Origin of the sequence: Gordonia sp. N1V, from assembly GCF_029269935.1 — a bacterium.
GTDB classification, from domain to species: domain Bacteria; phylum Actinomycetota; class Actinomycetes; order Mycobacteriales; family Mycobacteriaceae; genus Gordonia; species Gordonia polyisoprenivorans.
Genome location: NZ_JARJDD010000010.1, coordinates 115,343 through 173,013, shown reverse-complemented (window position 1 = coordinate 173,013; position 57,671 = coordinate 115,343). Strand labels below are relative to the sequence as shown.

Annotated in this window: 52 protein-coding genes and 1 pseudogene (2 of these 53 running past the window's edge); 34 read left to right on the top strand and 19 right to left on the bottom strand. The window is 66.1% G+C overall.

The window, feature by feature from the left end:
• The 4 genes from P3L18_RS15005 to P3L18_RS14990 form a co-directional block, all read left to right on the top strand.
• On the top strand, positions 1-266 hold the 3' portion of the coding sequence (locus P3L18_RS15005) for a bifunctional 3-phenylpropionate/cinnamic acid dioxygenase ferredoxin subunit (RefSeq protein ID WP_276114487.1). It extends 112 nt beyond the left edge of the window; 266 of the gene's 378 nt are visible here — the last part of the coding sequence; its start codon lies off the left edge, out of view; it ends in the stop codon at positions 264-266.
• A complete protein-coding gene (locus tag P3L18_RS15000; protein WP_079931457.1) occupies positions 266-1,402 on the top strand; it encodes a VOC family protein in 1,137 nt (378 codons plus the stop codon). The genes P3L18_RS15005 and P3L18_RS15000 overlap by 1 nt, the downstream gene beginning before the upstream one ends.
• Before the next feature lie 108 nt (positions 1,403-1,510).
• Positions 1,511-2,890 carry an aromatic ring-hydroxylating dioxygenase subunit alpha gene (locus P3L18_RS14995; RefSeq protein WP_079931456.1) on the top strand — a complete coding sequence of 460 codons (1,380 nt, stop codon included), beginning with the start codon at positions 1,511-1,513 and terminating at the stop codon, positions 2,888-2,890.
• Positions 2,887-3,438, top strand: a complete 552-nt coding sequence (locus P3L18_RS14990) for a 3-phenylpropionate/cinnamic acid dioxygenase subunit beta (RefSeq protein ID WP_079931455.1) — start codon at positions 2,887-2,889, stop codon at positions 3,436-3,438. Before P3L18_RS14995 ends, P3L18_RS14990 begins: the two co-directional genes overlap by 4 nt.
• Positions 3,439-3,529: 91 nt before the next feature.
• Here P3L18_RS14990 and P3L18_RS14985 read toward each other — a convergent pair whose 3' ends face one another.
• The 5 genes from P3L18_RS14985 to P3L18_RS14965 all read right to left on the bottom strand — a co-directional run bounded on the left by P3L18_RS14985 (position 3,530) and on the right by P3L18_RS14965 (position 7,912).
• Positions 3,530-4,153, bottom strand: coding sequence for a TetR/AcrR family transcriptional regulator (locus tag P3L18_RS14985; RefSeq protein ID WP_079931454.1), 624 nt, complete (start codon positions 4,151-4,153; stop codon positions 3,530-3,532).
• A gap of 10 nt (positions 4,154-4,163) precedes the next feature.
• Complete coding sequence (locus tag P3L18_RS14980) at positions 4,164-4,940, bottom strand: IclR family transcriptional regulator (RefSeq protein WP_276114486.1); 777 nt, start codon at positions 4,938-4,940, stop codon at positions 4,164-4,166.
• A 271-nt stretch (positions 4,941-5,211) separates the two neighbouring features.
• Positions 5,212-6,090 carry an NAD(P)-binding domain-containing protein gene (locus P3L18_RS14975; protein WP_276114485.1) on the bottom strand — a complete coding sequence of 293 codons (879 nt, stop codon included), beginning with the start codon at positions 6,088-6,090 and terminating at the stop codon, positions 5,212-5,214.
• Positions 6,090-6,833, bottom strand: a complete 744-nt coding sequence (locus tag P3L18_RS14970) for a dienelactone hydrolase family protein (RefSeq protein WP_079931460.1) — start codon at positions 6,831-6,833, stop codon at positions 6,090-6,092. Before P3L18_RS14970 ends, P3L18_RS14975 begins: the two co-directional genes overlap by 1 nt.
• A 71-nt stretch (positions 6,834-6,904) precedes the next feature.
• The gene (locus tag P3L18_RS14965) at positions 6,905-7,912 is read right to left on the bottom strand and encodes an ABC transporter substrate-binding protein (protein ID WP_139765841.1); all 1,008 of its coding nucleotides are present in this window, start codon (positions 7,910-7,912) and stop codon (positions 6,905-6,907) included.
• Positions 7,913-8,183: 271 nt separating this feature from the next.
• Here P3L18_RS14965 and P3L18_RS14960 point away from each other — a divergent pair, with 271 nt between their 5' ends.
• The 12 genes from P3L18_RS14960 to P3L18_RS14905 all read left to right on the top strand — a co-directional run bounded on the left by P3L18_RS14960 (position 8,184) and on the right by P3L18_RS14905 (position 19,161).
• Positions 8,184-8,918 carry an IclR family transcriptional regulator C-terminal domain-containing protein gene (locus P3L18_RS14960; RefSeq protein WP_079931450.1) on the top strand — a complete coding sequence of 245 codons (735 nt, stop codon included), beginning with the start codon at positions 8,184-8,186 and terminating at the stop codon, positions 8,916-8,918.
• Positions 8,919-9,135: 217 nt separating this feature from the next.
• Positions 9,136-10,365 (top strand): FAD-dependent monooxygenase, encoded by a 1,230-nt coding sequence (locus tag P3L18_RS14955; protein WP_276114484.1) that lies wholly within the window; start codon positions 9,136-9,138, stop codon positions 10,363-10,365.
• A gap of 6 nt (positions 10,366-10,371) precedes the next feature.
• The gene (locus P3L18_RS14950; RefSeq protein WP_079931448.1) at positions 10,372-11,370 is read left to right on the top strand and encodes a dihydrodipicolinate synthase family protein; all 999 of its coding nucleotides are present in this window, start codon (positions 10,372-10,374) and stop codon (positions 11,368-11,370) included.
• Positions 11,367-12,839: an aldehyde dehydrogenase family protein gene (locus P3L18_RS14945; RefSeq protein ID WP_172398940.1), complete on the top strand. Its 1,473-nt coding sequence runs from the start codon at positions 11,367-11,369 to the stop codon at positions 12,837-12,839. Before P3L18_RS14950 ends, P3L18_RS14945 begins: the two co-directional genes overlap by 4 nt.
• Complete coding sequence (locus P3L18_RS14940; RefSeq protein ID WP_079931446.1) at positions 12,836-13,411, top strand: cupin domain-containing protein; 576 nt, start codon at positions 12,836-12,838, stop codon at positions 13,409-13,411. Before P3L18_RS14945 ends, P3L18_RS14940 begins: the two co-directional genes overlap by 4 nt.
• Complete coding sequence (locus tag P3L18_RS14935) at positions 13,411-14,358, top strand: hypothetical protein (RefSeq protein WP_079931445.1); 948 nt, start codon at positions 13,411-13,413, stop codon at positions 14,356-14,358. Before P3L18_RS14940 ends, P3L18_RS14935 begins: the two co-directional genes overlap by 1 nt.
• Positions 14,339-14,872 carry a 3-phenylpropionate/cinnamic acid dioxygenase subunit beta gene (locus P3L18_RS14930; protein ID WP_079931444.1) on the top strand — a complete coding sequence of 178 codons (534 nt, stop codon included), beginning with the start codon at positions 14,339-14,341 and terminating at the stop codon, positions 14,870-14,872. The genes P3L18_RS14935 and P3L18_RS14930 overlap by 20 nt, the downstream gene beginning before the upstream one ends.
• A gap of 52 nt (positions 14,873-14,924) precedes the next feature.
• Positions 14,925-16,391, top strand: a complete 1,467-nt coding sequence (locus P3L18_RS14925; RefSeq protein WP_276114483.1) for an SRPBCC family protein — start codon at positions 14,925-14,927, stop codon at positions 16,389-16,391.
• Positions 16,388-17,098, top strand: a complete 711-nt coding sequence (locus P3L18_RS14920) for an SDR family oxidoreductase (RefSeq protein ID WP_172398939.1) — start codon at positions 16,388-16,390, stop codon at positions 17,096-17,098. The genes P3L18_RS14925 and P3L18_RS14920 overlap by 4 nt, the downstream gene beginning before the upstream one ends.
• A gap of 70 nt (positions 17,099-17,168) precedes the next feature.
• Entirely contained in the window at positions 17,169-18,410 is a 1,242-nt protein-coding gene (locus P3L18_RS14915; protein WP_079931441.1) for an FAD-dependent oxidoreductase, read from the top strand.
• A complete protein-coding gene (locus P3L18_RS14910) occupies positions 18,407-18,628 on the top strand; it encodes a ferredoxin (RefSeq protein WP_079931440.1) in 222 nt (73 codons plus the stop codon). The genes P3L18_RS14915 and P3L18_RS14910 overlap by 4 nt, the downstream gene beginning before the upstream one ends.
• The gene (locus tag P3L18_RS14905) at positions 18,625-19,161 is read left to right on the top strand and encodes a VOC family protein (RefSeq protein ID WP_079931439.1); all 537 of its coding nucleotides are present in this window, start codon (positions 18,625-18,627) and stop codon (positions 19,159-19,161) included. Before P3L18_RS14910 ends, P3L18_RS14905 begins: the two co-directional genes overlap by 4 nt.
• Positions 19,162-19,623: 462 nt before the next feature.
• Here the strand turns inward: P3L18_RS14905 and P3L18_RS14900 are convergent, their stop codons facing one another.
• The 5 genes from P3L18_RS14900 to P3L18_RS14880 all read right to left on the bottom strand — a co-directional run bounded on the left by P3L18_RS14900 (position 19,624) and on the right by P3L18_RS14880 (position 25,456).
• Positions 19,624-20,601 (bottom strand): ISL3 family transposase, encoded by a 978-nt coding sequence (locus tag P3L18_RS14900; RefSeq protein WP_276114482.1) that lies wholly within the window; start codon positions 20,599-20,601, stop codon positions 19,624-19,626.
• Between the two features lie 692 nt (positions 20,602-21,293).
• Entirely contained in the window at positions 21,294-22,094 is an 801-nt protein-coding gene (locus tag P3L18_RS14895; protein WP_276114481.1) for a family 1 encapsulin nanocompartment shell protein, read from the bottom strand.
• Positions 22,095-22,142: 48 nt separating this feature from the next.
• A complete protein-coding gene (locus P3L18_RS14890) occupies positions 22,143-23,204 on the bottom strand; it encodes a Dyp-type peroxidase (RefSeq protein ID WP_276114480.1) in 1,062 nt (353 codons plus the stop codon).
• A gap of 93 nt (positions 23,205-23,297) precedes the next feature.
• The gene (locus tag P3L18_RS14885) at positions 23,298-23,798 is read right to left on the bottom strand and encodes a hypothetical protein (RefSeq protein ID WP_014358557.1); all 501 of its coding nucleotides are present in this window, start codon (positions 23,796-23,798) and stop codon (positions 23,298-23,300) included.
• Complete coding sequence (locus P3L18_RS14880) at positions 23,795-25,456, bottom strand: FAD-binding dehydrogenase (protein WP_276114479.1); 1,662 nt, start codon at positions 25,454-25,456, stop codon at positions 23,795-23,797. Before P3L18_RS14880 ends, P3L18_RS14885 begins: the two co-directional genes overlap by 4 nt.
• A gap of 367 nt (positions 25,457-25,823) precedes the next feature.
• On the opposite strand from P3L18_RS14880, the gene P3L18_RS14875 reads away from it, so the two are divergent.
• The gene (locus tag P3L18_RS14875; protein WP_006369317.1) at positions 25,824-26,783 is read left to right on the top strand and encodes an alpha/beta hydrolase family protein; all 960 of its coding nucleotides are present in this window, start codon (positions 25,824-25,826) and stop codon (positions 26,781-26,783) included.
• A 503-nt stretch (positions 26,784-27,286) separates the two neighbouring features.
• Here P3L18_RS14875 and P3L18_RS14870 read toward each other — a convergent pair.
• The 4 genes from P3L18_RS14870 to P3L18_RS14855 form a co-directional block, all read right to left on the bottom strand.
• Complete coding sequence (locus tag P3L18_RS14870; RefSeq protein ID WP_043456162.1) at positions 27,287-28,879, bottom strand: DUF3068 domain-containing protein; 1,593 nt, start codon at positions 28,877-28,879, stop codon at positions 27,287-27,289.
• Positions 28,880-28,988: 109 nt separating this feature from the next.
• Positions 28,989-30,428, bottom strand: a complete 1,440-nt coding sequence (locus P3L18_RS14865; protein WP_276114478.1) for an AarF/UbiB family protein — start codon at positions 30,426-30,428, stop codon at positions 28,989-28,991.
• A gap of 56 nt (positions 30,429-30,484) precedes the next feature.
• Positions 30,485-30,844, bottom strand: coding sequence for a metalloregulator ArsR/SmtB family transcription factor (locus P3L18_RS14860; RefSeq protein WP_020172626.1), 360 nt, complete (start codon positions 30,842-30,844; stop codon positions 30,485-30,487).
• Positions 30,845-30,900: 56 nt separating this feature from the next.
• Entirely contained in the window at positions 30,901-32,151 is a 1,251-nt protein-coding gene (locus P3L18_RS14855; RefSeq protein ID WP_276114477.1) for an MFS transporter, read from the bottom strand.
• Positions 32,152-32,333: 182 nt separating this feature from the next.
• Between P3L18_RS14855 and nadB the strand changes: the two genes are divergently transcribed.
• The 7 genes from nadB (at position 32,334) to P3L18_RS14820 (ending at position 39,633) form a co-directional block, all read left to right on the top strand.
• Positions 32,334-33,977, top strand: a complete 1,644-nt coding sequence (nadB, locus tag P3L18_RS14850) for an L-aspartate oxidase (protein ID WP_079931431.1) — start codon at positions 32,334-32,336, stop codon at positions 33,975-33,977.
• Positions 33,978-34,136: 159 nt separating this feature from the next.
• Positions 34,137-35,027, top strand: a complete 891-nt coding sequence (locus P3L18_RS14845; RefSeq protein WP_276114476.1) for a hypothetical protein — start codon at positions 34,137-34,139, stop codon at positions 35,025-35,027.
• Positions 35,028-35,194: 167 nt separating this feature from the next.
• The gene (locus P3L18_RS14840; RefSeq protein ID WP_026920394.1) at positions 35,195-35,488 is read left to right on the top strand and encodes a metal-sensitive transcriptional regulator; all 294 of its coding nucleotides are present in this window, start codon (positions 35,195-35,197) and stop codon (positions 35,486-35,488) included.
• 44 nt (positions 35,489-35,532) lie between these two features.
• Positions 35,533-35,736: a heavy-metal-associated domain-containing protein gene (locus P3L18_RS14835; RefSeq protein ID WP_006369325.1), complete on the top strand. Its 204-nt coding sequence runs from the start codon at positions 35,533-35,535 to the stop codon at positions 35,734-35,736.
• Positions 35,737-35,743: 7 nt separating this feature from the next.
• A complete protein-coding gene (locus P3L18_RS14830; protein ID WP_006369326.1) occupies positions 35,744-35,920 on the top strand; it encodes a hypothetical protein in 177 nt (58 codons plus the stop codon).
• Entirely contained in the window at positions 35,917-38,166 is a 2,250-nt protein-coding gene (locus tag P3L18_RS14825) for a heavy metal translocating P-type ATPase (RefSeq protein WP_276114475.1), read from the top strand. Before P3L18_RS14830 ends, P3L18_RS14825 begins: the two co-directional genes overlap by 4 nt.
• A gap of 90 nt (positions 38,167-38,256) precedes the next feature.
• Positions 38,257-39,633: an MFS transporter gene (locus tag P3L18_RS14820; RefSeq protein ID WP_079931428.1), complete on the top strand. Its 1,377-nt coding sequence runs from the start codon at positions 38,257-38,259 to the stop codon at positions 39,631-39,633.
• A gap of 36 nt (positions 39,634-39,669) precedes the next feature.
• On the opposite strand, the gene P3L18_RS14815 is transcribed toward P3L18_RS14820, so the two are convergent.
• Both P3L18_RS14815 and P3L18_RS14810 read right to left on the bottom strand, forming a co-directional pair.
• The gene (locus tag P3L18_RS14815; RefSeq protein ID WP_276114474.1) at positions 39,670-40,641 is read right to left on the bottom strand and encodes an alpha/beta hydrolase family protein; all 972 of its coding nucleotides are present in this window, start codon (positions 40,639-40,641) and stop codon (positions 39,670-39,672) included.
• Between the two features lie 96 nt (positions 40,642-40,737).
• Positions 40,738-42,207: an FAD-binding protein gene (locus P3L18_RS14810; protein WP_079931426.1), complete on the bottom strand. Its 1,470-nt coding sequence runs from the start codon at positions 42,205-42,207 to the stop codon at positions 40,738-40,740.
• 129 nt (positions 42,208-42,336) lie between these two features.
• Here P3L18_RS14810 and P3L18_RS14805 point away from each other — a divergent pair, with 129 nt between their 5' ends.
• From P3L18_RS14805 to P3L18_RS14765, 9 genes are all read left to right on the top strand, one after another.
• On the top strand, positions 42,337-43,959 hold the full coding sequence (locus P3L18_RS14805; RefSeq protein ID WP_276114473.1) for a molybdopterin-dependent oxidoreductase: 1,623 nt from the start codon (positions 42,337-42,339) through the stop codon (positions 43,957-43,959).
• Between the two features lie 147 nt (positions 43,960-44,106).
• A complete protein-coding gene (locus P3L18_RS14800) occupies positions 44,107-45,684 on the top strand; it encodes a PE-PPE domain-containing protein (RefSeq protein WP_253194142.1) in 1,578 nt (525 codons plus the stop codon).
• Positions 45,685-45,741: 57 nt separating this feature from the next.
• Positions 45,742-46,992, top strand: a complete 1,251-nt coding sequence (locus P3L18_RS14795) for a PE-PPE domain-containing protein (protein ID WP_276114472.1) — start codon at positions 45,742-45,744, stop codon at positions 46,990-46,992.
• Positions 46,993-47,270: 278 nt separating this feature from the next.
• A complete protein-coding gene (locus P3L18_RS14790; protein WP_276114471.1) occupies positions 47,271-48,356 on the top strand; it encodes an NAD(P) transhydrogenase subunit alpha in 1,086 nt (361 codons plus the stop codon).
• A complete protein-coding gene (locus P3L18_RS14785; protein ID WP_006369335.1) occupies positions 48,356-48,661 on the top strand; it encodes an NAD(P) transhydrogenase subunit alpha in 306 nt (101 codons plus the stop codon). The genes P3L18_RS14790 and P3L18_RS14785 overlap by 1 nt, the downstream gene beginning before the upstream one ends.
• A 35-nt stretch (positions 48,662-48,696) precedes the next feature.
• Complete coding sequence (locus tag P3L18_RS14780) at positions 48,697-50,202, top strand: NAD(P)(+) transhydrogenase (Re/Si-specific) subunit beta (protein ID WP_276114524.1); 1,506 nt, start codon at positions 48,697-48,699, stop codon at positions 50,200-50,202.
• A gap of 208 nt (positions 50,203-50,410) precedes the next feature.
• Positions 50,411-51,430 carry a YdcF family protein gene (locus tag P3L18_RS14775; protein WP_276114470.1) on the top strand — a complete coding sequence of 340 codons (1,020 nt, stop codon included), beginning with the start codon at positions 50,411-50,413 and terminating at the stop codon, positions 51,428-51,430.
• A 93-nt stretch (positions 51,431-51,523) separates the two neighbouring features.
• Entirely contained in the window at positions 51,524-51,973 is a 450-nt protein-coding gene (locus P3L18_RS14770) for a DoxX family protein (RefSeq protein ID WP_079931418.1), read from the top strand.
• Between the two features lie 165 nt (positions 51,974-52,138).
• A complete protein-coding gene (locus tag P3L18_RS14765; protein ID WP_276114469.1) occupies positions 52,139-54,406 on the top strand; it encodes a bifunctional SulP family inorganic anion transporter/carbonic anhydrase in 2,268 nt (755 codons plus the stop codon).
• A gap of 303 nt (positions 54,407-54,709) precedes the next feature.
• Here the strand turns inward: P3L18_RS14765 and P3L18_RS14760 are convergent, their stop codons facing one another.
• Positions 54,710-55,447, bottom strand: coding sequence for a metallophosphoesterase (locus P3L18_RS14760; protein ID WP_079931416.1), 738 nt, complete (start codon positions 55,445-55,447; stop codon positions 54,710-54,712).
• A gap of 140 nt (positions 55,448-55,587) precedes the next feature.
• On the opposite strand from P3L18_RS14760, the gene P3L18_RS14755 reads away from it, so the two are divergent.
• A complete protein-coding gene (locus P3L18_RS14755) occupies positions 55,588-56,436 on the top strand; it encodes an SDR family oxidoreductase (RefSeq protein WP_079931415.1) in 849 nt (282 codons plus the stop codon).
• A gap of 14 nt (positions 56,437-56,450) precedes the next feature.
• Here the strand turns inward: P3L18_RS14755 and P3L18_RS14750 are convergent.
• Both P3L18_RS14750 and P3L18_RS14745 read right to left on the bottom strand, forming a co-directional pair.
• A pseudogene (locus P3L18_RS14750) lies at positions 56,451-57,222 on the bottom strand (dienelactone hydrolase family protein).
• A 36-nt stretch (positions 57,223-57,258) separates the two neighbouring features.
• Positions 57,259-57,671, bottom strand: partial view of an ATP-dependent DNA ligase gene (locus P3L18_RS14745; protein ID WP_276114468.1) — the 3' portion only. The gene runs 2,026 nt beyond the window's last position; the window shows 413 of its 2,439 coding nt (coding positions 2,027-2,439); the start codon falls outside the window, past its right edge; its stop codon occupies positions 57,259-57,261.

Sequence of the window (57,671 nt, the reverse complement as noted above, 5' to 3'; positions counted from 1 at the left end):
TCGATGACACCTGTTCGCACGGTCAGTCATCGCTCGCCGACGGCTACATCGACGGATGCGAGGTGGAATGTGCTTGGCATTTCGGAAAATTCGACATCCGAACCGGCCGTGCAGTGTGCTTTCCGGCCTCGGTGGATCTCCGTACCCACGCGGTGCGCGTGGAGGGTTCTGACATTCTCGTCGACACCCCCGATGCCCTGCTCGCCGGGAATCTCAGCAACTCCTCGCATTCCTGCGGGGCAATCTCAGAATCAAAGGAGAAGTGATGTCAGGTCTGATTCCGGTGGATCGACTGTACTCGATCGGTGTGGTCGTCAACGATCTCTCTACTGCCGCAGCCCATTACGCCGAGATCTTCGGCATCGAGCAGTGGGACGTCCGCCGATTCGACGCCGGTCGAGTGAGCGCCTCCACGGTGAACGGCCGCCCCACGCAACCGTCCTTCGTCACCGCGACCGGTAGCACCACCGCATCCGGCGAGGGGCTGACGATGCTCGGCAATCCGATCGGACCGGTGACCTTCGAGCTGATCCAACCCCTCGACGGCGAAAGCGCCTTTCAGGAGCTACGATTCCGGCGTCGCCAGGGCGTGAGCCACCTGACGGTGAGTGTCGCCGACGCCGACGAGTACACCGCCATCGCCGACGCACTTGCGCAGCGCGGCTACGGCATCGCTGCCTCGCTGACCGTCGATGGGGTCGTGGATCGACACTTCGTCGACACCCGGGCCGCACTCGGCGGATATCTGATCGAGATCCAGGTACCGCGCAGTGCTGATGGCGCCGTCGCCGGAGCCCTTCCCGCGGTGGCCGTTGATGAACACTGGGATCTCTCGGCAACCACGACGCGCACAGCCGGACCGCTGGAGGTCTCCGGCGTCAACCACTTCGGGGTGGTCGTTCGCGACCTGATGGAAACGCTCAAGGGCTACGCCGAGCTGCTCGGCATCGACGAATGGAATGTTCGGGACTGGCGTACCGAACCCGGCGGCCGTGGTCTGGAGGGGTCGTTCTACCGCGGTGAGTCGGTGGAGCACGAGTACTTCACCGCGATGTCGACCGTCGCCGACTTCGGATTCGAGATCGTGCAGCCGACCTTCGGTCCGAGCCACTACAACCGCGAGTTCGGTGACCTCTACGGCGAGGGACTGCATCACATGTTGCTCACCATCACCGCCGACGGTCAGGAATGGGATGGCAACCAGCAGTGGCTCGAATCCGCTGATGTGCCACTGGCGATGGGCGCAGACCTGTTCGGTGGCGCCGGCGCGTTCTGCTACTACGACACCTTCGACAAACTCGGCGGATACCTCGTCGAAGCAGTCCTGATGAAGGGCATGCCCGAACCGCAGAATCTCGCACCCGACTACGTGATCGATTTCAGCACGGTGGCGGCCGGTTGAGCCGATGCGCATCCAAGCCGCGCCACCGGTGACTCCGTGTCGCCGACTCCGTGGCGCACAGTCACAGCCGCCGACCCCGGTGTCGCGGCCGAACAGAGGAGCAGCCCAATGAAGTTCGATGTATCCGATTACGTCGACGCCGAACGTGGTCTCATCCACGGCGAGATCTTCCACAGCCAGGAGATCTATGAAGCCGAGCTTGAGAACGTCTTTCGGCGGTCGTGGTCATTTCTGGCCCACGACAAGATGATTCCCAAGCCCGGGGACTTCATCCAGAACTACATCGGTGAGGATCCGGTCGTCATCGTCCGACAGAAGGATGGCTCGGTGAAGGCCTTCCTCAACCAGTGCCGCCACCGTGGGATGCGTATCTGTCGCGCCGACGAAGGCAACGCGAAGGCCTTCATGTGTTCGTTCCACGGATGGACATATGACCTCGCCGGCAACCTGATTCAGGTTCCGCATGAGGAGACCTCCTATCCCGGTGGTCTACGCAAAGAGGACTGGGGCCCGATCCAGGTTCCGTTGCTGCACAACTATCGTGGCTTCATTTTCGGTTGCTGGGACCCGACCGCGCCGTCGTTCGAGGAGTACCTCGGTGACATGGCGTGGTACGTCGACTCCTACTTCGATCGTTACGACGGTGGGCTGGAACCGGTTGCGCTGCACAAGTGGGTAATCGGCTGCAACTGGAAGTTCAACGCCGAGCAGGCCGCCAGTGACATGTCGCACGGCGAGACCACTCATGCCTCGGTCATCCAGGTGATGGCACTGCAGGATCGTGATGATTCCCGCGACGACGAGGCTGCGCCCAGCGTGGTCGACATGGGGCTCGCGGCGGTCGGTGGGGCGCAATACTCCGATCCGTACGGTCACGGGGCAGGATGGTTCAATCACGTGCGCTTCCAAGCGAATCCGAAGGTGTTGGACTGGGAGTTGACGCGCAAGGACGAGATCGTTTCGCGTATTGGTGAAGACCGGTTCATCAAGGTCCGTGGCCACGCGAACATCTTCCCCAATCTGATGATCCTGTCCAACGGCACCATCCGGCTCGCGCACCCGCGTGGCCCGAACGAATTCGAGATGTGGGCGTGGACCTTCGTTCCCGTCGACGCGCCGGAGGAGCTCAAGGAGACGATGCGCGTCGACGTGCTGCGGACGTTCAGTCCGGGCGGCATGTTCGAGCAGGACGATGCGGAGAACTGGTTGGAGGAGCAGCGCATCCTGCGTGGTCGAGTGGCCCGACAGAGCCCGCTGGCCTATACCGCGCACCTCGGTACCGAACGCAGTGACGTCGACGGCTACCCGGGTCGGACGGTGCCGCATTGCTACGCCGACCACGGCGCCCGCGGAATGTATCAGCATTGGTCGGATCTGATGTCGGGAGCATCGTGGTCGGAAATCGCCGAGATGAAAGCCCGCCGCGCCCAGCAGGGGTCTTCGTCGCAGACAAGTCCGGAGTCGGCAGGCAAGGGGGCGATGGCATGACCGCCTTGACCGACAATGCGACCTCCACCACAGCGGTGGACGTGGCGACTCAGCGAGACATCGAACAGTTCCTGTTCACCGAGGCCGATCTGCTCGATGACTGGAAGTTCCGGGAGTGGTTGACTCTTCTCGATTCGGAGGTTCACTATTGGGCCCCGGTGCGCGACAACCGGTTCTGGCGTGACCGTAAGAAGGAGATCGCCGCTCCGAGCGGTTCGGCGTACTTCGACGAGACCTTCGTCGACCTCCGTCAACGTGTTGATCGGATCTTCACCCAGATGGCGTGGGCGGAGAATCCGCCGTCACGCACCCGACATCTGCTCTCCAACATTCGCGTTCGCGAAACCGACGATCCGACCGCATGGGATGTGGAGTCGTCGTTCTACCTGCATCGAACTCGAACGGAGCGTGATCACGACTGGATCGTCGGAAAGCGCTACGACACGATCGTCCGCGCCGACAACGAGTGGGGCTTCGCGTTGCGCAAGCGGACAGTGCTCTTCGATGTCTCCACGCTGCTGATCAAGAATCTCAGCCAGTTCTATTGATCCGTGACACTCTGCCGGAGTGGCAATGAACCAGACCGGGGATGTCCGTGACGGACATCCCCGGTCTTGTTGTGCCGGCAACGGATCCGGATCAGTGTGATGACATCAGCGCCTGTGCCTGCGCGTGAGCGAGGATCGACGACAGGATGAAGTTCTGCAGATACACCCGGATACCGGTGTGGATGTCGATGTCGACGCTACCGGCGGTGATGACCATACCGTTGAGGAACACCAAATTCAGCGGCGCGATCTTGCGAGCGTAGTGGGCGGCGTCGTCGATACCGAGTTCGATGGCCACCGATTCGATGAACTGGGCCATGATCTCCGAGCCGCCGTCGGAGATCTGTCGAAGTAGTTGCTGCAGTTCGGTATCGGCCGGGGTCGAGTGCAACTGCACCGAGGCGATCAGCCGGAACAAGGACAGATTGGCGACGATGAGATCGGCTGAGGTTGTGTAGTGGGCGTTCATCCGCTCGCGTGCAGAACCGGTCAAATCGTCGGGCCTGGGCAAGGCGTCGAAGAAGTCTCCGACGCCTCGCTCGAGAACCGCCCGCAGGATTCCGGCCTTGTTCTTGAAGTGGTGATAGATGGAGCCGACCGGAACACCAGATGCCTCGCAGATCGCGACGATGGACACCTCGCTGTAGCCGCGGTCGCCGAACAACTGCTCTGCGGCGTCGAGTACCTGGTGGTAGGTGGTGCCCCGCGCATTCATGACGACTATTTTAGCCGGTGGTGGTCATGGTTCCGGGACCGAGCAGGCTCGGTGAGCGGGAGATGGCCGCTGCGGCCTGTTGCAGGGGCCGCACGAGGACGTCTCCGTTGCCCGCCGCGGCCGGGAATGCCACCGAGATGGCTGCCACCGGGCTGCCGTTGACCAGAACCGGAACCCCGACGCAGGCCAGACCGGCCGACGATTCTTCACGGTCGAGGGCGTGTCCGGAGTCGCGGATGATCGCGAGTTGGTCGATCACCTGCGCCGCGTTGAATAGCGAGCGGCGGGTCAGCCGGGGGATGGGCTGTTCGAGGACGGCGCCGAGTGCGGCATCGTCGGTGTGGGCGAGCATCGCCTTGCCAACGGCGGTGCAGACCGCGGGTAGCCGATTGCCGACCTTGGCCGGCGTCGGCACGCCCTTGCGGGTCGAGAGTTTTTCCAGGTAGACCACGTCGGACCCGCGCAATACAGCCAGGTGCAGGGTGTGGCCGGTGAATCGATGCAGTTCCTCGAGGTGTACCAGGGCGGCTTCGCGCAGCGCCGCCTCCGGTGGGAGTGCGCCGAGGCTGAACATGCGCAGACCGATGCGGTAACCGTCGTCCTGCTGCTCGAGGGCGCCGAGTTCGACAAGCATCGCCAGGACGCGGTGCACCGTTGATTTGGGCAATCCGCTGTGGCGGACGATCTGGGCGAGGGTCAGGATGCGTCGGCGTCGGTCGAAAGCGTTGAGGACGTCGAAGGCCTTCCAGAGCACAGAAGGCGCGGCGCCTGCATGGGGGGCGGCCACCGGCGACGGCGAGGTTAGGTCGGCAGTTCTGGGACTGGGCAGCGATAAGTCGACGCAACCCGTCGGTCTGGTTGTTTGCGTAGTCGTCACGAGGTACCTCCCGGGCTGATTAGAATGACTATTCTAATGTGACGCAGCTAATACTAGACCGCTTTTGTTGTGCGCGCAACGAACAGAATTCGCTTAACGCACGTTCCAGCGAACGACTGTGGAGAGGTGTCAGGAGTGCGCAACAACGACCCCGGTGGCTCTGTGAAGCCCAGGCCCCGAGTCAGCGGCGGGTGGCCTCGTCGACGAGGGCGGCACACGAGGCTGCAAGCGCGCGCAGCATCGGTGTGGCCACCCCGACGTCGGCCGCGAACTCGGTTGCCAGAGGTACGTCCTTTTGGAAGAGGTTGCTGCCCATCGCCGGCCACGTGGACCCGGTGTCGGGATTGAAGACTGATTCCCAGTACTGGGCTACGGGGCGGCTCGATCCGTAGCCCGTATCGCGGAGCATGTCGAGGAAATCGGTGGGGTCGACCCCCGCGGCGAGGCAGATATCGAGCAACTCGTGCACGAGGATGCGGTCGGCGGCTATCTGCAAGTTCTTGGCCATCTTGGTGACCGACCCGGCGCCGAGCGCCCCGAGATGGCGCACGTCGTCGGCGAGACCACGCAGATACGGGGTCAGCGCCGCCACGTTATCGTCGGCGCCGCCGACCAACATGGCGTAGGCGCCGGTGCGCACGGCCGACGGGATCTCGGTGGGACACGCATCGATCACGATGACATCGAGAGTGCTCAGGACTTCTGCCGCATAACGGACGGTGTCGGGGGTGACGGTGCTGTGAACGATCAGCGCTCGGAGTCCCGTCACATCGTTGGTCGGTGCGCCGGTGGCAGACGTCCCGGTGATGAGGGTGTTGACGACATCGAGGACGTCGGCATCGGTGCGCACTATCAGCGAGATGATCTCGCAGCGCTCGGCGAGGGTGACGATGCTCTCGACCACCGGCAGGCCGGCTTCGGCCGCGGCGGTGCGCGCTGCAGGGTCGATGTCGAAGACGACCGGGCTGACGTCGTGGTCGGCCCATCGGGCGGCAAAGGCCCGCCCGATGGCGCCGAAACCCGCGATGCCGACGCGGCCATCAGCGATCGATTGCTTCATCAACTCAGTTTGTCGCCGAAGAAGGACTCGGCCTGACGCCATGCATCCACTGCGGCCTCGACGCAGTAGAAGGAACGATCGGTCGACATGAAGGCGTGACCGGCATTGTCGTAGAGCTGCACGACGATGTCCTTTCCGTTGTCGCGCAGCAACTTCTCGAACTCACTGATCTGTTGTGGACTCGGATGGGTGTCATTGTTGCCCGACATCGCCAGGATGGGTGCGCCGACCTCGCCGAGCCGCTGGGCCAGCGGCGTGACGTCGACGGGAAAGTCCGCAGGCGGCTCAGCGACGATGAATGCACCATAGCAATCCACGACGGCCTGCAGATCGATCTCCATGGAGGCCATGACCGCCTGCCTTCCACCGGAGCAGAATCCGATACAACCGACCTTTCCGTTGGATGTCGGCAGATCTCGTAACCATCGAGCGGCACCGCGCAGATCGCCGATCAGGCGGTCGTCGGGGACTCCGCGTCGACCACGCGATGCGGCCGCGGCATCGGCGGCACTCGCACCCGGCGCATCGCGGTGATAGAGGTTGACGCAGATCGTGTCGTACCCCATTTCGGCGATTCGGCGAACCGCCTCCTTGGATTCGCGGTCATATCCGGCCATGTGGTGAATCATCATGACCCCGCCGCGCGGTCCGGGACGCAAGGGGCGGGCGGTGTAGGCCTCCACTAGGTCGTCGTCGGCGCCGCGAAGTCCTATGGTCTCGGAAAGCACTGCGTCATAGTTCATTTCACATAGCTCCTCATATCGCTTCACTTCTCGTGGATTGTCTCCGGCTGCACCGGCCGAACCGCCGAACCTCAGATGACCGCGGCGACCGCAGGCGCCGCGGCGTTGCGGGCGCCACCGTAGAGGTTGTCGATGAAGTCGGTGTCGTCGATGTCGCGGAGGTATCCGGTGTCCCAGATCTCCAGCGGGCCAATGAAGTTGCTCTCCGCATGGTGGAGGGTGTCGAGTTGATAGACATTCCAGATCGCGAGCGGATGTGGGTACGGCTTGGGGCTCAATGCCTGTGCCCAGTAGGCGCGCAGGTGGGCGATGTCGTCGGCGTCCTCGATGCCGATCAGCGGCGCAATGGTCGCTTCAAGGATGGCGCACGACTCGTCGGGACGGGTCTTGAGGAAGTGGATCGCCTCGATCATCGAACGCAGGAAGTCCCGTGTGAGCTCTTCATTTACCTTGACCCACTCCCGGTTTGCGCAAATGGTGGTGTTGTGGATGACCGGCATAGGCGGCAGATCGACGATGCGCAGACCACGCTTCTCGCCGAACTGGTCGAAAGGCACGTCGACGGCGGCCGCCGCAGCGTCGCCGTTGAGTACGGCCTCCACGGCGCGTCGTGCGACGCCGGTGCCCTGTTCGCGCCAGACATCGAAGGTGATGGTGTCGAGGTCGGCTCCGGCGATCTCGAGGGCCCGACGCAGGTTTCCGTAGACGCACGGAGCCGACGTGCTGACCACCACCGTTCTGCCACTGAGATCGGCCGGTGTGCGCACCGAGTCGTCGGCGATGAGACGATCATCCCAATCGTTCTGTGCCTGAGCCAGATAGACGAACCGCTTGTCGCCGCGCGATCGGTAGGCATAGGTGTCGTGGTGCAAACCGCTCATGAAGTCGTATTCGCCGGATAGTACCTTGGGGCCACGTTCGTTCATCTCGATTCTCGGTTGCCCGGGAACATCGGAGTTGGCGATGTGGGTGACGAGATCGAATCCATGTTTTTGGGTGACCCCGCTGTCTCGCCAGACGTAGCCGAGGGCCATGTGTGAGATGTCGCTGCACAACATGCGGACAGTAGTGGGACTCACCGGATGATCTCCTTGTGACGTGCGAATGGGTGCCTGATCACGGTGCGATGCGCGGCGCGTAGAGTCGAGTGGCTGTTCCGTTCAGCGGACTCGATTGCGCCATTGATAGACTCGTTGCGAGGATTGTGCATATCGAACGGTGTGGGCGCGTGGGGATATGCGAGTGTGGCTATCGGTTGTCTCGGCGAGGAGGCTGAAAACAGTGAGCTCGGAGTCGCCTGATCGGTCCGGGCCATACCCGGTGCCCGAATCATCCAGGCGGTCCGAGGCCATGGGCGGTCTCGCCAAGGGATTGGCGATCCTGGAGGCTTTTGATCGCGAGAACACCCAACTGACCGTCAGTGCGGCGGCCCGAGCCTCGGGGACCACGCCCGCTGCGGCCCGCCGGTGTCTGCTCACGCTGGTCGAGGCGGGATATCTGTCCCACGACGGCAAGTACTTTCGGCCCACACCGCGTGTGGTCCGATTGACTTCTGCGTACTGGAGTACCAGTACGCTCCCGACACTGGCACAGCCTTGTCTGGTGGCTGTCCGTGACGAACTGGGCGAGTCGGCGTCATTGGCCGTCGACGACGGGGTTGATTCGCTGTTTCTGGCACGCGCAGAATCCACCCGCATCGTTTCTGCCGGTGTGCGAGTGGGCGCGACGCTGCCGCTGTGGGCGTCGGCGACCGGCCGGGTCCTGCTTGCCGCGATGCCGTCGGCGCGGGTCGCAGACATCCTCGAGCGAAGCGAGCGGTTTCCGACCACGACGGCGACGATCGTCGACAATGACGCGCTGCTGCATCGGATTCGGCAAGCCCGTGAGTGCGGCTACGCCCACACCGACGAAGAGCTTGAGGTCGGCGTCCGCACGATCGCGGTGCCGGTCATCGACTCATCGTCGACGGTGCGTGCGGCGATGTCGGTAAGTTGCTTTGCCGCGCAGGTGTCGATGGAGCAACTCACCGGACCCTTCCTGGATGTCCTGCGCCGCGAGTCGGCGCGCCTGGGCAAGATGCTCTGAGGGCTTCATGATGGTCTACCGGAGGTGACAACCGGCCGCTGATCGGCGCTGTGGTGCGAGCAGTGTCGCAGAGCGACCCGGGCGGCGTTCCGTTCGCCGGAAGGCTTCGTTGATTCACCGATCGTCGTCTGGAAAGACTGTGCAGGGAAGTCGATGCGGTCACGCGAATATGCGGGCCGCGGTGAGACGCAGAGTCGCAACAGGCAAGGGGTCAGTGGTGCAGAACGGTCCACAACACACAGGTACTGGCGATCTTCGGGTCGCCGTCATCGGTGGCGGAATCGGCGGAATGGCGGCGGCCGGCGCGCTGTTGGCACGCGGTCTCGACGTCGAGGTCTACGAGCAGGCGCCGAAGCTGGCGGAGGTGGGCGCCGGGGTTCTCATCACCCCCAACAGTCTGCGATTCCTCGAGCGGATCGGACTGGGGCCGGCGCTGGCGGAAGTTGGCGCACGGATCTCCGACGGCTCCACCTACTACCGCGCTGACGGATCGGTCGTCGCCCCGATCCTGACCTCGGATTCTCAGGGGTGGAATGGCATGTACGGTATGCATCGAGCTGATCTTCTCGATGCGCTGGTGGAATCCTTTCCAGCACAACGCATTCACGCCGATTACCGGTGCGTGGGCTTCACACAGGACGAGTCGGGTGCTCACGTGGAATTCGCCAACGGTGAACGTGCACACGCCGACGTGGTGATCGGCGCCGACGGTATCAACTCCACCCTGCAGCGGTACGTGGTCGAACCGTCGACTCCGGTCAACTCCGGTTCTATCGCATATCGCGGATTGATTCCTGCGCAACGGCTTCCGGAATGGAAGCAGGCGGCATCGCAGCTGTGGATGGGTGACCGCAAGCACTTTCTGGTGTATCCGGTCCGTCGTGGCGAACTGATCAACTACGTCGCATTCGTGCCCAGCACTCGCGAACTCGCCGAATCATGGTCGGCGCCGGGAGATCCCGATGAGCTGCGTCGATCCTTCGAAGGCTGGGATCCGGTGGTGACCGGACTCCTCGAACAGGTGGAGACGACCCACTGGTGGGGGCTCTACGACCGTGAACCACTGACCGAGTGGACCTCGGGTCGGTTGGCGTTGCTCGGTGACGCCGCCCATCCGATGCTGCCGCACCTCGGTCAGGGTGCCAATCAATCCATCGAAGATGCTGCGGCGCTAGGTGTTTTCCTCGATGGCTGCGGACCTGCGCACGCCGACATCGTTGACGCACTGGCCGGCTACGCGCAGGTGCGCCGGCCGCGGACAGGTGAGGTCCAGGCCGGCGCACGGGCCAACGGCCGCCGCTATGACTCCGAGTATCCCGATCTGACGACCCGTGACTCCGAGATCGTCGACTCGGTCACCTTCCGGCGCTGGCTCTACGACTTCGATGCCGAAGCCGTCGCTGCTGCCGCACGAGAGCGATTGCAGTCCAGCGGAATCGGGAGCTGAACACCGATGCGAGTAGACACCTCGGATATCCGCGGCGTGTTGGCCATCATCCCAACACCGGCGACTGCCAATGCCTCCGATCCCGCAGCGATCGATACCGTCGACCACACCGAAACCGCCCGAGCGGTGTCAGCGCTCATTGACGACGGCGTCGATGCGATCATGGCCAACGGCACTCTTGGGGAGGGGGCGACACTCACCTTCGACGAGCACCGTGATTTCGCCGCCACCGTGATCGAGACGGCCGCCGGACGAGTCCCGGTCTTCATAGGTGCGACCACACTGAATACTCGCGATACCATCACGCGAGCAAAGCTATTCGCTGATATGGGGGCGTCGGGACTGTTGCTCGGACGACCGATGTGGTCGCCGTGCGACGACACCGCGACGGTCGGGTTCTATTCCGATGTGGCGCGAGCCGTCGACGATCTCGCGATCGTGATCTATGACAATCCGGTGTCCTTTCGCGGTCGGATCTCCACCCAGGCCTATGCCCAGCTCGCGCAGATCCCGCAGATCGTTGCCACCAAGTATCCGATGATGGGCCCCTCTTTCGTCGCCGACCTCGCAGCCACCGAAGGCACGATGGCGATCTTGCCGGTCGAGCGTGACTGGCCGACCGCCTGGCGTCTCAGCGAAGGCACCGTGCAGGCCTGCTGGAGTGGCAGTGCGTCGTGTGGGCCGGCCCCGGCGGTCGCGCTCCGTGAGGCCGTTTCAGCGGCCGATGCCGGCCGGATCGACGAGATCGGCGCGCAGTATCAGCATGCGGCACAAACCTTTTTCCCCAACGGCAGCTTCGAACTGTTCTCCAGATACAACGTGCAGTTGGAGAAGATCCGCATCAACGAGGCCGGATACATCGCCGCCGGCCCGGCCCGACCGCCCTACACCGCATGCCCGGACGACTACGCCGAGGGCGCCCGCGAGTCGGGCCGGCGATTGGCGCAGATGCATCGTCTGCACAGCACCGACGCGGGTGCGGTCAACGCGGGGAGTGTGCAGTGACGGCCGGATCGGTGGTCACCGACACGCTAGTGGGACACCTCATCGGCGGTCGGTGGCGCAGTAGCGGACCGACCACCGAGGTTACCGACCCCGGCCGGATCGATGATGTCGTCGGAGTGATCGCCGATGCCGATGCCGACGTCGTCGACGCCGCGGTGGCCTCTGCGGTGGCCGCGAGCCACGGTTGGGAACAGTTGGCCACCGAGGATCGGGTAGCGGCCCTGGCACGCGGGGTAGCCGCCGCGCATGCGCTGGCGCCGTCCTTGGCGACCCTCCTGGTGCGCGAGAACGGTGCCCTCTACGCCGAAGCGAGCACCGATATCGCTCGCGGTCTGGCGTTGGCCACCGACACGCTCCTGCGGGCGCCGCGATTTCTGGCCGACACCGTGCGTGTCGACGAGTCGTCATCGCTGGTGATCGCGCGTGATCCGGTGGGCCCGACGGCACTGATCGTCCCGTGGAACTCGCCGATGGTGTTGGCATTGAGCAAGGTGGCGCCGGCGTTGGTGGCCGGAAACACTGTGGTGGTCAAACCGTCGCCGCTGGCACCGCTGGCCCTGAGCCGGCTGCTCGGCGCGATCGCTGCCGAACTACCCGACGGCGTCCTCAACATCGTCAACGGCGATGCGGCAGGGGCGATGCTCACCGCACATCGCGACATCCGCGCGGTCTCGTTCACCGGGGGTACCGACACCGGACGCAAGGTCGCCGCCGCGGCGGCGGGGACCGTGAAACGCGTCGGATTGGAGCTGGGCGGCAACGACCCGGCACTCATCCTCGACGACGCCGACATCGACGAACTCGTCGACCGACTGTGTCGTGGGGTGTTCACCCGCGCCGGTCAGATCTGTTTCGGCGTCAAGCGCATCTACGTCGCGCGGACGCGCGCAACCGAACTCGTCGAAGCGATGACCGGTTGGCTCGAGAAATGTGTGGTCGGCCATGGTTTGGATGAGGGCGTGGTTTTCGGGCCGCTGATCTCCGCGGCGCAACGCGCTCGCGTGATCACACTCGTGGACTCCGCTGAACGCAGCGGTGCGACGATTCACCGCGGAGGCCGGTACACCGCAGCCGATCTCGAGAGCCGCGGCCACTACCTGCTGCCCACGGTGGTCACCGGCATCAGCGCCGACCATCCGCTGGTGGTCACCGAGCAATTCGGTCCGGCCATCCCGATCATCGCCTACGACAGCGTTGATGACGCCGTCATGTTGGCCAACGACAGCGAGTACGGGCTGGCGTCATCGGTGTGGAGCACCGACCAGGATCGGGCGATGGCGGTGGCCCGTCGTGTGTCTGCCGGCTGCGGATTCATCAACTCCCACAACGTGTGGTCGCTGTCGTTCGACATGCCTTTCGGTGGTGTGAAACAGAGCGGCATCGGACGCGAACGCGCTGACTGCGGTCTCGCGGAGTTCGTTGAGGAGCACGCCATCCGTTCGTCGAAGCCGACCCAGGAGGCCCGATGACCACGCAGCGCAGCACCACTGACAAGACCGAGGCGATCAGCGCTGCGGTCGCTCTCGCCGAGTTCCGTGCCGACATCGCAATCCAACGAACCCCTCTGCCCCGAGTGAACTCCGACGACTCCTATCTGGTGCGAGCCGAAGATGTGGCCTGGTACACCCCGTCGGGCACGAATCCGGCCCGGCTGGGTCCTGTGCTCGCATCGCCGATGAAGACCTTTGAACTGTTCCTCCAGGAGTTCGGTCCGGGGGAGTCCTCGGATATGCAGCAGCATCATCACGAGGCCGTCCACGTGGTGGTGTCGGGTCACGGGCACTCCGAGATCGAAGACGCGGTAGTTGCCTGGGGCCCAGGGGATTTCATCTGCGTGCCAACGATGCACTGGCATCGGCATTACAACGACAGCGCTGATGAGGGGGTGCGGATGCTGTTGGTCGAGAACTCTCGGCTGCTGGACTCACTCGGCCTGAACTACCGGGTGTCGGCGGGCTTTGTCACCTGGGATGAGCACCGGCGCACTCTGCAGGATGATCAGCAGCGTAGTGGGCGCGCGCCGATGTCGAAGGGTTACTGATGGACACCGGTCTCGAGCGCAGCGCCGATCGCGCCTATCTGTGTCTGTCACACAGCCCGTTCATGACGTTGCCCGGCAACGAGTCTGCCGGGCCGATCTATCGGAGAGCAGTCGAGCAGGCCAAGGCGTTCATCGCAGACTTCGGTCCCGATGTGGTGGTCCTGTTCGCCCCGGACCACATGAATCTGTTGAACAGTATCCGGCCGCCGTTCACCGGGGTGATCTCAGGAAAGACGCTCGCGGAGTTCGACATTCCCGAGTGCGAATTGGACATCTCACCGCTCGCCGCCGATCTGTACGCCCGCACCGTGGCCGCCGATGTCGATCTCGCCGTTGCGGAGGGAGTGTCGGTCGATCATGGGATGGGTCTGACCCTGATGCAATTGTTCACCCGACCCGACGCGGTGTCGCTGATCCCGATTGTCATCAATGCCATTGGCTTTCCACTGTTCCCGGTGCGGCGTGCAGCGCACGTCGGTGCGGTGATCGGCGAACTGCTCGCCGAGCGGGACGACAAGGTCCTGTTCGTGGGCACCGGCGGACTGAGTCACAACCCGCCGTTCCCCGAACCTGCTCCCGGCGCCCGCAGATTCGATGCAGATCAGCGACGAGAATCGATTGCCGGAGCGCTGACCTATCTCGATGAGCAATGGGATCGCAGCATCCTCGACGCGATGACCCGGGCCGATCTCGGGTGGTCTCATGATCTCACCCAAGACGAGCTCGATCGTCGCGGTGGTGGCGCCAATGAGATTCGGACCTGGGCTGCGGCGTGGGCTGCGGCTGGAAATGCCAAGGCAGATTTCACTTCCTACGAATTGGTCGAGCCGTGGATCACCGGCATGGGTGTGGCGTACGGGGTCGGCACCCCACGTCGCAGCTTCTCCGATGCCCGGCCCGGTACCGCGACGAGCGAAAGGCGATCCGATGACACTTGCCTCCACTGATCTGAGCGAACTGCGTGGTCTGCAGTTCGATGTCGAGCAGTTCCTGTATGAAGAGGCCGATCTACTCGACGAGCGGCGGTACCTCGAATGGCTCGATCTCCTCCATGAGGACATCAGCTATCAGATCCCACTGCGCCGCAACATCTCTGCCGAAACACCGGAGCGAGAGTTCACCCGCGCGGGCCACGACGCCATGTGGTTCGACGAGGACAAGACGACCCTGACGATGCGTGTGCGCCAACTCGCCACCGGCGAGCATTGGGCCGAGGAGCCGGTGTCGCGGGTCACGCACCTCATTTCCAATGTGCGGTTGGTGCAGGTGACCTCCGAGGACATCGAGGTCACCTCCCGATTCGTCGTCACCCGCAACCGGGTCGACACCGAAACCGATACCTTCATCGGTCGTCGGCGTGACGTGCTCGTGCGCCGCGATGATCGATGGCTGATCCGGCAACGTGTGGTCCACCTCGACCAGAGCGTACTCCTGGCCAAAAGCCTCACCATCTTCTTCTGACTCCCACCGCCGGCATTCCCAGCGCCGGCGCACGCGACGAAAGGTCCGCGCCATGATCACCCAGCCCGATCGCACCCAGGCAGATCACACACCTCCCGACCTCTCCGCCCTCGTTGATGTCGAGAACGGCATCATCAGTCGGCAGATCTTCGTCGATGAGTCGATCTTCGCGATGGAGATGAAGAATCTCTTCGGCCGCGCTTGGTTGTTCGTCGGACACGAGTCGCAGATCCCCCATCCCGGAGACTATTTCACCTCGCGGATGGGCACCGACGCGGTCTTGATGACGCGAGGAACCGATGACCAGGTGTACGTTCTGCTCAATTCCTGTCGACATCGGGGTATGAAGATCTGTCGATATGACGAGGGCAACACGATGACCTTCACCTGCCCGTATCATGGTTGGTCGTATTCGATCGACGGTGAAATCGTCGACACGCCAGGCGATCTCTTCGGGGTACCACAGTTCGGTGGCGCCTACGGGCGTAAGCTCCGACGCGAGGACTGGGGTTTGGTGCGTCCCGGTCGGGTGGAGAATTATCGCGGCCTGATCTTTGCCACCTGGGACGCCGGCGCCCCCGACTTCGCCGACTACGTCGGTACTTTTGTGCATTGGTTGAACAATCTTGCCGACAGTATGGCGGGGGTGCGAGCGGGTGCCGAAACCATTGCCGGCGTGCAACGGTGGCGGGTGCCGGCAAACTGGAAGTTTGTCGCCGAGAACTTTCTGGGCGACTCCTATCACGCCGACACCACACATTCGAGCGTGGAGACCGTCGGTATCGGGCCTGCCGGCCCGGGCGGGACCCGGCACGGGACCGGCCCCGACGCGCTCGCCGCGCGCCGCGCGAAGTTCCAGCGGTCGGTGTCCTATCCGCTGCTCGGTCACGGTGCGTGCGATTCCCCCGACGAGGTGCGGCCGTCGCCGACGTTCACCGATCGTCCGGAGCTGACCGAGTACTTCGCCGAGATGAACGCGCGTAAGCAAGAGATTCGACGCGAGCAGGGTGCTCCGCCGGGGGCCAATGGCCCGGCCACCCTGTTTCCGTCGATGTCGTTTCACGCGTTGGGCTTTCCCAAGTCGATTCTGGTGGCGCACCCGGTCTCGCCATGGGAGACCGAGATGTGGCGCTGGTATGTGGTGGACAAGGACATGCGTGCCGATGCCCGTGAGTGGTTGCGGCACTACTATTTGCGGTACTCCGGTCCCGGCGGTATGACCGAGCAGGACGATATGGAGAACTGGGATTATGCGACCAATGCCAGCCGCGGAACCCAGGCGCAGACCTTCGACTACAACTATGCCCAGGGCATCGGAATGACCACCCCGTGCTCCCTCGACGGCGCCGTCGAGTCCACACACTGGTCCACCGAGGAAAACGCTCGCAACTTCTATGCACGGTGGGCCCGGATCACCAGTGGTGAGAGCTGGGCGGATCTGATGACCGAGCCGACGACGCCGAACACGATCGGAAATGGCACGATTGCGCAGTCCCCGAGCGCGAGGGCCGGGGTGTGACCGAGACTGCCGCGCAACGCACCGCGCTGGTCACAGGCGCGGGGGCGGGGATAGGCGCAGCGGTGGCGCAACGGTTGGGTGCCGATGGCTATCGGGTGGTCGCGCTCGATCTGCATTATCCCGACGACGGCGCGCACTCGGGTGTGAGCAGAGTGGTCGGCGACATTGCGCAGCCCATGGACTGTGTGCGAGCTGTCGAGATTGCCGGTGCGCGAATCGATCTGGTGGTTCATGCGGCAGCGGTGCGTCCGGCGGGATCGCTCGCCGACACCGATCCCTCGCAATGGGAGCACTGCTTGCACGTCAATGTCACAGGGGCGGCCACCGTGCTCAACGCCGCAATGCACGGGCTCGGTGCGGGATCATGCGTCATCAATGTCGCGTCGGCGGCCGCCTACGGCAAGGCCGAGCTCGGCGCGTACGGCGCGTCCAAAGCGGCGTTGATCAGCTTCTCACGCACTGCGGCAATCGAATTGGCCGATCACGGGATTCGAGTGAACGTCGTCCTCCCCGGAGCGACCGAGACCGCCATGTTGGCCCAGGCGCGTCACGCGATCTCGACGTCGGCGCAGGGCGAATCGCCGCGGAATTTCGGTGGCCGCGTCCTTGATCCACGGGCGGTGGCCGACAGCGTTGTCGCATTGACCGCTGCGGAATGGGTGACCGGCGCGGTCATCCCGGTCGGCCTGTTGCCGTGGCAGTGGTGAGCACCGAATCGCTCGGCGTGGATGCGCCGACCGTCACGACCGAGGAAGCCTACGACAGAAGGACGAGAACATGCAGACCGTGGTGATCGTCGGCGCATCGCTGGCCGGCACACGCGCAGCAGAAACGTTGCGCGACGAAGGATTTGATGGCTCGATAGTGCTCGTCGGCGCCGAAGAGCATCTGCCGTACGACAGGCCGCCGCTATCCAAGCAATATCTCAGTGGCGAGTGGTCGGTCGAGCGTCTTGCACTGATCGGTGACGGTGAACTCGCCGATCTCGGCATCGAGACCCGCATGGCCACCGCTGCGGTCGGAGTCGATTCGGGTGCGCACCTCGTGCTCCTCGACGACGGGTCGACTCTGCCCTATGACGGTTTGGTGATCGCCACGGGTGCACGACCTCGGATGATTCCGGGGCTGGTCGCCGACGGAACCCGCCTACACACCATTCGTAGCCTCGACGATTCCCGTCGACTCGCCGAGCACGTTCGCAGTGGCCGGGTCCTCGGCGTGATCGGCGGCGGCTTCCTCGGTTCCGAGGTGGCTTCGGTGGCCGCCGAGAACGGCGCCGACGTCGTGGTGATCGAACGTGCCTCGACGCCGATGGGAGACGTCCTCGGTGCGCAGGTCGGTGCAGACATGGCAGAGCTGATGCGGGAAAAGGGGGTACGTCTGCGAACCGGGGTATCGGTGAGCGGAGTGTCCATTCCCGCGGTCGGCTCGAGCGGTTCGGTGGATATCGCCTTGGCCGATGGGAGTTCGGAGTCGGTCGATGCCGCACTCATCGCGATCGGTGCGGTACCCAACATCGAATGGCTGGCAAATTCGGGTCTGCAGATCGAGGACGGTCTGGTCTGTGATCGCACTCTGTTTGCCGGCGACTCCATCGTCGGCGCCGGCGACGTGGTTCGCATCCGGTTGATCGACGGCACCATCGCCCGACGTTCCGAACATTGGACCAGCGCAGCCGAACAGGGGCAGCGTGCCGCGCACAATCTGCTCGCAGGTCGCGACGCCGCAACCGAATTCGACAGTGTGCCCTATGTGTGGTCCGATCAATTCGGCGTGCGCATCGAGACCTTCGGCCGACCTCGTCCCGATGATGAGATAGAGCGTTTTGCGGTCGCCGCGGACGCACCGGCGGGTGTGTACCTGCATCGGCGTGACGGCCTGGTCACCGGGTGTATCGGACTTGCAGCCACCCGCAGCATCGTCGGCCTGCGGCGACACGTGCACAAGGGCGGCTCCCTCGACGATGCAGCCGAGGTCCTTGGTGCGGCGGTACCCAGTGCGATGGGGTCGGCACGATGAGGATCGAGGTCGATCGCGGAGCGTGCCTGGCCTATGGCAATTGTGTGGCTGCCGCTCCTGACGTGTACGACTTGCCCGACGCCAAGGTCGAGATCTTGATCTCCGAGCCGGTCGGTGAGCAAGCGATAGCCGCGCGTAAAGGCGCCAAACGGTGTCCGGCGCAAGCACTCGTCATCGTCGATGACGAGCAAGATCGAATCAACGAGGAGAAAAGATGAGTGCCGAACTGCAGCCCCTGGGTCTTCCCAACTACTCTGTCGGACCGCTCTTTCAGGTCGCTCGCGTCACGCGGGACCTGCGCAGGACCGTCGACGGCATGCTTCGGCTGGGGATCGGTCCCTGGGCGGTCTACACCGTCGACGAATCGAACCTGACCGGATACACCTACCGGGGTCGGGTCGAGAAGTCGTCGACGATCCTGATGGCGCTGTGCCGGATCGGTGAGATGACCTATGAGGTCATCGAGCCGGTCAAAGGTCTCTCGATCTATCAGGATTTCCTCGACGAGCGTGGTGAAGGTATCCAGCACTTGTGTTTTGACGCTCGGGGCGATCTATTCGATTCGGCGGTGACGACTTTGCAGGCCGACGGATACTCGCTGCTGCAAACCGGTACCTACATGGAGCAACTCAGATTTGCCTACTTCGGTACCGAGGAAGATCTCGGTACGGTGATGGAGATCGCCGACATTCCCGAGAACTTCGTCTTCGGTGCCCCGGACTTTGTGCTGGGTGATCCGACCGCCCCTTGACCCCGGGCCGAGACAACCAGTCCGACAACCCGTGCGATACCCCATACTGCGAAACGTTGATCCCACAGTGCCGCACGCCCCATGGTGGCCGAGAGATCGTAGGACGCGGATCGGGGCAGGATATCGGCCGCGAGGAGGGGTGCTGTTGAGGTGTTCACCGTGCCCCACGTGACCGGTGCGACCGTGATCACCCACCGGAGTGGCCGAATGTGGCGAGCGCCTGGTGTGGCCACCGGCATCGCCATCACCGATGGGTGAAGGGCAACAACGGCTTTCATCTCGCCGCTCCACCTCCGGTGCTGACCCTGAACGGTCTCGCGGGTGTCGCCGCGCACTCGATGCGCCGAGATGTCCGTCGTTCGCATCGTCGCCGCCGGGTGGGTGGCCGGGATGGGCATGGTTCACTTCTTTCATCGCCGGTGTAGCGAATCCGGATCAGTGAAAGGCGTCGGCATGCTCGAATCATGGGGAGATCGAAAGTCGGTGGCCGGGATCGTGGTCGATCAACGCATTCCACATCTTCGCAAATGATCTGTCCGACAGTCGTTCTCGCGCACTCAGCGGTCGTCGCCGGTTGGCCCATTGCGGGTCCTGTGTGCGACCGCGGCGACCGTGGGCGTCGAAGGTGACCCGCCGACGCACCGCGGTGACCATGTCGTTGGCCAGCTTGACCAGATGAAAATGATCAACCACCAACTGCGCGTTCGGCAGCAAGGCGTCGGTGACCGCGGCGGCGTAGGCGGCCGACGGATCGATCACCACGTGGCTGATCTGGTCGCGGAACTCCTCGGACTGCGCGGTCAGCCAGTCGGTGACGGCCGTGCTGGTGCGGCCCTCGACCTGCCCGAGTAGGCCCTGATCGCCACCGAGATCGATGAACCCGGTGTCCCACGGGCCGATGCGTACCCAGCGTCGTCCGTCGGCGTCACGGACCCAGCGGGGCTTGCCACGGCGGGTCTCGTCGATCCCCAGGACGCGCACCGGTTGCGGGGTGCCCAGTACCCGGTCGGCGTGCTCGACGAACGCGGCGTGTGCGGTCGGCCAGGACACGCCGACTCCGGCGGCAACCTCGACCACCGAGCGGGCTGCGTCCCCGACGGCACGGCCGACCTGAGTGCGCAATCGCGTCGTTGTTCGGCGCCGCGGTGGGACTTGCGGGATCGATTCGGTGAACGTGGCACGCTCACAGTCCGGGTTCCCGCACCGATATCGGGTCTTGTTCCACCGCAACAGGATTGGATCATCCTCATAGCGGATATCGCGGGGCCGGGTGACCGCGTGATCCTTCACCGACGTCGAGACCACCCGGCAGTCCGGGCACCGGGCCGCCTCCGGATCGCCGGTGACCACATCGACCACCCGAACACGGTCGACCTGCCTCGAGACAGCCCTGACCTCGAGTCCTTCCAGACCCAACAACAACGACGTAACATCAGCCATGCCCCTGGTACTCCTCACCGAAATCTTGAATGTGTCGCAACATCCAGATTTCCGGAGACCAGGGGCGTCTCACGTCATCGACACGCCGGCCTCTGACCAGGCATTGCCCGCTCAAGCTTGAAGAGCCGCTATATCGATGGCGCCGTTCGCTCGGGCGAACGCGCCGCGCGCGAAATTCTCTACACCCTCTGATCCGATCGGTGAGGCCGTTCCGACCAGCGTATGGGAGGGCCGCGCCCAACCGACCGACGCACCGGCTTGCGGATGCGTGAGTCCCTGCGAGCACGCGACGTCCAGTCGATGCGGAGGGTGCGCACACGCCGGGAACAGCGCCCAGTCGACGGACAACCGGTCCTTCCTGATTCGGAGTGCGTGGGGGCGTTCTGCCAGGCCGTCGGAGTGGGTGAGTGACCGCACGCTGTCGTAGGTGTCGATCAGGTCCTGGTAGACGGCGTAGGTGACCGCCACATGCTCGTCACGTGAGGTCGACCAGAACGGTCACGAAACTCGGATCCCCTTTGCCGCGAACATGTTTCCATGTGGAAGGACGGTACTCGACCATTGGGCGGTGCTCGACCATCGGCTGAGCGCAGCACAGGGCATCGATACCGTCTGGTCGGGCCCATGTTCACCGACTTCGCGGCTCATCGACATGGGCGAGAGTATGCGAGATGGCTTCGCCACCAACGGCCTTAGCCCTTTGTCAACGCAATCGCCGCCTCGCCGGTGTAGGTGAGGTAGGTGAAGGACTCCTGGAAGTACAGGTTCACCGTGTCGCCGTCGTGCGAGTCGTAGCCGATGGAGACGTCCTGACCGATGGTCAGCTCGAAATCACCGCCGCGGGTGGACAATACGAAGGCGCCGGATATCGCGGGCGCCCACACGATGTCGCCGTCGATCAGCCGCTGGATGTGCTGGCGGATCGGATATCCGTGGTTGGAGGTCTCGTTGATCAGGTTGTAGACGTCGGCGGAGACCGCGATCGAGTACGGGCCGTCGATGGAGGCGAGTTTGAGGGTGGAGAGCGCCTGACTGAACGCTTCCGGGTAGTCGCGGACGTCCTCCGGCAGCGCGATCGGCGTGGAGCTGGTCTCGGCGCGAATGCCGGAGATCCCAGCGGCCGCATAGCCTTCGAAGATCGCTTGATCCTCGGCGAGCGCGAGCTGGCGTGCGGCGTCGACGACCGGATCCCAGTCGGAGTCCTCGGCGCCGCGGTCGACGTCGTCGATGGCCTCGCGGGTGACGGTGAACGGGACCTTCAGTTCGACGAGCGGCTGCACATGGCGCTGAAAGGCGAGGATGCCGTCGGCGGGGGAGTCGATCTTGGATCGATGCCCGCGGGTGACCGACGACGCCTCGAGTCCGAGGGGCCCCTTGACGTCGACGATCCGACGCCCGGCGCTGTTGCGCTTGAACGAGCGGGTCGCCTCTTCTTCGATCGCCTCCCACGCCGAGGTGGAGATGGGCGCGAGTTCGCGATGCAGGTTGTTCATGAGGCGTCTCCTTGGTGGTGGTCGGATCGATCGGGGTGGCAGTGCGCGTCAGTGCAGTGAACCGATGCCCAACGACCCGTCGCTCGGACGCGACGGCGCGGTGGGTCTCGGTTCGGCGGTCGTCGGTGGGGCGTCGTCGGATTCGTCGTCTTCGGTGCCGGCAGCCGGAGCCGGGGGTAGGTCGTCGAGGAAATCGACTGTCGGGGTGAAGAACTGGGCGCCGGTGACTGCAGTGGTGAAGTCCAGGAGTCGGTCGTAGTTGCCCGGCGGGTCGCCGATGAACATCTTGCGCAGCATCTCCTCGGTGACGTCGGGACCCGAGGAGTACGCGATGTAGAAGGTGCCGGCCTCTCCGGTGCCGAGTTCGCCGGTGCCGGAGACGTTTCCGTAGGGCATGTTGTCGCGGACGACGTCGATCTCCTCGCCGTTGGCGTCCTCGACGACGTTGAGCGCGATGTGCGAGTTGGCGGGCTTCACATCGTCGGACATCTCGACATTGTCCAATTTCGTTCGGCCGATGGCGTTTTCCTGTTCGGTGACGCCGATGGCGTTCCAGGCGGCGAAGTCGGTGAGGTAGCGCTGAATGGCGACGTAACTGCCGCCGGCGAATGCCGGGTCCTCGTCGCCGACGGTGATCGCGTCGATCGCCGCCTGTCCCACCGGATTCTCGCTGCCGTCGACGAAGCCGATCAGGTCACGCAGATCGAAGTAGCGGAAGCCATGGACCTCGTCGACGACGGTGATCGCGTCGCCGAGATCGTTCATGGCCAGTCTGCCGAGCTCGTAACAGAGGTCGGCCTGGTCGGCCTTGATGTGCAGGAGTAGATCGGCCGGGGTGGCCGGTGCGGTGTGCACCGGCCCCTCATAGACGACGAACGGCCGCAGCGATCGTGGTCGCGCGCCCTCGAAGAGGCGATCCCACGCAGCCGAGCCGATCGAGATGATCCCGGCGAGTGCCTGATCGGGGGCACGCGAAGACACCGAGTTGATACGGGAGCCCAGTTCGGCGAGGAAGTCACGAACACCGGACTCGCCGCCCTCGTTGATCGTCATGACCAGGAACAGGGCGTATTTGGTCTTGCGTGTCAGGATCGTCTGCGGCACCGGCACGTCGTCTACCCTATCCGACTGACCGGATGGCCGTGGTCACTGAGGCAACCCTGCGAAAGATGAGATCAGGCAAGCCTTTTCAGGATATATGGATCAAGTTCCCTCGATGTTGACGTAGAGATGGGCGGAGACCCCGTCGCCGAGGATCAGGGCAGTCACCGACTGGAGGTCGCCGGGGGTGCCTCGATGTGATTCGAACAGGCGCAGGCCGGGGACGCAAGAGAACCCGAGGTTCTTGTGCCGGACACTCTCGCCGGCCACGCTGTCGCAGGTGGTCGGAGAGAACGCTGAGTAGGTAGGCCCCGGCGGATGATTTCTCGTGGTCTCGATGGTGTCGGGTGCCCCGTCGTAGCGGGCATAGACATTCGGTTTGCCGACGAAGGCGTTGTCCTGCTGGAATGCCTGGCCGAAAGCCCAGCCATCGACGAGTCGGAGTTCTTCGTCGTCGAGCGCCGTCGCCATCTCGTCGGCGTCGATCGACTTCAGTCGAGGCACACCCGCGTCGAAGTCACATGCAGTGATGCCGATGAGGATGAGTAGCGCACCGGTCGTACCGATGAGGCGGGCCCGCGTCCGCGATCCGCGCCTGCTCATTTCCGCGCGATCGCCCGCCCCGCGACCCGCCCGGAGAAGATGCAGCCCCCGAGGAAGGTGCCCTCGAGCGCGTTGTAGCCGTGGACACCACCACCACCGAAACCAGCGACCTCGCCTGCGGCGTAGAGGCCCTCGAAGACCGAACCGTCGGGTCGCATCACCGCCGAATCGAGGTTGGTCTCGAGTCCACCGAGGGTCTTGCGGGTCAAGATGTTCAGGCGGACTGCGATCAGCGGGCCGTGCTCCGGGTCGAGGATCTTGTGCGGTTTGGCCACCCGGGCCACCTTGTCGCCGAGATACTGCCGCGCATTGGTGATGGCCATCAGCTGCGCGTCCTTGGAGAACTTGTTGTCGACGTCGGCGTCACGCGCGGAGATGATGCGTTCGACCTTCTGCAGATCCAGTTGTGGGCCCCGGGTGATCTTGTTCATCCCGTGCACGAGTTCGGCGAGGTTGTCGGCGACGACGAAGTCCTCACCGTGCTCGACGAACGCGGCCACCGGTCCCGGGGCTCCCTTGGCCAAGCGGCTCTTGGCGGCAAACTTCAGATCCTTGCGCGTCAGATCCGGATTCTGCTCGGAACCCGAGAGCATGAACTCCTTCTCGATGATCGACTGCGTGAGGATGAACCACGAGTAATCGTGACCGGTCGCGAGGATCGCCTTCATCGTGGAGTTGGTGTCGAAGCCGGGGAAATTCGGCGGGGCCAGCCGGTCACCGTTGGCGTCGAGCCAGATCGACGAGGGTCCGGGAATGATCCGGATGGCGTGGTTGGGCCAGATCGGGTCCCAATTGATGATGCCCTCGGTGTAGTGCCACATCCGGTCGCGATTCACCAGACTCGCACCCGCGTCCTCGGCGATGCCGAGCATCCGGCCGTCCACGTGGGCGGGCACGCCGGCGATCATCGTCTTCGGCGCCGGCCCGAGGCGCTCCACCGGCCAGTTCTCGCGGATCAGATCGTGGTTGTGGCCGATCCCGCCGGTGGTGAGCACGACGGCGCCGGCGCGGACCTCGAAGTCGCCGACCACCTCACGGCTCGACGCCTTTCCGCGCTCCAGATCGGTGGGCTCGAGCAGGGCACCCCTCACCCCGACCGCCATACCGTCTTCGACGACGATGTCGTCGACGCGATGGCGGAAACGGAACTCGACCAGGCCGCGCCGCTCGGCGTCGAGCACCGGCTCGGCGAAGATTCGCACCACTTCGGGGCCGGTGCCCCAGGTCAGATGGAATCGCGGCACCGAGTTGCCGTGGCCGTCGGCGAATCCGCCGCCACGCTCGGCCCAACCCACCAGCGGTGCCCGCAAGCCGAGGTCGTGCAGGTACTGCCGCTTCTCGGTCGCGGCGAAGTCGACGTAGGCGCGGGCCCATTGTCGCGGCCAGTAGTCCTCGTCGTCGCGATCGAAGCCGGCCGAGCCCATCCAGTCCTGCAGTGCCAGCTCGGCGGAGTCGTGAATGCCGAGACGCCGTTGCTCGGGGGTGTCGACGAGGAACAGCCCGCCCAACGACCAGAACGCCTGCCCGCCGAGATTGTTGCGGTTCTCCTGATCGACGACGATCACCTTGCGTCCGGCGCGGGTGAGTTCATAGGTGGCGACAAGTCCGGCCAAACCGGCCCCGACCACGATGGCGTCGGCCTGCTGCTGCTGAGTCACTGGACCTCCCTGAGAGTCGACACCGACACTAATGCGCCCGACACCTGATCGGCACCGGTGCGGTGCGTCACGCATTCACCGACAACTCTTTAAGGACTCTCAGGACATTTCGGACCGCATCTCAGATTTCTTTTTCCGATGTGATCAAGTCGACGTCCAACCGTGATTGGTGCAGGTGACGGCAGTCACCCGAGCCTGGCAGGATCTGTCGCAGTGGGTGGTGGCCCCTCGAGCGCCTTTGCCGCGGTGTTATGGGGCCGTTACTATCGGCCGCGACGGGGATCGTCCCGGGCGGAGAGCCGCCACCACCCCGCACCACCCATGTGAACGAGCCCGCTCGGGTCACGATCGTAAGGATTGACAACTGATGCTGACTCGCGCCCGTAAGCGCCTGGTGGCGGGAATGGTGGCCTTGGCCGCCGTTGCCGGTGTCACCACGGTTGCCGCGCCAGCCGCCCATGCTGCCAACGGCTGCGGAGTGGAGAACGTCTACTCCGCCGCCATGCACCGTTCCGTGCCCGTGTGCATCGTCGACGGAGGAGGCGGAGGCCCCAAGCCGACCCTTTATCTGCTCGATGGCCTGCGTGCGCCCAACAACAACAGTGGCTGGCTGATCAACACCGATGTGGCCCGCTGGATGGGCGGCAAGGGCACCAATGTCGTGATTCCGTTCGGCGGAGGCGGCAGCTTCTACACCGACTGGGAGCGCCCCGACCCGAAGCTGGGCATCAACAAGTGGGAAACCTTCCTGACCCGCGAGCTGCCCGCCTACATGGCGAAGCAGCACAACAGCGACAACAAGCGCAACGGCATCGCCGGCTTGTCGATGTCGGGCACCTCGGCGCTCAACCTCGCTTCTCGCCACCCCAATTTCTACAAGGCCGTCGCGTCCTACAGCGGCTACCCAACGGTGACCATGCCCGGCTTCACCCAGGGCATCCAGGCGTCGGTCTCGACCATGGGCGGCGACCCCAACAACATGTGGGGCTTCTACCCGGCCGGTGAGTGGTTCCAGAACGACCCGTTCCTCTCTGCGGGGAACCTGTCGGGCCATCGCGTCTTCATCTCGGCAGGCACCGGCATGGGCAGTCGCTACGACTCATCGATCACCCCGGGCAGCCCGAACTTCAACGCGGTGCACTTCGCGCAGATGGTTCCGCTCGAGGTCGCCGCGTCGACCAGCAGCCAGATCTACATCGCACGGCTGCGCACCCTCCCGATCCAGCTCACCACGCGGATCACCCCCGATGGCGATCACTGGTGGGACTACTGGCAGGCCGACTTCAAGCAGTCGTGGGGCAGCACCTTCGCCCCGGCGTTCTTCTGATCCGCTGATCGGAGTCAGAGCGCCTGCGAGCGCCTGAACGACCACGAACGAGGGCCGGTGATCATTGATCACCGGCCCTCGTTGTTTCGTTGCGACGGGTGTGGGGAGACCTATATGGGTCGGCAAACCGGGTCCGTGCGCGTACTCGGCTGCTCCGAAGTGGGGGCGGGGTGCGCGGCCCGTGTCGGGGAGAGCATGTGTGCCGCCTGCCGTGCGGCGACGGACGTCGAGATCAGCACGCCGGCGACCGCGCCGCCCAGGGCGCAACCCAGTGCACCGAAACGCCACATATGCTCACCCACTCACCTCGGCGGACGTTCAGTCAGCCACGGTATAAGCCGACTTACACGATTGCGAGGTGAGAGCCGCGGTCGTGGGGGACCCGACAGTCGGCCTGGGTGGTGTGCTGGGCCTCGCTCTGTCGGGTCTCGATCAACTGCCCGCGATGACCTACCGCCCGCGATGAGCTACCGCCCCGCGATGACCGACCCGCCCGCGATCGGCTACTCCGTGGGCGGCCGCCGGAAGACCGACGTCTCACCGTCGTCGGGGTCGCCTTTCTCGTGGGCGCCGCCGTCATGGGCGACGTCCTCGGAACCCGTTGGCGCCGAAGGTGAATCGTCGATCGATCGGAAGTCCCGATCGCCGTCGATCTTCGGTGCCGGTCCCTCGACGCGGGGGATGCGCTGGGTGGGACGATCCCACAGATAGGCGCTGTCGTCGTCCTCGGGATTGGGGGACTGCGGGGCGCTGTGCCGAGAGCGCTGGGAGGCGATGACCGCCGTCGGTGCCGCCGCAGCGGCACCGCTCGGCTCGACGACCGTCGGCTCCTCCGAGCCGGGTTCGTCCCATCCGGGTTCGTCCCATCCGGGTTCGTCACCGTCGGGCACCTCGCCGCGGCGTTCGGCGTCCCGCAGAGCCTCGCCGTCCAGGTCGTCGTCGGGATCGGTCGGGCGGTTGCGGCGGGCGCGCAGCAGCAACAGCAGCCACGCGAGCAGCAGGAGCACACCGACGATGCCGAGGATCAGCGGCAACCAGAGATTGCCGAGCTTCAGCAATCCCATGTAGTGCTTGGCTTTCGACGCCTGCTCGGAGACGGTGCCGTCGGTCCAGGCGAAAGTGCCCTTCAGTGCGTCGAGTTGATAGTTGCGCACCGCGGCCGGGGTGGAGTCGTCGTCCTTGTACGGCGACCGGAAGTACTGATGCTGGTCCTCACGGCCGTCGACGATGGTGCCGGTCTCCGGTTCGACCCACAGATCACGCGTCGCCGTCGCGTAGCGGTGCATGTTGACCTGGTCGTTGGGTCGAACACCGGCACCGGTGATGCCCCACCACTTGGCCGGCATCGTCAGCATGGTGCCGAGCGCGGCCTCGTTCTGCGGGTTGGGCAGGGTCGACAGATCGGTCTCGGGGACCTGGGTCCGGAAGTGGTAGGTCTTGACGCCGTCGATGGTCTGCTCGCCGACGAACTTGGCGTCGGTGTCCTGGCGGGTGTTGAGGTCGTAGACGAGGTACGAACGCTTCTTGGTGTCGAACGGGAACTTGTACTGGAAGCCCTTGCGGTTGGTGAGCTGGACCGACACGTCCTTGGCGTCGACACCCTTGGGGGCGGCCTCGACCTGCAGGGAGCTGACGGTGCCATTCGGCACCGACGTCTTGCGGCTCACCGAGACCCGATCGATGCTCGCGGTCAGCAGACCGTCGTTGCATTGCAGGTCCCCGTTGGCGTTGGGAGCCGGCGGCTGCGCCTCGTCGCCGCCCGCGGTGCGCGTGCGGTCGACCTGCACGGTCTGTGCGGACTGGACGGTGGCCTGCCGACGATCCGACGGGTCGACGATCACCGACCGGCGTTGCTGGGTCAGGTGCGCCTGCAGGGTCTCGGCCTTGGCCTGACCGATCGAGCAGCGATCGAAAATGACCGCCGGGAAGCGTTCACCGGGAGAACCGTCGGCGGGCACGGTGGTCGCATTGGACGTGATGTCGAGATCGAGTGGAACCACCCGGAGCTGCGGGACCAGGGCCAGCGGAATGGCGATCGCGGCGGTGATGCAGGCCACGCCGAAGAACGCCAGCAGCGCCGGCAACACTCGTTTCATCAATCGTCTCCCTCAGGTTGGCGACGTCGAGCCATCGTCGGGCGCTCGCGACTGCGTTCCACCCTAATGGCGGGTGCCCGCGGCACGGTCCAACGCCTCGCCCATCGGCTCAGCGGCCCGCCGATCCCGCCGATCGACGATCACGCTCGGCCTCTTTCATGATCCCGGCCATGTATCCGTAGATCTCGCGGTCGCTCATCGCCTTCCACCGCGGGGCCAGCAACTTCATGTACTTCTCGACGTAGAGGAGTTGCTTGCCCACCAGCACGAGCTCGCGTGGCAGCCGGGCGTCGTGGGCGCGTGCGACGGCGGCGAGCTGACGGCCCAGATCGGTGTAGCTCATCGAGCCGAGGTCGGTGCTCGACAACGGCTTGGCGACCTTCTCTATGTCGGCACCGCCCGCGGTGGTCGAGCCCGGATTGCGTACCGCGCCGAGCAGGAAGATCGCGCGTCCGGCGGATTCGTAGTCGTTGCGCACGATCAGATCCACGACGAGCTGACGCAGGATGCGCCGGGTGCGCGGGGTGAACCGTCCGACGATGCCGAAGTCGAGCAGCACGAGCCGGCCCGCGTCGTCGACGAGCACATTGCCCGCATGCAGGTCGCCGTGGAACAGGCCACCGTGGAACGCCGACTCCAGAAGGGACAAAAGGAGATTGCGGCACAGCGCAACACCGTCGTGCCCGGCGGCGCGGACTGCCGCGGCATCGTCGATGCGGGTGGCGTAGATGCGTTCCATCGTCATCACGCGGGCGGTGGTGAACTCGTCGTAGACGGCGGGCACGCGCACCCGGTCGCCGAACGGGCCCGGGCGCAGGCATTCGTACCACTCGCGCATCGTCGACGCCTCGTTGCGGAAATCCAATTCGGCGTCGAGGCCGGTCGCGAAGTCCTCGACGACGTGCCGGGCGCTGAGCATGCGACCGTACTCCGACAGTTCGGCCAGCGCCGCGAACCGATCGAGGATGGCGACGTCGGGTGCCAGCCGCTCACCGATGCCCGGCCGTTGGATCTTGACGACCACCTCGGTGCCGTCGGCCAGCGTCGCCGTGTGGACCTGGGCGATCGACGCCGACGCGATCGGCTCGGTGTCGAAGGTCGCGAACACGTCCTCCGGCGGCCGGCCGAACTCCTCGATGAACAGTGCACGGATGTCGGCATCGTCGGCCGGGGAGACCCGGTCGAGCAGCGACTCGAACTCCGACGCCAGGGTCTCGGTGAAGACTCCCGGGCTCGATGCGATCAGCTGACCGAGCTTCACGTAGGTGGGTCCGAGATGCTCGAAGGTGGTGCGGACCTCGTGGGCTGCGCGTCGGGCCGTGCGCTGTGCGGTCGGCGGGCGCAGCCGCAGCGCGTCGGTGGCGGTGCCGAGCGCAAACCGGGCCACACCGGCCGTGGCGTGCACGGCCGTCGAGCCGAATCGGTAGGCCTCCGACAGCGGCGACACCGGTCGCAACTGCGTGCGCACCGATCCCTGCTCATGCGGATCGAGAAGACCGGAGGATTCCGTGCGGGGGGAGTTGACTAGGGGTTTGTTCATGATCGTCACCGCCGGCCAGTGTACCGAGCGTCACCTCGTCCACCCGGCTCGTGGGCGTCCGGGTGCTACTCGTGGGTGGGTTCTCCGGTGACGCGATGATCGGCGTGATTGATTGCCTCGGCGACGAGACGGCTCACGTGACCGTCGCGGATGCGATAGATCACCCGGCGGCCGTCCCGGCGGGTGTCGACGAGCCCGGTGAAACGCAGTTTGGCCAGGTGCTGACTGACCGCGGTACGTGACGCGCCGACCGCTGTGGTGAGCGCGGAGACATCGGCCTCACCCTCGGTGAGCAGCCACAACAGGTGCAGGCGTGTGGGGTCGGCGAGCATCGAGAAGGTCGACGCCGCGGTGCCGAGGAGCTCGGGGTCGGCGTGTACACGATGGTGCAGACTCGGCGTCGGCGAGTCGTCCTCGACCTTCATCTGACCTGGTCCACCTGACCTCACTTGCGGTGCGGCGGCTCGGGCGCGCCGTGAGGTCATCGTAGGGGAGAGATCGCGAGCCGCGCGGGCGACGACGCGGACTCGTCGACGGTGTCGGCCCGGCCGGTCCACGTCGCGAATCCGGTGGCCACCGCGGCCAGCGCGGCCAATACGCCGACCGTTCCGGCCGAACCGACGAGTGCCGGACCCCAGCCGGCGATCGAGTAGGTCAGCAGGAACCCCGCGTGCGACAACGAAAACTGCGCGGCGAAGACGTCGTCGCACACCGCCGTCGGGGTGCGGTCGCGGATCAGCCGGGGCACGGTGGTGTTGACCAGTGAGGTGGCTGCACCGAGCACCACCCAGGTCAGTAACAGGGCCGCGGTACCGGGCTGTGCGGCCAGCCACCAGGCGGCGCCGGCCAACCCGACGGCACACGTACCCGCGCCGGCGAGCAAGACCATCGCCACCCCCACGCGTCGGGACAGCACGGGTACGAGCAGTGTCGCGACGAGCGATCCGCCGCCGAAGACCGCCAGCGCGACGGCGACGGTCGAGTCGCTGGCGTGCAGATCGGCGCGGACGTAGACCACCGTGCCGACGAATACCACCGCGGTCGCCGCCGCGACGGCGAGGTTGGCCCACAGGATCCGACGGAACACGCGGTGGCCGAACATGATTCGCACACCCGAGCCGAGCCTGTCGACAAAGGTGGTCATCGTCGGAGAGGTGAGGTGGGTGCGGTGTAGGCCGGAGGAACGCACGAGCAGCGCCGAGCACACGAAACCGACTGCGGTGCAGGCGAAAAGCGTCGAGTAGGACCACACGGTCAACAATGCGGCCGCGAGTAGCGGGCTCAGCAGCGCCTCGAGATCGTAGGCGGCGCGCGACGCCGAGACCGCGGCGGTGTAGTCGATCTCGTCGGCAACGACGTGGGCCAGCGTCGCGGAGAACGTCGGCGTGAACGTCGCCGACGCCGTCTGCAGGGCGAAGATGAGCAGATAGATCTGCCACGTGTGCTCCACCCACGGCAGACACGCTGCCATGGCCGTGCGGGTCAGATCCGCGCCGATGAGCACCCGGGCCGGGGAGAACCGTGCGAGTAGCGCGCGCATGACCGGCGCCATCACCACATACGCCACCATCTTGACCGCCAGCGCCGCGCCGAGGACCTGTGCCGCGTCATCACCGGCCAGGCGGTAGGCGAGTAGTCCCAGCGCGACCGTCATCAGTCCGGTTCCGGCCAGCGACACGATCTGCGCCAGATACAGCCGCCCGAACGTCGCGTTGGTGAGCAGGGTCCGCACCGAATGAACTGTACCCACATGTGCGCATCTGCGCACCTAAAAGATATGTCGTACACACGCGATGGCGTAGAGTCCGCCGGGAGAGGTTTTCGACTGGGAATCGAAAACGTGCACCGCTGGTTGTTCGACACAGATTCCCGTCGCCGCAGCCGCTGTAACGGGAGCAAGGAAAGAGGTGGACCATGGCCATGTCGCGATCCGCCGACCTCGTCGTGGTCGGCGCGGGAGTGGCGGGTATCGCCGCGGCACTCACCGCACGGGCTGCCGGACTACGCGTCGTGTTGGTGCACAAGGGCCCGCGATGGCAGACCGACCGGACCGAACAGGCCACCGCCACCTTCTACGCGCAGGGTGGTGTCGCGGTGGTCATGCCCGACAACCCCGCCGACTCCGTCGATTCCCATCTCGCCGACACCCTGGCTGCCGGCGCAGGCCTCAGCGACCCCGCCGCGAGCCGCCCCATCCTCGACGCAGGCTGGGCGGCGGTCTCCGAATTGATCTCGTGGGGAACGCAATTCGACCGCGATCCCACCGGTGCGCTGGCCCGCACCCGAGAGGGCGGCCACCGGGTACGGCGCATCCTGCACGCCGGTGGCGACGCGACCGGCGCGGCCGTGCAACGCGCATTGTGGGCGGCGCTGGGCGAGGCGCAGGCCGCCGGCGGCATCGAATGCCTCGACGAATCGGTGGTGACGCGGGTGCTCACCGACATCGTCGGCCGTGTCGTCGGCGTCTCCTACGTCCGCGGCGGTGCCAACGGTGGGGTCGGCGAACCCGGCGTCGTGTCGGCGCCGACGGTCCTGCTGGCCACCGGCGGTGCGGGGCATCTGTATGCGGCCACGACCAATCCGTCCGGGGCCACCGCCGACGGAATCGCCCTGGCGCTTCGTGCCGGGGCCTGCGTCGCCGACCTCGAGTTCATCCAGTTCCATCCGACGATGCTGTACACCCCGGGAGAGCGCGGGCGCCGAACCCTGGTGACCGAGGCGATCCGCGGTGAGGGCGGACGGCTCGTCGACGCCGACGGAGCGTCGGTGACCGCGGGCGTGCATCCGCTCGGCGATCTCGCTCCCCGCGACGTCGTCGCCAACGCCGCGATGGCGGCCCTCGCCCGCACCGGCCATCCGTGCGTCTACCTCGACATTTCGGGTATCGATCGCTTCGCGGACCGATTCCCGACGGTCACCGCCGGCGTGCGGGCGGCCGGGCTGTCCCTCGACTCCGGCCTGATCCCGGTGGTACCCGGGGCGCACTACCAGTGCGGCGGCGTGGTCACCGACACCTTCGCCCGCACCGGTGTGCCCGGTCTGCTCGCTGCCGGCGAGGTGGCCCGCACCGGTCTGCACGGCGCGAACCGACTCGCCTCCAACAGCCTGCTCGAGGGCGTGGTCATGGGTATCCGCGCGGCCGGCGTCGCGGTGACCGACCGCGACGCGATCCGGGGCGCCGCCGTCGACGGGGTGCACGGTGACGAGGTGCGCGGTCACGAGGACCTACCCGCACTCGACCGCACGACCCTCCAGGATGCGATGAGCCGCCACGTCGCGCTGTGCCGCGACGCCTCGGGGCTCGCCGAGGTCGCAACGCTGCTGGAGTCGGCGCCGATGCGCCGGATCGCCGGGGTCGCCGACGCCGAGGACGCGTCGCTGACCCTGGCTGCCGGTGTGGTCGTGGCCGCGGCGGCCGCGCGCCGTGAATCACGGGGCTGCCACGTGCGTTCGGACTTCCCGCGGTCCGACGTCGACGCGAGGTCGAGGTATTTCGGTCTGGCACGAGGTGTGATTGCCGAGGTCGCCGACGCCGCGCCGGTGAGCGTCCCGGGGTAGCCCCGACGGGTCTTCCTTCGTACACTGACCGGCGGGGGTCGCGTTTTCTTACCGCACATGGTGACGAGCAGGCTGTCGGTGCGGCAACGTCCGCCCTCGGTGGACGACGCGTGGACCCACCGGGCACAGCGCGGTCGGACCGCGCGAATGGGAGGTTCGATGGACAGCGAGGGTTGCTGGTCGACGGTGGTCAGTACGGCTGCCGAACGCCGCGCGCTGGGACTCCCGGAGTCGGCCGGGTGGATGCTCGAATGTCGCCTGCCGATCGGTCACCGCGGCAATCACGCCACCGACGGCAGCACGTCGCCGCGCAATGATCGGCGATTCTGGCTGGAGTGGAACGACTTCGACCCGCACGCGCAGTCGCTGATCGAACGCAATCCGTGCCCGGTGCGCTCGCTGGAGAACGCCCCGTGCCTGTACTTCCACGGCCACCCCGGGCCGCACCTCTACGTCCGATCCAATGGTCACGCACCGACCGCGATGTCGGGGATGGCCGCGGGCGGTCACGGCCATGCCGGGCTGCACTCCTCGGCGCCCGGGCCCGAGTATTCGACGCAGGGCACGGCACCGGGTCCGAGCGGATCCCACGGGCCGTCCACCGGTGACCTGCCGGTCGCAGGGGCCGGTGCACGCGGGTCGCATCGGATGCCGGAGCCGCCCCGCCCCGAACCCTCCCGTCCCGAACCCTCCCGTCCCGAACCCTTCAGGCCGGAACCTTCCAGGTCCGAGCCGCCGATGGTCGGGGAGTCGGACTATCGGGGCGGCCGTCGGTCCACCGACTCGGCGCCCCCGCACGATCAGACCCCCTACCACGGCCGACGCCACAGCTTCGACGTCCCCGCCTCGCGTCCGGAGCCCACCTTCGCGCCGGACGAGCCGTACGTGGCTACCGCTCCGACGCCTGCCCCCTCGGAGTTCGCGGCGCAGCAACAATCTGCCCCGGCGCACGATCCGCAGCCGACGTTGGGCCTGACCGAGGTCGGCGACGCTCTTGATGACGTCGCGACAGCTCTGTCGCGACTGGCCGCCGCGCTGCGGCGCGACTGACCGCCGACAGCGCCCTTCTCTCCGCCAACGGCGCCCTCTCCACTGCGTCGACGGCGCTCATCTCTTCGTGACCCTCCTCTCCCGCATACCCTAGGGGGGTAGCGTGTGCCGCCCCGGGGGCGTATACCTGTAGGGGGTATCAGGACACGGTGCCCGAGGAGGACATCATGGATCACGCCGAACACGGCTACATCAGCAACAAGGATGACTATCTGCGTCGCCTTCGGCGGATCGAGGGACAGGCCCGCGGTCTGCAGCGGATGGTCGAAGAAGAGAAGTACTGCATCGACATCCTGACCCAGGTCTCGGCGATGACCAAGGCCTTGCAGGCGGTCAGTCTCGGCCTGCTCGAGGAGCACATGAATCACTGTGTGGTCCGGGCGGCCCAGGAAGGCGACGCCGAGGGCAAAGCCAAGGTCGACGAGGCAGTGCAGGCGATTGCCCGCCTGGTCAAGTCCTGAAACCCACTGTTCAACAAGCATTTACACCTTGAAGGAGCGTGCTCATGGCGAGCGAGACCTACACCGTCACCGGCATGACCTGCGGCCACTGCGCCGCGTCGGTCCGCGAGGAGATCGAGGAGATCCCCGGTGTGCAGAACGTGGACGTGACCGTCGATTCGGGACGGGTGGAGGTGACGAGCGAGACACCCCTCGACCGCGAGGCGGTCGCCCGCGCCGTCACCGAAGCCGGCTACCAATTGGTGTGACCCGCAGATGATCCCGAACACCGTCGCGTCGAACACCGTCGTGCGGGTCGCCGCCTTCCTGGTGGCGCTCGCGGCGGTGTTCGCCATCGCGTTCGCCGTCGGGCATGCGGTCGCGCCCGACGCGGGAGTACCGGTGCCCGAACATCATTCGACCACCACCGATCTCCATGGGGGTCACCGATGACCGCACCCACCACCGAACGCATCGACCTCGACATCGAGGGGATGACCTGCGCGTCGTGCGCCAACCGCATCGAGCGCAAGCTCAACAAACTCGACGGCGTGCACGCCACCGTCAACTTCGCGACCGAACGCGCCCAGATCGACCATCCCTCCGAGGTGGATACCGCCGCACTCATCGCGGCCATCCGATCCGCGGGATATGACGCCGCGCCCGTCGATGACCGCCCGTCGGGGGCCGACGACGCCGACCCCGACGCCGACCCGGACCTCGACGCACTGCGTACCCGAGTGCTGATCAGCGCCGCGTTGACGATTCCGGTCGTCGTGCTCGCGATGGTCCCGGCGTGGCAGTTCACCTACTGGCAGTGGCTGTCGTTGACGCTCGCCGCACCCGTGGTGGTGTGGGGCGCGTGGCCGTTCCACCGCGCCGCCTGGGTGAACCTGCGTCACGGCGCCACCACCATGGACACCCTGGTGTCGATGGGGACGCTGGCCGCCTTCGGGTGGTCGCTCTACGCGCTGTTCCTCGGCACCGCAGGCGAACCCGGCATGACCCATGGCTTCGACCTGATCCCACAACGCGGCGACGGCGGCGCCAACATCTACCTCGAGGCCGCCGCGGGTGTCACGACCTTCCTGCTCCTCGGCAGATATCTGGAGAAGCGCGCGACGCGCACCGCCGGTGACGCACTGCGCGCCCTGATGCGCCTGGGCGCCAAGGATGTTGCCGTCGTGCGCGACGGCGTCGAACAGCGGATTCCGATCGCAGAGCTGGCGGTTGGCGACGAATTCGTCGTGCGACCCGGCGAGAAGATCGCCACCGACGGCGTCGTCGGCGGCGGCGCCTCGGCGGTCGACGCGTCGATGGTGACCGGCGAGTCGATGCCGACCGAGGTCGGCCCCGGCGACTCGGTGGTCGGCGCGACGATCAACACCAGCGGCCGGCTGCTGGTGCGGGCGACCCACGTCGGCGCCGACACCGCCCTGGCGCAGATGACCCGGATGGTCGCCGACGCCCAGGCCGGCAAGGCCGGGGCGCAGCGCCTCGCCGACCGGATCTCCGCCTGGTTCGTGCCCGTGGTGATCGCGATTGCCGTTGCTGCACTGGGATTCTGGCTGGGTGCCGCGGTCGCGTCGGATTCGCCGGTGGGCTTCGCGTTCACCGCGGCGGTCTCCGTGCTGATCATCGCGTGCCCGTGTGCGCTGGGGTTGGCGACGCCGACCGCGCTGATGGTGGGCACCGGTCGTGGTGCGCAATTGGGAATTCTGTTGACCGGCCCCGAGGTTCTCGAACAGACCCGCCGGATCGACACCGTGCTGCTCGACAAGACCGGCACCGTCACCACCGGCGTCATGCAGGTCGAGAAGGTCCAGCCCGCCGACGGAGTCGATGGCGATCGCATCCTGGCGGCTGCGGCAGCCGTCGAGTCGGCATCCGAACACCCCCTCGCCAAGGCCATTGTCGCTGCCGCCCAGCATCTCCCGGTAGGCGACGTCACCGACTTCACCAGCACCGAAGGGGTCGGTGTCAGCGGGATCGTGGGCGGCGAGAAGGTTCGCGTCGGTAGCCCCCGGGATCTCGGTGAGCGGTTACCCGAGCCGCTGCGGCAGGCACTCGACGCCGCCCACGAACGGGGAGCGACCGCGGTGATCGTCGGCATCGAGGGCGACAACTCGACCGAGTACGGGGTGATCGTCGTCGCCGACACGGTGAAAGAATCATCGCGAGAAGCGATCTCGGAACTCAAACGCATGGGCCTGACGCCGGTTCTGCTGACCGGCGACAACGCGGGAGCGGCGCGTTTCGTGGCCGGCGCGGTCGGCATCGACCAGGTGATCGCCGAGGTGCGGCCCGAGGAGAAGGTGAACGCGGTCAAGGACTTCCAGCGTCAGGGTAAGACGGTGGCGATGGTCGGTGACGGCATCAACGACGCCGCCGCGCTCGCCCAGGCCGATCTCGGTGTGTCGATGGGTACCGGAACCGACGTCGCGATCGCCGCCGCCGACCTCACCATCGTCGACGGTGACCTGCGCAAGGTGGTCGACGCCATCGCGCTCTCGCGGCGCACGCTGCGCACCATCCGGGGAAACCTGTTCTGGGCCTTCGGATACAACGTCGCCGCGTTGCCGATCGCGGCGGCCGGACTGCTGAACCCGATGATCGCCGGAGCAGCGATGGCCTTCTCGTCGGTCTTCGTGGTCGCCAACAGCCTGCGACTGCGGGGTTTTCGGCCGCACACGCGCTGACTGAACGGGCCGAAATCCGGTGGATACCCGGCGAATCCGACAAACGGGAGTTCGGCATCGGCAACGGTGTCCCCGGAGTAGCGTGCGGGCGTGTCCACCCCTGCCGAAACCTATTCGATCGCCGCGCGGATGGATCGGTTGCCGATCACACCGCTGCACCGTCGCGCGACCGTCGTCATCGGTTTCGGACTGTTCTTCGACATCTACGAGGTGTTCCTCGCCGGCACGCTGAGTTCGGTGTTGAAGAAGCAGTTCAGCCTCGGCGGCAACGCGCTGACGCTCCTGCTCGCGTCGGCCTTCCTCGGTATGTTCGTCGGCGCGATCACGCTGGGCCGCTTGGCCGACCGCCTCGGCCGGCGCCGCGCCTTTCTCCTCAGCATGAGTACGTACTCCGTGTTCACCCTGCTCGCGGCGTTCAGCCCGAACGCGACGATGCTGGTGATCTGTCGCTTCCTCTCGGGGATCGGCATCGGTGCCGAACCCCCGGTCAGCGACACCTATCTCGGCGACATGCTGCCACCCACCGAACGTGGCAGGTACACGGCGTGGGCATACACCTTGTCCTTCGTCGGTGTTCCGCTGGTCGGCTTCCTCGGTCATTACCTCGTACCGTTGCAGCCGCTCGGACTGGAGGGCTGGCGCTGGCTGTTCATCATCGGTGCGCTGGGGGCGGTGCTCATCTTCGTTCTGCGTCGCGGGCTCCCGGAGTCGCCACGGTGGTTGTCCTCGGTCGGGCGCGACACCGAGGCCGACGAGATCGTCACGGGATTCGAGACCGAGGCGCGGGAGCGGGGACTGCCGCTGCCGGATCCGTCGCCGTCGACGCCGTCGACCCAGCACGGCGGTGCGCTGCGGGAATTGTTCGACGGTGCGGTCCGGCCCCGCACCCTGATGATGGCGGTATTCCAGTTCTTCCAGACCTGGGGCTACTACGGATTCGGCACCCTGGCCCCGATCGTGTTGGCCGCCAAGGGGTACGACATCGTCGACAGTCTGGGCTTCCTGGCGGTGACCTACATCGGATACCCGATCGGCTCGTTGGTGTCACTGCCGCTGATCGAACGCTTCGAACGCAAGTACCTCATCGTGGGCTCGGCCATCACGATGGCGGTTTTCGGCGTCCTGTTCGGCATTTCGGGGACGACGGCGATGATCATCGTGTTCGGCTTCCTCTACACCGCCGCGAGCAACGTCTTCTCGAACTCGTATCACGTCTACCAGGCCGAGATCTTCCCCACACGACTTCGGGGTACCGCAACGAGTTGGACGTATTCACTGTCCCGACTGTCCAGCGGATTGATGCCGTTCATCCTGGTGCCGCTGTTCCATCACAGCGGCGCGGGGTGGTTGTTCACCGTGGTCGCCGCGGCGATGGCGATCGTTGCAGCCACCATCTATGTGTTCGGGCCGCTGACCACCGGCCGGACACTCACCGACGTCAACATCGTTGGTGGTCAAGGACACTGAAAACACTCTGAGGGTGGCAGGCGCCCGGACACGGGCTCACCGCAATCCGCTCGCCAGGACTGGCCAGGCGCGCGCCAGCGCGTCGTTCCAGTAGGCGAACGAATGTGTGCCCGTCGGCGGAAAATACGTCGTGACACCGATTCCCAGGGCGGCCAGGCTGGCGACGAACCGGTGGCTGCACTCGTCGACGGCCGCTTCGATGGGTCCACCGACGAGGATCATCTGGATGTGCTGGGCGTCGGAGAGGTTGTCGTGCTGGCCGGGTACACCGGGACCCGAGGACACGAAGACGGCCTTGCCGCGCAGACGTTCTGCGTTGATCTGCGCGTCGTGTGCAACCCAGTCGGGACTGCCGGGTGGCCCCCACATATTGGTGGTGTCGGCGGCGCCGCGCCCTTCGACGGTGGCGCGCACGTACGCCGACCCGAGCAACCCACTCGTGTTGGGACAACCGCTCATCGACGCCACCGCCGAGTACAGGTCGCCGGCGCGTTCGGCCAGCGACAGAGCCGCGCTCCCCGACATCGACAGTCCGGCAATGCCGTTGCGGCCGGTGCTCGACAGAATCCCGTCCAGCGTAGCGGGCAGCTCGCGGGTCAGAAAGGTCTCCCAGCGATTGCGGCCGAGAGTGGGATCGTCGCGCTGCCAGTCGGTGTAGTAGCTGAACGCACCGGCCATCGGGATGATTACATCGACAGGCTTGTCGGCGAAGAACGCGGGAGCGTTGCCCTGCTCCACCCAGTTCGCAGAGTCCTCACCACCGCCTGCCCCGTTGAGGAGATACAGGCGCGGAACCGGCCGCCGGTCCGCGGCACGCAGCACCCGTACGGGGATGGATCGGTCCATCGACGGTGAGAACACGCTCAGCAGAAGCTGGTGGGAGCCGATCGCCTCCGACGACACGATCCGGCCCGGCGCGGCAGACGCGGGGCCGACCGACCATGCGGCAGTGGTGACGACGGCGATCAGCGTCACCACCAGAATCGGAACCACTCTCGTCCAACGCATGCGACAACCTCGGGTAGGCCCGCCGGGTGACCTCGGGGTGGCGAGCGGACGTGGAGAAGTCCATCACCGCGCACCGTCGAGGACATGCGTAGTGCACTACTCGATTCGGCGCCCCGCGGCATGCCGGCCGGCCCGCCGGCCGAAGTAGGAGCCCTCACCCAACTGGGTGCCGCTGGCGTAACCCTTGCTGTCCTGCGCGATGTTGGCCGCGCACGCCCCGGCCGCATAGAGGCCCGCGATGGGGGAGCCGTCGGCGTCGAGGACCTCACCGTCGACCGACGTGGCCATCCCGCCCATGGTGAAGCCCGCGTACATCGCCTTGCCCAGACTCATGTCGAACACCGCCCACGGCCCGTGATCCTGTGGCGCAAGGAATTCCGCGGACTTGTGGAAATCGGGGTCCTCACCCTGGGCCGCGTGGGTGTTGTAGCGGTCCAGGGTCTTCTGCAGGTTCCCCGACGGAATGCCCAGGGCCTGTTCCATTTCCGCGACCGTCTCGTACCCGTCGATCAGGGGCACCAACGGCATCCGCGGACGCTTCATGTGCGCTTCGTCGACGACGAGGTACGCCGTCGAATCCGGTTGTTCGAGAACGAAAGCCGAGGTTCGGGAGTGATAGGAATCCTCGGCGACGAATCGGTCGCCGTTCTTGTTCACCGCGATCCCGGTCAGCAGGATCGACGGCGGATACACCGGCGCGGTGCAGAACGCCTGATCCATGTGCTTGAGCACGGCCCCCGCCGACACCCCCATTCGCAGGCCGAGCCCGTCGTCGTAGGTGTTGCCCAACACGAACGGCTTCTCGGTCAGCCACGGCACGTGCTCGGCGACCATCGCCGGGTTCATCACGAAGCCACCCGCGGCGATGATCACCCCACGGGCGCCGATCACTCCGTGCTCGCCGGAGATCGAGCGCCATGCCACGCCGGCCACCGAGCCCTCGTCGTCGACGACGAGATTGCGTGCACCGGTCTCGTACCGGACCTCGACGCCGAGTTCGGCGAGCCGCTTCACCAGTAGTTCGACGACCATTGCCGCACCACCGGTGTCACCCGGGACGGGCACCTTGTGGCCGCGCGGTGCGGGCTTGGCCATGTCCTTGAACGGCCAGACCTTCTCGTTGCCGGTGTACATCAGCCCCTGCGTCTCGGGCTGGACCACCGCCTTCTCCGGGTAGTAGCTGCGTTCGAAGGCGAAGCCGAGATTCTCCAGCCACTCGAAGTGATCGACGCTGTCGACGCAGTAGGCGTGGATCTTGTCCGGCTCTGGATCGCGCGAGACCGCGGTGATGTAGCGCTCCATCTCCTCCGCGGAGTCCTCGAAGCCGGTCGCCTGCTGGACCGCAGTGCCGCCACCGAGGTAGAAGTGGCCGCCGGCCAGCGCCGTCGTCCCGCCGGCCTGGGCTGCGCGTTCGAGAACGAGCACGCGTGCGCCTGCGGTGGCCGCCTCCACCGCGGCACATCCGCCCGCGATGCCGAGGCCGACGACCACCACGTCGACCTCGTCGCTGAATTCGTCGACCGATCCCAGTGCGACGGTGTCGGGGATCGCTGTGTCCGCTGCCATGGGCATCAGCCTAACCCACGAAATAGAACACGTTCTAGTATTGCCGGGTCGTTCTGGTGCGGCCGGGTCCGGCATCCGACCGACCCGCGCCACCTGTGCGACGACACATCGGCCCCTCGCGGCGTATCAATGGGTGTGGCCTCCGGACTCGACCCTGATCCCGACACCGTGCGGCACGCACCCGGGCGGCGCGTGCCGGTACCGGTGAACGCGCTCACCGGCATCATCGCCGTCGCCGCCGCCCTCGGAGTCGGCGAACTCGTCGCCGCGTTCATTTCCCCGGAATCCTCGCCGTACTTCGCCGTCGGATCGAGCGTCGTCGACCACTCGCCGCTGTGGATGCGGGAGTGGGCGATCAGCACCTTCGGCACCTCCGACAAGCTCGCGCTGTTCGTGGTGATGGGCGTGGTCATCGCGATCCTCGCCGGGGCGTGCGGGGTGGCCGAACGCCGCCGACCACCGATCGGGTCGATCGTCATCGTGGTGTTCGCGATCGTCGGGGTCGTCGCGTCCCTCGGGCGCCCCGGGGCGTCGGCGACATACATGCTGCCGTCGTTGTTCGCAGGGGCGGCCGGGGTGATCGCCTTGCGAGTACTCGTCGGCATTCTCGACGCCGACGCGGAAACGACCCGGGCCCGGACAGCCCCGTCCGAGCACCCCGACCACGGCACCGGAGTGCTGCATGCGCCCGCTTCACGCCGCTTCGTCCTCACCGCCGCCGGGATCGCCGCGGCCGCCGTCGCCGTCGGCGCGCTCGGACGGACGCTGCTCGCCGGTGCCGCCAAGACCATCGCCGACCGCAACGCGCTGCGGCTGCCCGCCCCGGCCTCCCCCGCACCGCCGGTACCGGCGTCGGCCGACATCGGGGTACCGGGCGCGGCCCCGTTCGTCACGGGCAACGCCGACTTCTACCGGATCGACACCGCCCTGCAGGTCCCGCAGTTGACCACCGGCGACTGGCAATTGCGGGTGCACGGCATGGTCGACAACGAGTTCACCCTCTCCTGGGACGACCTGCTGGCGATGCCGATGACCGAACGGCTGGTCACCCTGACGTGTGTGTCCAACGAGGTCGGCGGCGACCTGATCGGCAACGCCCGCTGGCTCGGGGTCCGGATGAAAGACCTCCTCGACCGCGCAGGCGTGCGCCCCGGCGCGAACATGCTGTACTCCACCAGCTCCGACGGATGGACCTGCGGCACACCGGTATCGGCGATCACCGACAACCGGGACGCATTGCTGGCGATCGGGATGAACGGCCAGCCGCTACCGGTCGAGCACGGCTACCCGGTGCGGCAGGTGATCCCGGGTCTCTACGGATACGTCTCGGCCACCAAGTGGGTCGTCGACTGGGAGCTCACCACCTTCGACAAGGCGCAGGCGTACTGGACCTCGCGCGGGTGGTCACAGCTGGGACCGATCAAGATCTCCTCTCGTATCGACCGGCCGTCGAGCTCGGATCTGCCTGCCGGACAAGTGGTCCTGGCCGGTACCTCCTGGCATCAACACACCGGGATCGCCGGCGTCGAGGTCCGCATCGACGACGGCCCGTGGGAGCAGGCGACGTTGGCCACCGACTACAGCGACGACACCTGGCGGCCATGGAAGTACGTGTGGCAGGCCGGTGCCGGTCAGCACACCGTCACGTGTCGGGCGATCGGCAAGGACGGACAGGTGCAGGCCTCGGCGACCGCCGACCCGGTGCCCGACGGCGCGACCGGCCTGGATTCGCGGACCTACTCCATTTCCTGAGGAGCACACCGGGGCCGCGAAAGTGCACAAACGCGGCCATCGCGGCGCCCTCCCGTTACACTCACCTCTCGACGCGGGCGGGGCGCTGTCGCGAGCCGATGAGCTGTCGGTTCGCCGGGTTCGACGACGGATCTCTCAGGGAGACACATGCGTATGCGGCGCTCGATGCTGACGGTCGCGGTGGCGTTGGCCACCGCGATCATGTTCGTACAACCGGGCTTTCAGCCGGGTGTGGCGCACGCGCTGCAGATCGGGCCGATCGTCTTCCCCGACATCAACCCGCCGGCGACGATCGATCAGGCCAAGCCGACCATCATCGAGACACCGCCGTGGGCGCCGCACCTCGACAACGGGGACGTGGTCGTCCTGATCCCCGGCACCACCGACTACGACGGCAGCGACCAGACCGCCCGGACCCTCGGTATCGGTCTGTTCGGCGGCGTCACCACCGACGCCGACGGCAAGACGATCGTCGACCCGCACGCCGCGCCGTCGATCGACATCGTCTCCTACCCGGCCGCGTTCGGCATCGACCCGTTCGGCTTCCCGATCTATCTCGCCGGCTCGGACACCTTCACCCACTCGGTGGAGGTCGGGTCGATCAACGGGGTGCGTGATGCCGAAACCGGACACCTCCAGAAACCGGCGGGCACCGTCGTCATCAACGGCTACTCGCAGAGCGCGCCGATCGCCATGAATGTCGCATACCTGTTGCACCAGAAGAACCTTCAGGGCGCCGGTGACATCTCCGACGACCAGCTCGCCGTCATCGTCGGCGCCGACTCACGCTTCCCGCACACCGGGGTCGAGAACGTCGTACCGAGCTTTCTGCCCGGCATGTACACCAACGGCGACCGCAACCCCGCCGACACCGGCGACATCGCGGTCTACTCCTACTGCGTGCGCGGCGATGCCACCTGCGGCGTCGGCAACCCGCTGATCAATCCCGTCTCGACGTTCTTCTACCTGCTCCCCGGGTTCTACGTGCATGCCTTCCTCACCTACCGGATCAACGAGTACTCCATTGCCAAGGAATGGACGAGCGAGAGCGGCAACACCACCTACATCGTCTACGACGGCGGCAATCCCTGGGGAATGATGTTGCGCGACCTCGGAATTCCGGTCCCCAAGGAAGTCGACGACGTCCTGAGCACCCTCGTGCCGGTGCCCATGCCCGGTCACCGGTCGACCCTCGCCGACCTGCGCATCCCGATGCCCGACACACTCCGACAACAGTTGAGCGCTTACGAGGTACCGACGCCACGAGAACTGCAGGAACTCCTCTACGCGCGGCTCGGCCTCGACGTCCCCGTCCACGACCCCGACACCTGCGCCGCCACCCCGTCGGCGTGCCAAGCCGACTACAGCTCGGTGCTGCCCGCGCCGACGGCATCGAACAAGTCGGCATCGAGGGCGTCGGCGAGCACCACCGCGACCACCTCGGCGGTGCGGACCCAGGCAGCGTCGCCCCAAGCTGTGACCACCCCGGCCGAAACGACTGTCGCACAACCGTCCACCACCTCGGCGACCACTGCGCCGACCACCACTGCGCCGACCACTACTGCGCCGGCCACCACTGTGACGTCGACAGCGGAGACTCCGACGAAAACGACAAGTGTCACGGCAACGACGCCCCCGGCAGAGACGGCCCGGACCGTGGCACCCGAGACCCGGTCATCCCAGTCGAATTCCGACGACACGCCCATGGTGACCTCGGCCCGATAGCGCCGACCGGCAGACCCCGCTATCGTCCCCCGCGGGGGCCGAAGAGAGGTGGGTCGGGTGCGTCGGGTCTTCGTGGGTGTCACCGCGGTGTGTGCCGCGGCCGTGTGTGCAGTCATGACGATGGCCGCGGGAATCGTCCCGGCGAGCGCTGCGACCGATGACGGCTTACCGACGATCCGCCGGCAGCCGAGTTGGCTGCCACCTGATCTCGGCCGTGACTCGACGGTCGTCCTGGCGCCCGGTACCACCGATTTCGACCCGATCCGCGCTCACGACATCGTCGGAGGTTCCGCACCGGCCGGTGCCGATCAGTACGGCCGCACCGTCGGGCTCGGCTTCTTCGACCCGTATCGGCCGAACGTGGAGATCGTCGACTACCCCGAGGCATTCGGCTTCACCGTCGCCGGCCGACCGGTGGGCATCGTCGGGCATGACGCGTACAACACCTCCGTCGACGAGGGCACCGCCACCGGCCTCGCCGATGCCCAGCGGGCGTGGATTGCCCAGGGTCGCAAGGGAACCATCGTCCTCGGCGGATACTCACAGGGCTCCGCGGTCGCGATGAACATCGCCTACCTGCTCCACCAGCAGTACGCCGACGGGATTCCCGGCGCGATCCCCGACAGCAACGTCGTCGTCGTGACCGGTGCCGACACCCGATTCCCCGACACCGGCGCCGAGAACGTCTTCCCGAGCGTGCTGCCCGGCGCCTACACCAACGGCCCGCGCGACCCGGCCGCCACCGGCACCACCCGCGTCATCTCCTACTGCATCAAGGGAGATCTGGTGTGCGACATGGCCAATCCGATTGCCGATCCGCTCGGCTGGGCGTTCTACCTCGCACCCGGCGCCACCATCCACGGCAAGTTCGGCGATCAGGTCAACAAGTTTCCCGTCGAGCGCACCTGGTCATCGGGCAACACCACCTACGTCGTCCTCGACGGCGGCAACCCCTGGGGCATGTGGCTGCGCAAGGAAGGCGTGCCACTCCCGGCGAACTTCGACGAGACAGTGGACCGCCTGATTCCGGTTCCCGAACCGGGACAGCCGTCCACCGACGCCGCGGGCAACCGCGTGCCGACCCCACGTGAGGTGCAGCAATCGTTGTTCGCGCGCCTGCGCTGGGACGTCCCGGTCACCGACCCCGACGCCCGGGCGGCCCAGCGGCGCGCACCCGGCCACGGCCGTGCAGCCGCGGATCGGCTCGACCCGCCCGGCCGCCCGGCCGCCCGGACGCAGCCGCCGCGGCTGCCGACGCCCGCCGAACTCGCGGCACTGCTCGCCTCGCTCGGCCATCCCGCTCGCTGACCGTTTCACGGACGCCGACGACCGGTATGCGCCGAGTCAAGCAAAAGTGAGCAATTCAACGCCCACGATCAGCGTCACCTGAGGTCATGCTATGTTCGTCGCACGTTTTTCTCAGGTGGCGACGCAATCCGTTGCCCCACCCCGACCGCATCGCTGCGGCACGGCCGATCAGCGCACCGACCGGGCCGATCGTTCGTCGTCGTCGTCGATGCACACCTGACAAGTCGCAACGTGATGAGTCGCTGACAACCGACGACAACGAAAGACAACGAATAGCAATGAGTGTGGGTGTCGTGCGCGAAACGGCCTCCGGAGAGCGTCGCGTGGCGCTGGTCCCGAAGGTCGTCGCGTCGCTGGTGGGCAAGAAGGTCCCCGTGATCGTGGAAGAGGGGGCCGGTCTCGGGGCGCTGATCCCGGATTCCGAATACGTCGACGCGGGGGCGACGATCGGTGATCCGTATTCGGCCGATGTGGTGCTGCGGGTATCGCCGCCCACCGATGCCGAGATCGGCAAGTTGCGCAGTGGTCAGAAACTGATCGGTTTCCTGGCTCCACGCAACGCCGACAACAAGATCGGTGCGCTGCGCGACGCGGGGGTGGAGGCCTACGCCGTCGAGGCGATTCCGCGTATCTCGCGCGCACAGGTGATGGACGCGCTGAGTTCGCAGGCCAACGTCTCGGGCTACAAGTCGGTCATCGTGGCCGCCGACCTGTCGACACGGTTCTTTCCGATGCTGACCACCGCCGCGGGCACGGTGAAGCCGGCGACCGCGCTGATCCTCGGAGTGGGTGTGGCCGGCTTGCAGGCGTTGGCCACGGCCAAGCGTCTGGGCGCGCGGACCACCGGCTACGACGTGCGTCCCGAGGTCGCCGAGCAGGTGCGTTCGGTCGGTGCCCAGTGGCTCGATCTCGGTATCGACGCCGCCGGTGAGGGCGGGTACGCCCGAGAGCTGACCGAGGACGAACGGGCTCAGCAGCAGCAGGCGCTCGAGGACGCGATCAAGGGTTTCGACGTGGTGATCACCACCGCGTTGGTGCCGGGTCGGCCGGCTCCGCGCCTGGTCACCGCCGCTGCGGTGGAGGGCATGAAGCCGGGCAGCGTGATCGTGGATCTGGCCGGGGAGACCGGCGGCAACTGCGAGCTCACCGAGCCCGGGCAGACCGTCGTCAAGCACGACGTCACCATCACCTCGCCGCTGAACCTGCCGGCCACCATGCCCGAGCACGCCAGCGAGCTCTACGCCAAGAACGTGTTCGCCCTGATCGATCTGATGCTCGATGAATCCGGCGCGCTGGCACCGGATTTCGAGGACGAGGTCATTGCCGCCGCGTGCGTGACACGCGACAAGGAGGTGTCGGCCTGATGTACACCGAACTATTGGCCAACATCGCGATTCTCGTTCTGGCGGGATTCGTGGGTTTCGCCGTCATCTCGAAGGTCCCCAACACCCTGCACACCCCGCTGATGTCGGGGACCAACGCCATCCACGGCATCGTCGTGCTCGGTGCGCTGGTGGTGCTGGGATCGCTGCCCGCCGACGCCAACTGGGGTGTGCGCATCATCGCGTTCGTCGCGCTGGTGTTCGGAACGCTCAATGTGGTCGGCGGATTCGCCGTCACCGACCGCATGCTGGGCATGTTCAAGGGTAAGAAGGAGACCACCAAGTGAGCGCCACCGTCGTTGCTTCTACCTACGTTCCCTACATTCCGGCGGTTGCCAATTTCAGCGGCGACTCCGGGCAGGTCTCCGAGGCCCTGGGGTACGGCGTCACCGCCCTCTACATCGTCGCGTTCTCCCTGTTCATCTACGGCCTGATGGGCTTGACCGGCCCGAAGACCGCTGTGCGTGGCAACTGGATCGCCGCGGTCGGCATGGGAATCGCCATCGTCGCGACCCTGCTCGGTGTCTACAACAACGCCGGCGATGCCGGGGTGCCGGGTATCAACTGGATTCTGATCTTCGTCGGCCTCCTGGTCGGTGTGGCGCTGGGCATTCCGCCGGCACTCAAGACCAAGATGACCGCGATGCCGCAGCTGGTGGCGCTGTTCAACGGCGTCGGCGGTGGCACCGTCGCGTTGATCGCGTGGTCGGAGTACATCGAGTCCGATGGCTTCACCCACCTGCACGAAACACCCGACGTGCACGTCATCGTCGGGTCGCTGTTCGCGGCGATCATCGGTTCGATCTCCTTCTGGGGCTCGCTGGTGGCGTTCGCGAAGCTGCAGGAACTGCTGAACAAGAACTTCGAGAAGAAGTTGGTCAAGGCCGCCAAGGCGTTCCAGTTCGCCAACATCGTGCTGGCCATCGCGGCCATCGCGATCGCCGTCTACATCGGTGTCTCGGCCGATTCGACGTCGGCGACGCCGTGGTACTGGATCGTGGCGTTGCTGGTGGTCGCCGGTGTGATGGGCCTGTTCGTGGTGTTCCCGATCGGCGGCGCCGACATGCCGGTGGTCATCTCGCTGCTCAACGCGATGACGGGTCTGTCGGCGGCGGCCGCGGGTCTCGCGCTCAACAACCAGGCGATGATCGTGGCCGGCATGATCGTCGGCGCTTCGGGCTCGATTCTCACCAACCTGATGGCCAAGGCGATGAACCGGTCGATCCCGGCCATCATCTTCGGCGCGTTCGGCGGCGGTGACGACGCCGGCGTCGGTGGCGGTGGCACCGAGGGCGGCACGGTCAAGGCGACCTCGGCCGCCGACGCCGCGATCCAGATGGCCTACGCCAACCAGGTGATCGTGGTGCCGGGCTACGGTCTCGCGGTCGCGCAGGCCCAGCACACGGTCAAGGAGATGGCGACCCTGCTCGAGGCCAAGGGCGTCGAGGTCAAGTACGCCATCCACCCGGTCGCCGGCCGTATGCCCGGACACATGAATGTGCTTCTGGCAGAAGCGGATGTGCCCTACGACGCGATGAAGGAGATGGACGACATCAACGGCGAGTTCGCTCGCACCGATGTCGCGATCGTGATCGGCGCCAACGACGTCACCAACCCGGCGGCGCGCAACGATCCGGGCTCCCCGATCCACGGCATGCCGATCCTCAACGTCGACCAGGCGCGATCGGTGATCGTGCTCAAGCGCGGCATGAGTTCCGGGTACGCCGGCATCGAGAACCCGCTGTTCTATCTCGATCACACCTCCATGCTGTTCGGCGACGCCAAGAAGTCCGTCGACTCGGTCATCGAGGAGCTCAAGGCTCTGTAAGGAGCCCTGACCGCAATTTCCCGACGCCCCGCCTGCGGAGCGACCCCGCGAGTCATGACAGACGCGGTGTCACCCGGGCGGGGCGTCGTCGTGTGTCGGTGCTGTCGTGTGCCGGTGTTGTCGAACCGAGACCGACGGTTATCGAGATGAGACCGGCGCCGGCTGGCAGCAGCACCCATCTGCCCCTACTGTTACTCCAGTGACTGGTGTGACCAGGGTGAAAAGAAGGTTCCGTCGAACCACGGTCGTCGTCCTGGCGGCGTCGGCGATCACCGGTGTCGTCGTCGGTACCCTGCCGTCGTCGTCGGAGCATCACCTGACGACAGCAGCGGTCAGTGTCGACCCGGCCACGCTCTACAACGCCGCGCAGCAGAAGTTCTCCGCCGGCGACGTGCCGGCCGGTCTCACCGACCTGCAGCAGGCGCTGACACTGTCGCCGGCCGACGGGCAATCGCTGGCGCTGCAAGCCATCTGGGCCGATCAGGTATCGGACACCGCGGTCGGGAAGGTGGCGGTGAATCGATTGTCGGTGATCAATCCGTTGCTGGCCAAGACCGCTCGTTCCATCATCGACGGGGTCACCGCGGCCGCGGCCATCGTGCCGAGCACCGAACCCACGACGGTGTCGGGAAACCCGGCCATCGTCATCCTCGGCTTCGGGCTGTCGCCACAGGGCAAGCCCGCACCGGAGCTGATCAAGCGCCTCGCTGCAGGCAAGGCCGAGGCGGCAGCGATTCCGACAGCCCCGATCGTCGTCACCGGCGGCAAGCCGCAGAACGGGGTCACCGAGGCTGCGGTGATGAAGAAGTGGCTGACCGACAACGGGATCGATGCCTCGCGCATCCTCACCGAGGACTCCTCGGTGTCCACTGTCGCCAACGCGCAGAACACCGCCAAGCTCCTGGCCGCACGCGGCATCAGCGACGTGGTTCTGGCCACCTCGCCCAACCACATCCGTCGCGCTGCGGCCGATTTCGCAGCGACCGGGCTGCGTGTGGTGCAATCCATCACCACCGACACCGATCTCGCGAAGAACGCGACACCGCTACCCAAGGACAAGCAGACAGGTATCCGCGTCGAGGCCACGCGCACCGCGGGCATCCCGGCGAGCCGAACCCCGCTACTCCCCTCGGACCAGCTACCCGACGTCGGACCGGGTCTCATCGACGACATCGGCGGCAAGATCCTCAAGCAGCTACTGGAGTCGGGGTCGAGCGGCGGACAGTAGCGCGGTCGGTCGACCGATGAGTTCGGGAGTGCCGAGGTGTCTGTAGTGGTACCAACCCCCACCAGGGCGGGGTTGACCACCCAGGAGGACATCATGAACGCCATCGACTCGACCACCGCCGTCGGCACCACCGCCACCCCCGACGCCACCACCGAATCGCGACGACCCGCTCGTATCGTCGGGATCGTCATCACCGTCGTGGTGGCAGCGTTCCTGGTTTTCGACGTCGCAGGCAAACTGACCCGGCCCCAGGCCGTCGTCGACTCGATGGCGTCGCTGGGCTTTCCGATCGGACAGGCGACCGTGATGGGAATCGTTCTCGCCGTGTGCCTGATCGTCTTCCTCGTCCCGCGTACCGCCGTTCTCGGGGCCCTCGGGCTGACCGCGTACCTCGGAGGAGCAGTCACGGCGAACATGCGCATCGAGTCGCCCTTGTTCAGCAGTACCTTGTTCGCGGTATATCTCGGGGTGCTGCTGTGGGTCGGCCTGGTATTGCGTCGGCCCGAATTGCTCGCCGTCGTCGGACTCCGTCGACGGAATTGATACAAAGCATTCTTTTGTTTGTCGCCTTCGCGACGCCAATCTCATATCACGAGCCCGAAATACGGTGACGTCAAACACAATCGTCACCGTATTTCGGCTGTTCTCACCCTATTTCGCCCGTATCGGTCAACACGGACGTAACCCGCTATCGGTACTTTCGGATTCATGCCAAAAATCGGGGATCGATCGCACACACATTCCAGGCCGGACATACGAGAAGTGATCCGGTACGACCTACCGGCGTCGCTCGTGGTGTTCCTCGTGGCATTGCCACTGTCGATCGGAATCGCGATCGCCTCGGGTGCCCCGGTGATGGCCGGGCTCATCGCAGCAGTCGTCGGCGGTGTGGTCGCCGGCGCGATCGGCGGTAGCCCCCTTCAGGTTTCGGGTCCGGCGGCCGGGTTGACGGTGGTGGTTGCCGAGCTCGTCGCCAACTTCGGATGGAAGGTCACCTGCGCGATCACGGTCTGTGCCGGGGTGCTGCAGATCCTGTTCGGGCTCAGTCGAATAGCCGGTGCCGCGTTGGCGATCGCTCCCGTCGTGGTGCACGCAATGCTCGCCGGAATCGGAATCACCATCGCCCTGCAGCAGATCCATGTGTTGCTCGGCGGGAATTCGTCGAGTTCGGCGGTCGCCAACATCACCGGATTACCTGATCAATTGATCGACGTGAACGTCGCGGAGGCGTCGATCGGGCTTCTCGTCATCGCCGCGTTGCTGGCGTGGCCACGGCTGCCCGCGACCGTCCGCAAGATCCCCGGGCCGCTCGGCGCGATTGTCCTCGCCACCCTGGTGGCGCTGATCGCCGGCCTCGACGTCAAACGAATCACGCTGGACGGCAACTTCTTCGAGTCCATTGCGCTTCCCGAGCTCCCCACCGGGAACTGGTCGGCATTCATTCTGGGCGTGTTGACGGTGGCCCTGATCGCCAGCGTCGAGTCGCTGCTGTCGGCGGTCGCCGTGGACAAGATGCACGACGGTCCGCGCAGCAACTTCAACCGAGAACTGCTCGGGCAGGGTAGCGCGAACATGGTGTCGGGTGTGCTCGGTGGACTGCCGGTCACCGGTGTGATCGTGCGCAGCTCCACCAACGTCGCGACCGGAGCGCGGACGCGGTGGTCGGCGATCCTGCACGGGGTGTGGGTGTTCGTCTTCGCGGTCTTCCTCACCGCGCTCGTCGAGCAGATCCCGACCGCCGCGCTCGCCGGATTGCTCGTCGTCATCGGCATGCAGCTGGTCAAGCTCGCGCACATGAAAACCGCTCTGCGAACCGGGGATCTGTGGGTCTACGGCGTCACGGTGACGGCCGTGGTGTTCCTCAATCTGCTCGAGGGCGTCGCCATCGGTCTGGCGCTGGCCGTCATCCTGGTGCTGTGGCGCGTCATCCGCCCCGACACCCACACCGAGGAGCAGCCCGACGGCCGCCACATCGTCCGCGTGCGTGGCTCGTTGAGCTTCCTGTCGCTGCCCCGGGTGAACAGCCTGCTGCGCCGCATTCCGGAGGGTGCACCCGTCACGATCGAACTCGACACCGACTTCCTCGACCACGCCGCGTCGGAGATGCTCGAGGACTGGATTCGGGCCCGCCGCGCGGCCGGTGGTGAGGTGATCATCCTCGAACGTGGCCGTGCCCGAATCGAACACGCTTGGCAGGCTCCGCCGCGACGCCACACCGGCGGCATCGTCGGCCTGACCCCGTGGCGTAGTCGATCCTCCGTTGCCGACGACGAGCAGGTCGCCGAGGTCCCGGCGCCGTTGCGCTCGATCATGGCCGGTGTCACCGAGTACCACCGCGATCACGCGGAGGTCCTGCGCGGGCACCTGTCCGACGTCGTGGACTATCAGGAGCCCGACGCGTTCTTCCTGACCTGTGCCGATTCTCGGATCATGCCCAACATCATCACCTCGAGCGGCCCAGGTGACCTGTTCACCCTGCGCAACGTCGGCAACCTGGTGCCGACCGGTGATCACGCGGACTGCTCGATTGAGGCCGCCCTGGACTTCGCGATCACCGAGGTCGGCGTCAGTTCGGTGGTGGTGTGCGGACATTCGTCCTGCGGTGCGATGCGCGCATTGCATCTGCAAGCCGATACCGCTCCCGCCGACACGTCGATGGCCCGCTGGCTGCGCCACGGTGTGCCCAGTGTGAGCGCGATGCGTCTGGGGCATCCGGCCGGACGTGCCGCTGCCGCCATGGGTTTCACCGAGATCGACCAGCTCGCCGTGGTCAACGTCGCCAAACAGGTCGAAACCCTGAGCCGGCACCACCTCGTCGGCCGCGCCGCCGCCGAATCCACCCTACGGATCATCGGTCTGTACTTCGACATCCGGTCCGGCCGCGTCTACGAGGTGTCGCAGACCGGGCTGCACGCCGCCGGCGTGGGTCATCACGTCAGCCGTATGCTGGAGCGTGAGGCGACCGTCGAATCCTAGTGGTACGAAACCAGCACCGTGGCAAGCGGTCTCGAGGCTCGCCGCACGCGGCTCGCACCTCGACCATCGGGGGGTGACGTAGTGATCTACTCGGGGAGGGGCTGTTCTTGCCCGGTGGTCGGTCTTCAACCCGGTGGTCGAGGTGTGGAGGAGCGTTAGCGACGGAGCCTCGAGACCTCTTGTGCTGAAGAGTATTCGGTGGTTGTGGTGTCGAAACCAGCGCCGTGGCAAGCGGTCTTGATGTTCGCCGCACGCGGCTCACACCTCGACCATCGGGGTGGCATCGACCATCGATGGGAGGACTCAGAACATCACCGATCGGAAATGGGTGATGAGGCGGTCGCCGTCGATCAGGTGGAATGCGATGCCCGGTGGCTGGCCCCGGTTGATGATCTCGGTCCCTTCGAACGGGAGGTTCAGCGTGGAGGCGACGCCCGGGGCGATGGCCAGGGGCCGGTCGGCGAAGCGGGTGACGCACGCCGAATGTGCGTGACCGCAAACGAAGCCGACGATGTTCGGGTGGGTCGCCACGAGCTCGGCCAGACGTTCCTCACCGGTTTGGCGGATGGTGTCCATGAAGGTCATGCCGATGGTGACGGGGGGATGGTGAAAGGCCACCAGGACGCGGGTGTCGGCGCCGGCTGCGTCGATCTGCGCCGACATCCACGTGAGGGTCTCGTCGTCGAGGTAGCCGTCGTTGCGACCGGGGATGGAACTGTCGGCCGACAGCAACAGCACGTCGTCGACGAGCAACGAGGAGTTGACCGGTGCCGTGCTGCGCTCGCTGCCGAGTACCTCGCTATAGTTCTCACGAAGGTCGTGATTGCCTACGGTGACCAGCATCGGCAGCGGTGAGTCCAGGACGCGGTAGGCCTCGACGTACTCGCGTGGCGTGCCCTCATCGGCGATGTCACCGGTGACCAGCAACGCGTCGATTCCGTCGGCACGCGCGTTGAGGTAGCTCAGGGTCGACTCGATCCGGGCACGGTTGAACCGTGTTCCGTTGAAATGGAGGTCGCTGATATGGGCAACGACGAACACTCACACTCCCTTGTCGACTGACCCTGAGGCTAGCCGCATCAGATCACGCGAGCGCGCCGAGGGGCGAACGCGCAGCGCCGGGTGTGTCGGAGAGCACCCACGTCATTGACACTGGATGCGCCCACTGTCAAGGTTGGCCGATGAGGCGACGTCGGCAGGCAGATCGAGACGATCACGCGTTCGCGGGCCGAACAGCCGTCGTCACCGGCGGCGGGTCGGGGATCGGCGCGGCCTTCACCCGGGCTCTCGCGAGTGCCGGCGCCCACGTGTGGTGCGCCGACATCGACGAGCAGGCAGCGACGAGAACAGCGCAATCGACCGGATCGGAACACGCCCGCGCCGTCGGTCTCGACGTCACCGACGCCGACGCCGTCAGGTCCGTCGTGAACTCGGTGGTCGCCGACCACGGACGCATAGATCTGATGTTCAACAATGCCGGGATCGCACTGGGCGGCAACACCGAGGAACTCACCGCCGAGCAGTGGGACGCGGTCATCGACGTCAACATCCGCGGCGTCGTACACGGTGTCACCGCGGCATATCCGCACATGATCCGGCAGGGATCGGGCCACATCGTCAACACCGCGTCGATGGCCGGGCTCACCGCGGCCGGCTTGCTCACGAGCTACGTGATGAGTAAGCACGCGATCGTCGGATTGTCGCTGGCGTTGCGGACCGAGGCCGCCGCGCACGGGGTGGGTGTGCTCGTGGTCTGCCCGGCCGCGGTGGAAACGCCGATGCTCGACGCCGACGGCGTCGGTGGCTTCACCGGGCGGACGTATTACCTGTCGGGCCAAGGGATTCGGACGCCGTATCCGGCGGATCGCCTGGCGTCGGACACCCTTCGGGCGATCGGGCGCAATCAACCGCTGCTCGTGGTGCCCGCGCAGGCCCGGATGGCCTGGCGGTTCGCGCGGATCTCACCGGGGCTCATGCAGACGATGGCCACGCGTTTCGTCGCAGGCCAGCGGGAACGTCAGGGGTTGTGACGTTCGACGCGGGCTCAGTGCAGCGTACGGTCGAACAGTTTCTGTAGCTCTGCGTAGTGGTACTCGGCGGCATCGTGGTTGTACGGTGCGGTGTCGGCCATCGTGTAACCTTGCGCCGCACCGGGATACACGCTCGCATGATGGATCACGCCGCTCGAGGTCAGCGCGTGCTCGAACTGGGCGATGGCCTCCGGGGGGCATCGACTGATCATGATCGGCGTGGACCGCGAGGACCTCGGCGCGCACGTCGGACAATGACAGATGCGGGCTGTCGGCAGCGTCGGTCACCACACCGCCGGTGTGGAACATGCCCACGGCGGCAACATCATCGGGACGAGTGGCCGCGGCCAACAACGCCAGCCGTCCGCCCATGCAGTACCCGGTCGTACCGACGGACCCCGGGCGCACCCCGGGTAGCGCGTGCAGCGCATCGAGGTACGCGGCGAGATCACGCCGGGCAAGGTCGGTGGTGAGTGCCTGCATCCGGGGTCGCACTCCGGCGAAGAAGGCGGCGCGGCTGTCATCGTCGAGGAGCGGCCCATCCGGAGAGGTTTCGGCGGCACTTCCGCTGCGATAGAACAGGTTGGGCGCCAACACCACATAGCCCCACGAGGCGATCCGATCGACCATTGTCTCGATCTGCGGACGCAGACCGATCGCGTCGATGAGAAACAGCACTCCGGGCCAGGTGGCGTCGGCGTCGGCCGACACCGGCCGCGCCATGTACGCCTCGGCGGGCCCGTCGGCCGCAGTGATGGTGATCATCTCTCCGGTGGTCTCGGTCATCGTTGTCGTTTCGATCAGAGTGGATTGAGGGGTGTGTCAGAGGTCGCCGGGGAGTTTGTCGCGCCGGATTCCCCGCCAGCTCGGATGTCGTAGATGGCCGGTGCTCGTCCAGTCCATGAAGCGCACCTCGCCCACGATCTTCGGCAGTACCCACACCGCATTCGCCGCGACCGGCCGGTCCAGTTTGTCCAGAAACGGCGACCGCCGGATGGTCAGCGGCTCGAGTTCTTCTGCGAGAGCACTCAGCTGGGCTTCGGTGAAGCCGGTGCCGACCCGCCCCACGTAGCGCAATCCGGTCTCCTCGGGCAGGCCGAGCAGCAGCGAGCCGATGGTGTGCGCACGGTTCCCACGGCCCGGCCGCCATCCGCCGATCACGACTTCGATGTCGCTCCAGTTCTTGTGCTTGAGCCACGAATTCGATCGCCGGCCCTGCTGATAGGTCGACGAAC

What these genes read in the sequence shown, in the direction of transcription:
- P3L18_RS15000 (WP_079931457.1), top strand. Translation starts at nt 266, where the DNA reads ATGTCAGGTCTGATTCCGGTGGATCGACTGTACTCGATCGGTGTGGTC.
- P3L18_RS14995 (WP_079931456.1), top strand. Translation starts at nt 1,511, where the DNA reads ATGAAGTTCGATGTATCCGATTACGTCGACGCCGAACGTGGTCTCATC.
- P3L18_RS14990 (WP_079931455.1), top strand. Translation starts at nt 2,887, where the DNA reads ATGACCGCCTTGACCGACAATGCGACCTCCACCACAGCGGTGGACGTG.
- P3L18_RS14985 (WP_079931454.1), bottom strand. Translation starts at nt 4,153, where the DNA reads ATGAATGCGCGGGGCACCACCTACCACCAGGTACTCGACGCCGCAGAG.
- P3L18_RS14975 (WP_276114485.1), bottom strand. Translation starts at nt 6,090, where the DNA reads ATGAAGCAATCGATCGCTGATGGCCGCGTCGGCATCGCGGGTTTCGGC.
- P3L18_RS14970 (WP_079931460.1), bottom strand. Translation starts at nt 6,833, where the DNA reads ATGAACTATGACGCAGTGCTTTCCGAGACCATAGGACTTCGCGGCGCC.
- P3L18_RS14960 (WP_079931450.1), top strand. Translation starts at nt 8,184, where the DNA reads ATGGGCGGTCTCGCCAAGGGATTGGCGATCCTGGAGGCTTTTGATCGC.
- P3L18_RS14950 (WP_079931448.1), top strand. Translation starts at nt 10,372, where the DNA reads ATGCGAGTAGACACCTCGGATATCCGCGGCGTGTTGGCCATCATCCCA.
- P3L18_RS14940 (WP_079931446.1), top strand. Translation starts at nt 12,836, where the DNA reads ATGACCACGCAGCGCAGCACCACTGACAAGACCGAGGCGATCAGCGCT.
- P3L18_RS14935 (WP_079931445.1), top strand. Translation starts at nt 13,411, where the DNA reads ATGGACACCGGTCTCGAGCGCAGCGCCGATCGCGCCTATCTGTGTCTG.
- P3L18_RS14930 (WP_079931444.1), top strand. Translation starts at nt 14,339, where the DNA reads ATGACACTTGCCTCCACTGATCTGAGCGAACTGCGTGGTCTGCAGTTC.
- P3L18_RS14925 (WP_276114483.1), top strand. Translation starts at nt 14,925, where the DNA reads ATGATCACCCAGCCCGATCGCACCCAGGCAGATCACACACCTCCCGAC.
- P3L18_RS14915 (WP_079931441.1), top strand. Translation starts at nt 17,169, where the DNA reads ATGCAGACCGTGGTGATCGTCGGCGCATCGCTGGCCGGCACACGCGCA.
- P3L18_RS14910 (WP_079931440.1), top strand. Translation starts at nt 18,407, where the DNA reads ATGAGGATCGAGGTCGATCGCGGAGCGTGCCTGGCCTATGGCAATTGT.
- P3L18_RS14905 (WP_079931439.1), top strand. Translation starts at nt 18,625, where the DNA reads ATGAGTGCCGAACTGCAGCCCCTGGGTCTTCCCAACTACTCTGTCGGA.
- P3L18_RS14900 (WP_276114482.1), bottom strand. Translation starts at nt 20,601, where the DNA reads ATGGCTGATGTTACGTCGTTGTTGTTGGGTCTGGAAGGACTCGAGGTC.
- P3L18_RS14895 (WP_276114481.1), bottom strand. Translation starts at nt 22,094, where the DNA reads ATGAACAACCTGCATCGCGAACTCGCGCCCATCTCCACCTCGGCGTGG.
- P3L18_RS14885 (WP_014358557.1), bottom strand. Translation starts at nt 23,798, where the DNA reads ATGAGCAGGCGCGGATCGCGGACGCGGGCCCGCCTCATCGGTACGACC.
- P3L18_RS14875 (WP_006369317.1), top strand. Translation starts at nt 25,824, where the DNA reads ATGCTGACTCGCGCCCGTAAGCGCCTGGTGGCGGGAATGGTGGCCTTG.
- P3L18_RS14870 (WP_043456162.1), bottom strand. Translation starts at nt 28,879, where the DNA reads ATGAAACGAGTGTTGCCGGCGCTGCTGGCGTTCTTCGGCGTGGCCTGC.
- P3L18_RS14860 (WP_020172626.1), bottom strand. Translation starts at nt 30,844, where the DNA reads ATGAAGGTCGAGGACGACTCGCCGACGCCGAGTCTGCACCATCGTGTA.
- nadB (WP_079931431.1), top strand. Translation starts at nt 32,334, where the DNA reads ATGGCCATGTCGCGATCCGCCGACCTCGTCGTGGTCGGCGCGGGAGTG.
- P3L18_RS14845 (WP_276114476.1), top strand. Translation starts at nt 34,137, where the DNA reads ATGGACAGCGAGGGTTGCTGGTCGACGGTGGTCAGTACGGCTGCCGAA.
- P3L18_RS14840 (WP_026920394.1), top strand. Translation starts at nt 35,195, where the DNA reads ATGGATCACGCCGAACACGGCTACATCAGCAACAAGGATGACTATCTG.
- P3L18_RS14835 (WP_006369325.1), top strand. Translation starts at nt 35,533, where the DNA reads ATGGCGAGCGAGACCTACACCGTCACCGGCATGACCTGCGGCCACTGC.
- P3L18_RS14830 (WP_006369326.1), top strand. Translation starts at nt 35,744, where the DNA reads ATGATCCCGAACACCGTCGCGTCGAACACCGTCGTGCGGGTCGCCGCC.
- P3L18_RS14825 (WP_276114475.1), top strand. Translation starts at nt 35,917, where the DNA reads ATGACCGCACCCACCACCGAACGCATCGACCTCGACATCGAGGGGATG.
- P3L18_RS14815 (WP_276114474.1), bottom strand. Translation starts at nt 40,641, where the DNA reads ATGCGTTGGACGAGAGTGGTTCCGATTCTGGTGGTGACGCTGATCGCC.
- P3L18_RS14810 (WP_079931426.1), bottom strand. Translation starts at nt 42,207, where the DNA reads ATGGCAGCGGACACAGCGATCCCCGACACCGTCGCACTGGGATCGGTC.
- P3L18_RS14805 (WP_276114473.1), top strand. Translation starts at nt 42,337, where the DNA reads ATGGGTGTGGCCTCCGGACTCGACCCTGATCCCGACACCGTGCGGCAC.
- P3L18_RS14800 (WP_253194142.1), top strand. Translation starts at nt 44,107, where the DNA reads ATGCGTATGCGGCGCTCGATGCTGACGGTCGCGGTGGCGTTGGCCACC.
- P3L18_RS14790 (WP_276114471.1), top strand. Translation starts at nt 47,271, where the DNA reads ATGAGTGTGGGTGTCGTGCGCGAAACGGCCTCCGGAGAGCGTCGCGTG.
- P3L18_RS14785 (WP_006369335.1), top strand. Translation starts at nt 48,356, where the DNA reads ATGTACACCGAACTATTGGCCAACATCGCGATTCTCGTTCTGGCGGGA.
- P3L18_RS14770 (WP_079931418.1), top strand. Translation starts at nt 51,524, where the DNA reads ATGAACGCCATCGACTCGACCACCGCCGTCGGCACCACCGCCACCCCC.
- P3L18_RS14765 (WP_276114469.1), top strand. Translation starts at nt 52,139, where the DNA reads ATGCCAAAAATCGGGGATCGATCGCACACACATTCCAGGCCGGACATA.
- P3L18_RS14755 (WP_079931415.1), top strand. Translation starts at nt 55,588, where the DNA reads ATGAGGCGACGTCGGCAGGCAGATCGAGACGATCACGCGTTCGCGGGC.